This window comes from Cellulomonas chitinilytica (assembly GCF_016862675.1).
GTDB classification, from domain to species: Bacteria; Actinomycetota; Actinomycetes; order Actinomycetales; family Cellulomonadaceae; genus Cellulomonas; species Cellulomonas chitinilytica.
This window is the reverse complement of record NZ_BONK01000022.1, coordinates 1-54,719: the sequence shown is the minus strand read 5'-3', so window position 1 is coordinate 54,719 and position 54,719 is coordinate 1. Positions and strand designations below refer to the sequence as shown.

Below are 54,719 nucleotides of genomic sequence, written 5' to 3'. Positions count from 1 at the left end.
CAGCCTGAGGAGCTCAGAGGCTGAAGGAAGGGCAGGCGCCGGGCGTCCGGTGAACTCGGCGAGCAGCGACTTCGCGATCGCGGGATCCAGCCACGCCTCTCCCGCGGCGACGGCGTGCACGGCGGCGATCAGCTCGTCCGGCAGGGCGTCCTTGAGCAGGAACCCGGAGGCACCCGCGCGCAGGGCGCTCCGCACGGCCTCGTCCTCGGAGTAGGTCGTGAGGACGAGCACGTCACCCGATGCCGACTCGACGATGCGACGGGTGGCTTCGACGCCGTCCATGCCCGGCATCCGCACGTCCATCAGGACGACGTCGGGCCGGAGCTCCGCGGCGAGGGCGACCGCCTCGGCGCCGTCGCCGGTGGAGCCGACCACCTCCATGTCCGGCTCGGCCCTGAGGATCAGGCCGATGCCGGTCCGCACCAGCGGTTCGTCGTCGACCAGCAGCAGCCGGACGGTCATGGCACGTGCGCCGGCAGCGTCGCTGTGACCCGGTAGCCGCCGCGCGCCACGGGTCCGGCATCCAGGGCACCGCCGACGATCGTGACCCGTTCCTGCAGACCCGCCAGGCCGTGCCCGGTGGACAGCGCGCCCACCGAGCGCGGGGGCACCCCGGCTCCGTCGTCGTGCACGTCGATGCGGAGCGAGTCCGGCAGCCAGTGAAGGCCGACGTCGACCGTCGTCCCGGCACCGGCGTGGCGGGTGACGTTCGTGAGCGCCTCCTGGATGACCCGGAAGGCGGCGAGGTCGACGCTGGGGTCGAGCTTCCCGGGTGTGCCGCGCTCGCAGAGCGTGACCCGCACGCCGGCGGACTCGGCCTGCGTCACCAGGTCCGGAACCGTGGTCAGGCGCGGCGAGGTCCCGATCACGGCGACGTCACCGTCGTCGCCCACGGTGCGCAGCACGGCGAGCAGCCGGCGCAGCTCCCCGATCGCCTCCTTCCCGACGTCCTCCACCGTCTGCATCGCGCCCCGAGCGAGCTCGGGCTCCTGGTCCATCGTCCGGCGTGCGCCGGCGGCCTGGAGCACCATCACGGTGACCGCGTGGGCCACGATGTCGTGCAGCTCGTGCGCGATCCGGACGCGTTCCGCCGCCACGGCCTCCGCCGCCATCGCCTCCCGCGTCTCGCGCAGCCGCTTCGCCTCTCGTCTGGCCGAGCCGACCCACCACCCGACCCCCCAGGCCGTGCCGTCGAACAGGACGTAGAGCAGGGACAGCTCGACCGTCGTCTGGACCGTCTCGGAGAGGGCCGCGGACTCGTACGCGACCGCGACCCCGTTCGCCACGAGCGTGGCGGCCAGGCACAGCAGCGAGCGGCGCGGTGAACGCCAGGCGGCCGCGTTGTACAGGGCGACGAGCAAGGTGAGCACGGGCCGCGAACCGATCGTGACCGTCAGGGCGGCCGCGTAGCCGGCCAGCCCCAGGCTGACCGCGATCGGGGCCCTCCGGCGCAGCAGCAGGGCCGTCCACGCCGGCACTGCGGCCAGGACCACGACCCACGGCGGCGCATCGACGACCGGCCACGACGACGACCGCTCCAGCTGCGTCATCGGGGTGAAGAGGGCGAGGTCCACCGCCACCGCCATGGTCGCGACGCAGATGTCCCGCCAGCCGACGACACTCGGCCCGCGGGCCGCCGCCGGCCGGTGCAGGACACGGCGGTGCCCGGCCGACATCCGTCTACTCCCGCAGCAGCAACTTGCTGAGGATCGAGCCCGAGGTCCGCGCCATGGCCGTCACCGTGGTCTGGCGGGACGCGGACCGCGCCGCGACGGTGGCGGCCGGCGGCGGACCCGACGCTGCCGAGGGCGGAAGGGCGGGCTGCGAACCCTGCAGCGGCGAGAAGTCCTGGTCCTGGTTCGTCGACCCGAGGAGCCGGCCCCAGTCCCAGCCGGCGGCGACGATCTTCTCGTCGATCAGCGCGTCCGGAGAGTTCCTGGGAGCGAGGGGCTCGAGGACCGGGACGTCACGGAACTGCACCGGGGGCGGGACCTCCACGACGCACAGGCTCCCCGACGCCGGACCCCGCGGCCGGTAGACGAACACCTCGCCCGGGCGGTGCCACTCCACGACGTCGTCCTGCCACACGGCCACGTCGAACTCGGCGCCGTCCAGGCGGGGCGGCCACGGGCTGATGAGCGCCCACCTGTCGTCGCCGTCGGTGGTGCGGACCACGCCACCGACGCCCGGTACGAGACCTCCGCCGCTGTGGACCGCCACTATGGGGCCCAGCTTCCGGGCCGGGGTCGTCGCGTCTGGCATTTGGTCTCATCCCCCCGTCAGAGACGCACCTGCTCAGGGCACGCGCAGCACTTCGATCATGCACCTCCCGGCCGCCGTCCGACCATCGCCTCGATGGGTCCCCTCGGTCCGGGGCGCCTGCCGCGGGCGCGGTACTCCGGTCGTGGTAGCCCGGTCGTCCGCCTGCTCCCGCTGACGCAGATCAGAGTTCCGGCTCCGGGCGGACGTGCTGCACGGGGGCGCCGACCCATGCTGGGCGCGTCCGGAACGCTCCCGTCGGCGGGACGGCGTCCCGGCAGACGAAGACCTCGACGGTCGTGGCGCGCGCTCCATGAGGCGTCCGGCTCGACATCCAGGCGCTCGACCTTGCGACGGTCCAGCGGAACCACCACACACCAAGGGGGAGACATGAAAGGACGCACGGCATCATCGACCCGGGACGGGGCATCTGCGCGCCTGTCCCGGGGACGCGGACTCAGGGCCGCTCTCACCTGTCTCGCGGCACTGGCACTCGTGCTGTCGCTCGGCACCTCGTCGCGGGCCCAGGTCGCTCCGGGCTACTGGGAGGTGCGGAACCGCCAGACCAGCGAGTGCCTCACCGTGAAGGACGCGCTGCCGTACCACGCCGCCGACGTCCGAGTGGCGTGGTGCGCGGGCGGGGTGCACCAGGGATGGCGCCTGGACCCCGTCGGGGACGAGTACTACCAGGTGCGCGTGCTGCACACGGGCATGTGCCTCGACGTCGCCTACCGCGGCACGACGAACGGCTCCGACGTGATCCAGGGCGTCTGCCAGCCCACATGGAAGCAGACGAGCTACAACCAGCACTGGAAGCTGGTCGCCGTCGACGGCCACTTCCTGCTCGTGCCGCGGCACGCCCAGGGGATGTGCCTCGACAAGGACGGGTGGGGCGACGCCATCATCTGGACCTGCGACGCGAACAAGTGGTGGCAGCAGTGGAGCTTCAGCTGACACGTCCGCTGACGCGGCGCGGACGCCCGGTCCCGCTCTCGGGTGGGGCCGGGCGTCTGCGCCCACGCTCGCCGGGGTGATCCACGCCCCTTCACGGAGAGTGCCGGGCTCCCGGTGGCGCGCAGATGCGTCCGCCCGGAGCCTGGTCTGATGATCACGGGCATGCACGTGCTGCTCCCGAGCGGCGATCCCGCCGCGGACCGGGCGTTCCTGCGGGACCGGCTCGGGTGGGTCTGGGTCGAGGACGCTGCGTCGGGTGACGGCTGGCTGATCTTCCGGCTCCCACCCGCCGAGCTCGGTGTGCACCCGGGTGCCAGCGCCCCGCTCGGTCAGGGGGCGACGCTGTACCTGATGTGCGACGACCTCGACCGCACTCTCGCGGAGCTCGCCGGGCGTGGTGTGGTCCCCGACGGGCCGCCGCGGGAGGCCGGCTACGGGCTCGTCACCAGCATCGCTCTGCCCAGCGGCGCGACGCTCGGCCTGTACGAGCCGCACCACCCGAGCCCCTTGTCCGACGTCGCGATCGACCGACAGCACACCCCGGCGCTGCCCGCACCGACGCGTCAGGCGAACCTCGACGTCACGCTCGTCTCGACCGTCATGGAGTGCCGGGACGCCTCGGCCCTCGCCGGTTTCTACGAGCGCCTGCTGGGCTGGACGCGCGTCGGCGAGGACGACGACTGGGCCCAGCTGCGGCCGCCCGGCGGCGGCTCTGGTCTGTCGCTCAGCTCCGACCCGCTGTACGAGCCGCCCGTCTGGCCCGCGACGACCGATCACCAGCAGATGGAGCTGCACCTGGACTTCCTGGTCAGCGACCTCGCGGCCGGCGTCGCGCACGCGCTCGCGTGCGGTGCTCGGCTCGCCGACTTCCAGCCCCAACAGCATGTGCGGGTCCTGCTCGACCCGGCGGGCCACCCGTTCTGCTTCTTCGACGACGAAGGCTGATCCGCCGGTCGAACCCGACCGTGCCTCGTCGAACTTCTCGTCCGTGCGGCGCATCCTGTGGGTGTCGGGTCCTCCGAGCGGAGGTGGATGCGATGGACGAGAGCGACGGCGACCTGGCCCGAGCGGTGAACGACGGTGACGCCGCGTGCCTGGGGATCCTGCTCGAACGCCACCGAGCGGACATGCGAGCGATCGCCGTCGCCCGGCTCGGGTACGGTCCGGCGGCGGAGGACGCCGTCCAGGACGCGATGGTCACCGCGCTGTCCGCGTGGGGCTCGCTGCGCGACCCGGACGCGGTGGGCGCGTGGCTGAGGGCGATCGTCCGCAACACCTGCCGCATGCACGTGCGGCGTACCCGGCCCGTAGCACCCCTCCGGCTCGACGTCGCGGCACCCGGCTCCGTCGAGGACGAGCTGGACCGGCACGCGCTGCGCGACTTCGTCTGGCACGCGGTCTCGACGCTCACCGAACCGCTGCAGCTCGCGGTGGTGCTCCGCTACTTCGGCGGTGGGCACAGCTACGCCGAGATCGCCGCGATCTGCGACGTGCCGGTCGGCACCGTCCGGAGCCGGCTCCACGAGGCGCGCCGACAGCTGACGACCGCCCTGCTCGACGGGGAGGCGGTCGCGCACCCCGACGTCGACGCGCTGGCCCGGCGGCGCGGCGGCGGGCTGCGCGGGCTGCTCGACGCCGCCGAGGACGGTCCCGCCCTGGCCCGGGTCGTCGCGGACCTGGCGCACCCGGACATGGTCGTGTCGGGCTGGTGGGGCACCGTGCACCACGCGAGGTGGCTGTTCGAGCACATCCTGCGCAGCGACGCCGAGGACGGCGTGCACGAGCGCGTGGTCGACGTGATGGCGAGCTCCCGGTTCACGGTGATGGAGTGCGACCTCGTCAGCCCTTCGTGGGACCCCACGCACTGCCCGCCGTCGGTGCTGTGGCTCGTGGGCATGCGCGAGGAGCGCATCGACAGCGTCAGGCTGTACCACCCGGCGCCAGCCTGATCGAACCTTGCGCCGTCCGCGCGCATCTGGACGTGCATGTTCACCTCAGTCAACGACACCAGGCTCTACTTCGACGTCGAGGGCGCGCAGCTGCGTGTCGACGGCGACGCCCTCAGCACCGTCCCGACCGTCGTGGCGCTGCACGGCGGGCCGGGCTTCGACCAGGGGTACCTGCGCCCTGGCCTCGGGCCGCTGCGTGACGTCGCGCAGGTCGTCTACGTCGACCTGCGCGGGCAAGGGCGGTCGGACCCGGTGCGCGTCGAGACGTGCTCGCTCGAGCAGATGGCCGACGACGTCGCCGCGCTCACCGCACGCCTCGGCCTCGAGCGTCCGATCCTGCTCGGCCACTCGGCAGGCGGGTTCGTCGCGCTGCACGCCGCGCTGCGCCACCCGGACCGTGTCGGCGGGCTCGTCCTGTGCAGCACGGCAGCGACTCTCGCCGCGGAGGCCGACCCCGGGTCGCCGACCCTGGCCGACCGGGCCGGCCCCGAGGCGGTCGAGGCGGCCCGGCGCGTGTTCTCGGGCGACGTCTCCCCCGAGGCGGGCGAGGCGTTCGGCCGCCTCGTGGCACCGCACTACGCCGCCCCCGGGTACGAGCACGTCCCGGGCCGCCTGTTCCCGCTCAGCCGCCAGGCTCTCGACGTCATGCACCACTTCTTCGCCGGACCCGCCTCGCGGTACGACGTGCGCGACCGCCTCGCCGACATCACGGCGCCCACGCTCGTCATCGCCGGCGGCTACGACTGGGTGTGCCCACCCGCGGCGTCGCGCACGATCGCGCGAGGGATCCCCCGTGCCGAGCTCGTCGTGCTCGAGCAGGCCGGGCACTTCCCGTTCTCGGAGCGCCCCGAGGAGTTCCGACGCGCCGTCACCGAGTTCCTCGCCGGCCGCCGGCCCGCACGCGAACCCGTCGCGGCTGCGACCGGGCCGGTGAACCCTCGGTGACACCCCGCGATGGCGCAACGGTCGACAGGGTCCCTGCGTGCTCGGAGTCGTCTCATGCCGAGGCAGCGACCAGCGTCTCCAGGGTGCGCCGGGCCCCGACCTCGTGCAGCAAGCCGAGCGTCCGGAGGTAGGCGGTGGTGAACCGTTCGTCGTCGGCGAGTTCGCCGAACACGTCGCGGTCGCGGACGAACGCGAGGGGGTCGTCGCGCTGCCGTCGCGCGGCCTCGCTCAGGCGGTCGCGGAGCCGGTCGACGACCTCGATGGGCTCCCCCGCCTCGTCGACGCCCTCGGCGTAGCGGGCCCAGCTCGCGACGACGGCGGCCGCGAGGTCGATCGGGCCACCGTGGTCGAGCTGGTGCCGGATCACGGGCAGGAGCCACTTCGGGATGCGGTCGGAGCTCTCGGCGCAGAGCCGGGCGACCGTGTCGCGGACCTGCCCGTTGGAGAACCGCTCGATGAGCTGCCGCTTGTAGTCGTCGAGGTCGATGCCCGGCACGGGTTCCAGGGTCGGGGTGGCTTCACGGTCCATGTAGGCGCGCAGGAACGTCGCGAACAGCGGGTCCTGGCACGCCTCGTGCACGAGCCGGTACCCAGCGAGGTAGCCGAAGTAGGCGAGGGCCTGGTGGCTGGCGTTGAGCAGGCGCAGCTTCATCAGCTCGTACGGCTCGACGTCGTCGACCATCTGCACGCCGGCGCGCTCGAACGGCGGCCGCTCGTCGAAGTCGTCCTCGAGCGTCCACTGGAGGAACGGCTCGCAGACGACCGGCCAGCCGTCGTCGACGCCGAACCGTCGCGACAACTCGGCGCGGTCCTCGTCCGTGGTCACGGGGGTGATGCGGTCGACCATGCAGTTCGGGAACCGCACCTCGTCGCGCACGAAGGCGCCGAGGTCGGGGTCGCGGAGCTGGGCGAAGGCGCCGAAGCTGCGCCGTGCCATGTCGCCGTTGCCCTGGATGTTGTCGCAGGACAGCACCGTGAACGGCGGCAGGCCGCGGTCGCGCCGCCGGGCGAGCGCCTCGACGACGAGCCCGAACGTCGTCTGTGGCGGCGTGCCGGGCTCGAGGTCGTGCCGGACGGCGGGGTTGGCCCCGTCGAACTCGCCGGTGACGGCGTGGAAGTTGTACCCGCCCTCGGTGATGGTCAGGGACACGATGCGCGTGGCGAGGTCGGCCATCCGCTCCACGACGGCGTCGGGGTCGTCGGGCGCCAGCAGGTAGTCGACGATCGAGCCCACCACGCGCGGCTCCCACGTGCCGTCGGGGTGCTTGACGACGAGCGTGTAGAGCCCGCGCTGGGCTGCCATGACGTCGGCCATCCGGCGGTCCTGGGGAAGCACGCCCACACCGCAGATGCCCCAGTCGAGGGCGTCGCCGGCGTTCATCAGCCGGTCGAGGTACAGGGCCTGGTGCGCCCGGTGGAACCCGCCGACGCCGACGTGCACGATCCCGACCGAGACCTGGTCGCGGTCGTACGTGGGCACGGCGACCTCGGGCGGCAGCGACCCGAGCGTCTCGGGCGTGAGGCGAACGCTCACTTCACCGCCCCCATCGACAGCCCCTGGACGAGCTTGTCCTGCGCGGCGAACCCGGCGATGAGCACCGGGAGGGACACCACGAGCGAGGCGGCGCACACCTTGGCGAGGAACAGTCCCTGGCTCGTGACGAAACCGGTGAGGTAGACGGGCGCGGTCTGCGCGACGGTGGCCGTGAGCACCCGGGCGAACAGCAGCTCGTTCCAGCTGAAGATGAAGCAGATGAGCGCGGTCGCGGCGATGCCGGGGGCGACGACGGGCATGATGATCTCGCGCAGGGACCGGACCAGCCCGGCGCCGTCCATGGAGGCCGCCTCGAGCATCTCGCTCGGCACCTCGGCGAGGAACGAGCGCATCATCCACACCGCGATGGGCAGGTTCATCACCGTGTAGAGCAGCCCGAGCCACCACAGGTTGTCGAGCAGCCCGGCGAACTGCGCGAACAGGTAGATCGGCAGCAGACCGGCGACCGCGGGCAGCATCTTGGTGGACAGGAAGAAGAACATCACGTCGGTCCACTTGCGCACCGGCCGGATGGACAGCGCGTACGCGGCGGGGATGGCCAGCACCAGGACCAGGACGGTCGAGCCGACGCTGGCCGACAGCGAGTTGGCCAGCGCGGGCCACGGGCTGGCGCCCGACGAGGCGCCGAAGAACTCCTTGTAGCCCTGCAGGGTGAGCGGTGCGGTGAGGCTCGGCGGGTTGGTGGCGGCGTCGGCCTCGCTGTGGAACGAGGTGAGCACCATCCAGGCCACGGGCACGAGGAACAGCAGCCCGACGAGCCAGGCCAGGACTCCCAGAAGGACGGTGCCGCGGGGGCGCCGGTCGCGGCGCGGGGTGCCGGCGGTCGTGCGGGTCGCCGGGATCGGACCGACGTCGGTGATGGCGGTCATCGCCCACCCTCCTCACGGAACAGGCTGGAGACGGTGCGCAGCGCGAACGTCGCGATGATGATCGTCGCGATCACCACGACCACCCCGGCGGCCGAGGCCAGCCCGTAGTCCTGCGCGTTGTAGAACGTCGTGTAGATCGTGTACGGCAGGTTGGCCGTGCCGAGCCCGCCCGAGGTGATCGTGAACACGGCGTCGAAGTTCTGGACCACGTAGATCGACCCGAGCAGCGCCCCGAGCTCGATGTACTGGCGCAGGTGCGGCAGCGTCATCGACCGGAAGATCTGCCACGACCCGGCGCCGTCGATGCGGGCCGCCTCGATCACGTCCAGCGGTCGGCCCTGCAGGCCCGCCAGCAGGATGAGCATCATGAACGGCGTCCACTGCCAGATGAGGTTGAGCTGGATGGACAGCAGCGGGAACGAGCTGATCCAGTCCGGCTGCGGTGGCGTCGTGTCCCCGAACAGGCCCCACACCCAGGTGATGGTGCCGTTGAGCAGGCCGTACTCGGGGTTGTAGATGGCGTGCTTGAACACGAGCGCGGACGCGACGGGCACCACGAGGAACGGCGCGATGAGCATCGTGCGCACGATGCCGCGGCCCCAGAACTTGCGGTCGAGGAGCAGGGCGATGAGCAGGCCGAGGATCACGCTGGCCACGACGACGGTGACCGTGAGCTCGACGGTCGTCACGACCGCGTCCCAGATGACGTCGTCGGTGACGACCCGGCGGAAGTTGTCGATGCCGGCGAAGCTGCGCTCGTCGGGGTAGTACGCGTTCCAGTTCATGAACGAGATGACCAGCGTGGCCACGAACGGCAGCTGCGTCATCACGATCGTGAACACGAGCGCCGGGAGCAGCGGTGCTCTCCTGGCCCGCGCGGCCGCACGGGCCAGTGCGGGCGACGCGTCACCGCGCAGCTCGTCCTTCGGCACCGGACGGCCGGTCTCCACTGCGGCGCTCATAGGATCCCCCTTGCGTGCGCGTACGAAGGCGTGCCGTCGGTGAGTCGGTCAGCCGCCATCGGTGCCCACCCGTGCCCGGTAGCGCTCCGCGACGTCGGCGGCGTACTTCTGCCCCTGGTCGAGGGCCTCGTCGACGGTCATCTGCCCGGCGATCGCCGAGCTGACGAACTGCGAGACCTGGGTGCCGAGCGCAGGGAACTCCGGGATGTCGACGAACTGGATGCCCGGCGCCGGCCGCGGCTGGACGCCGGGGTTCAGCGGGTCGGCCGACGTGATGGCGTCGAGGGTGGGGCCGGCGAACGCCGACGACTCCGCGAGGTACTCCGGGATCGAGTAGGTGGACTCACGCTTGCCCGCGGGGACCCGGGACCAGCCCTTGGTCTCCCCCACGAGCTGCTCGTAGTCCTTGCCCGAGGCCCAGGAGATGAACTTCCACGCGTTGTCCTTGTGCTGGCTCGCCTGCTGGATGGCCCATGCCCACGAGTAGAGCCACCCGGACGCGTCCGTCTTCTCGACGGGCGCGGCGGCGTACCCGATCTTGCCCTTGACCGGCGAGTCCGCCGCCTCGAGCGAGCCGGCGGCGGAGGTCGCGTCGTACCACATGGCGACGTTGCCCTGGATGAGGTTGTTCAGGCACTCGGTGAAGCCCGCCTGGGGTGCGCCGTTCTCGCCGTGCTCGCGCACGAGGTCGACGTAGAACTGGGTGGCCTGGCGGAACGGCAGGTCGTTGACCTCGGCCTGCCAGTCGTCGCTGAACCAGGTCCCGCCGAACGTGTTGACCACGGTCGTGAGCGGTGCGAACACCTGACCCCACCCCGGCTGCCCGCGCAGGCAGATCCCCGCCATGCCGGGCTGTGCCCCGTCGACCTTCGCCGCGACGTCGGCGACCTGCTGCCAGGTCGGGTGGTCGGGCATCGTGAGGCCGGCCTGGTCGAGCACGTCCTTGCGGTACATGAGGAACGAGGACTCGCCGTAGAACGGCTCGCCGTAGACCTTGCCGTCCTCGCCGCTGAGCGACGTGACCATCGGGGCCAGGACGTCGGCCTGGTCGAAGTCGGGGTCCGCCGCGATGTGCTCGTCGAGCGGCGCGATCCACTTGCTGCGCGCGTAGATCGGGATCTCGAAGTTGCTCAGGGACGCCACGTCGTACTGGCCGGCCTGGCTGGAGAACTCCTGGCTGATCTTGTCCCGGACGTCGTTCTCGGGCAGCACCGTGAAGTTCACGCGGATGCCGGTCTCCTGGGTGAAGTGCTCCGCGGTGAGCGACTGGAGGTCGACCATCTGCGGGTTGTTCACCATCAGGACGCTGATGCTGTTCTCTCCGCCGCTGCCGACGCTTCCCCATCCCGCACACCCGCCGAGGGCAAGTGCGAGGGCGACGGTGAGGCCGGCGACCCGCCGCTGTCGCATTCTCCTGCTCGTCACACCGGGCCTCCCCTGCGAGTGCTCATGTGAGCGGGTGAAACCTCACATTGGCACCGGTGTCGCCACCACGCAACGGTTCCTGCCAGGATGGGCACTTCAGCGCTCATATGAGCAGGAGGCAGCGCGATGGCGCAGCAGTCGATCGGTCCGGCGCAGCTCGTGCTCACCGCGTCCGTGGCACGCCGCTACTACCTCGACGGCCGGTCGAAGCTCGACATCGCCGAGGAGTTCGGCATCAGCCGGTTCAAGGTCGCGCGGCTCCTCGAGGCCGGCCGCGCCGCCGGGCTCGTCCACGTCGAGATCCGGCATCCGGGCAACCTCGACGTCGAGCTGTCCGCCGAGCTGCAGAGCGCGCTGGGCCTGCGCCACGCGATCGTCGTCGACACGCTCGACGACGACCCCGCCCTGCTGCGGGCGCAGATCGGGCGCGCCGGCGGCGAGCTGGTGTCCGAGATCGTGACGTCCGACGACGTGCTGGGCCTGGGCTGGGCCCGCTCGCTGATCGCGATGCGCGACGCGATGACCCGCCTGGCCCCCTGCCCCGTCGTCCAGCTCACCGGCGCCCTGTCCCGGCCCGACATCGACGGCAGCTCGATCGAGCTCGTGCGGGACGTCGCCCGGCTCGGCGGCGGCGAGCCGTACTTCTTCTACGCCCCCATGATCGTGCCGGACGCCACCACCGCCGGGGTGCTGCGGCGCCAGCCGGACGTGGCGCGCTGCCTCGAGAAGGCGGCAGTCGTCACGACGGCCGTCGTCGGGCTCGGCAGCTGGGACCCGCCGTACTCCACCGTCTGGGACGCCATCTCCCCCGCCGAGCGTGCGGACCTGCACGAGCTCGGGGTGCGCGCCGACGTGAGCGGCATCCTGCTCGCCGGCGACGGGCAGCCCGTCCCCGCCCCGCTCGCCGACCGACTCATCGGGATCGACGCCGCCCAGCTGCACCGGATCCCGGAGGTGATCGCGCTCGCCTACGCCGCCGAGAAGGCCGCGGCCGTCCGCGCCGCGGTCCGCGGCGGCTACGTCACGAGCCTCGTCACGCACACCCGGCTTGCACGCGCGATCCTCGGTCGCTCCTGACAGGATCGCTGGGTCGGTGCCGGACGAACGGAGCGGACACGATGGCCCAGGCCATGGCGAGCCCCGAGGAGACGCCGCTGCTCGGCGGCACGTCCAACCGTGGCCTCGTGTTCCGGCTCGAGGACACCGTGCGCCGGCCCCAGCCTCCGGGCGCGCACGCGGTGCACGCGTTGCTCGAGCACCTCGAGCGCGTCGGCTTCGACGGCGCTCCCCGCTACCTCGGCCTCGACGAGCAGGGCCGCGAGGTCCTCAGCTACGTCCCGGGTGAGGTCCCGATCGCGCCGCCACCCCGCTGGGCGTGGAGCGACGACTCGCTGGCGAGCGTCGGCGCCCTGCTCCGACGCTTCCACGACGCGGTGGAGTCGTTCGACGCCGCCGCCCACACCTGGCCGACGACCGTTCCCGCCGCCTGGCGCGGTCCGCACGTGTGCCACAACGACCCGAACCTGGACAACGTCGTGTTCCGGGACGGCGTCGCCGTCGCGCTCATCGACTTCGACCTCGCGAGCCCCGGGTCACGGCTGTGGGACCTCGCGATCGCGGCCCGCCTCTGGGTGCCGCTCCGCGACTCCCGCGACGCGCGCAGCGACCTGGTCGACCGCGCACCCGCCCGGCTCGCCGTGCTCGCCGACGGCTACGGCCTGGCGCGCCGCGAGCTCCCCGCGCTCGTCGCCGCCGCACGGGCCACGCACGACTGGTGCTACTCCGTGGTGCGCGCGGGCGCCGAGCGGGGACAGCGGGGCTACGTCGAGGTGTGGACGCCGAGCAAGCGCGCGTACGTCGCCCGCGGCCGGACGTGGCTCGCGAGGCACGCCGACCGGCTGGCCCGCGAGGTCGCCGACCAGCGCTGAGCGGCCTCGGCGACAGGCTCCGGCTCTCAGGCAGGGTGCCGCGCCGGCGGCGCCGTTCTCGCCGTCCGCCGGAACGTGGTCGGCGTCGTGCCGGTCTCGGCCCGGAACTGCCGGTTGAAGTTGGACAGGTTGGTGTAGCCGCTGGCGTAGCACACGTCCACGACAGGCATCGTGGTCTCGGTCAGCAGCGTGCAGGCCCGGACCACCCGCATCCGGCGCACCATCGAGGTGAAGCCGCGGCCCGCGGCGCGCTGGAAGAACCGCGAGAACGCGGTCGGGCTCATCCCGACGAGATCCGCTGCGGTGGTCATGCGGACCTCCTGCGTCAGGTTGTCGACGATGTACCGCAGCACGGACTCCACCGCGTCCTGACCGGCGACGTCGGTGCGCGGTGCGTACAGCCCGCTGGCGAGGACGCGTCGCTCGTCGGCCGGTGCCCGCGAGAGCAGGGCGAGCAGCGCGAACACGTGCTGCAGCCGCTCCAGACCCGTGGTGCGACCCACGGCCTCGAGCTCGGCCGCGCCGTCGACGGCGGAACGGCCGGTGAGCTCGAGACCTCGTCGTGCGGCCTCGAAGAGGCGTACGCCCTCCGCCGCCTCGGGAGCCACCTCCGCCAGCCGGGACATGCGGTCCGGGTGCACCTGCAGGACGACGTCACGACCGACGACCACCTCACCGGGCGCGAGGTCGCTCATCCAGTCGTGCGGCACGCCAGAGCCGACGACGACGAGCTGGCCGGCCGAGAACGTCGACACGTGGTCGCCGACGAGCACGACCCCCGTGCCCGCCCTGATGAGGTGGATCTCGACCTCGGGATGGGTGTGCCAGCGCGCCAGCGGGTGGGGGTAGTCGTGCTCGTGCCAGCGCACGGTGCTGTCGACGTCGGGCACGACGACCTCACGGACCGGTGCGACCCTCCCGGCCCGGGCCGTGCTGGTCGGGCTCACCCTCGCATGGTGCGCCACGTCGCCGGTCGGGGCATCGCGAACCTGCTCGGACGGGTCGGCGGCGCAAGAAAGTACCAGCGGCGGCGCTGGCGGGCGCTAGATCGCGGACCGTCCCGACGCGACGCTGAGTCACCGGCAATCGAGGCGGACGACCAGGGCTCACCCGCCCGTCGGCCCCCGTGACGAGAGGCGTTCCCATGGTCCTCGGCATTCCACGCAAGCTCCTGTTCGGCTACGTCGCGATCGCCCTGTTCATGGCGGGCGACGGGTTCGAGCTGACGTTCCTGTCCAAGTACCTCGTCGACCTCGGCTACACCCAGGTCGACGCGGGCCTCGTCTTCTCCGTCTACGGGCTCGTCGCCGCGATCTCCGCCTGGTCCTCGGGGGTGCTCGCCGAGATGTTCGGCGCCCGCCGGGCCATGCTCACGGGCGGGATCCTGTGGATCGGGCTGCAGGTGCTGTTCCTGACCGTCGGCCTGGGCTCGGGCAGCCTGCCGCTCATCCTGGTGCTGTACGGCGCCCGGGCGGTCGCGTACCCGCTGTTCATCTACGCGTTCGTCGTCCTCATCGCGCAGTCCGTCCAGCCCGCGAAGCTGGCCTCCGCGATGGGCTGGTACTGGGCGGCGTACTCCATCGGCATCGGCGTGCTCGGCACGTACCTGCCGAGCGTGCTGATCCCGCTGTTCGGCGAGAACGGCACCCTCTGGCTGGCGCTCCCGTGGGTCGCCGCGGGCGTGCTGATCTGCGTCCTGCTCGTGCCGCGCAACGTCGGGGCGAAAGCCCGTGCGAGCGCCCTCGACAGCCGGGCGAAGCTGCGCGAGCTGGCCCGCGGAGCCACGATCCTGGGCGAGAACCGGCAGATCCTGCTCGCCGCCGTGGTCCGCGTCATCTGCAACCTGACGCTGTTCGGCTTCCCGGTCATCATGCCGCTGTACCTCACCGGCCAGAGCGGGGACGGCCAGGACTGGTTCGACGTCACGGAGTGGATGCGCCTGTGGGGCGTGATGTTCGCGGTCACCATCTTCACGAACGTGATCTGGGGTCGGATCGGCGACCGCTTCGGCTGGATGCGTCAGATGCGCTGGTACGGCTGCCTCGGGTGCGCCGCGGCGACGCTCGCGTTCCTCTACGTGCCGCAGGTGCTCGGCGCCAACATGGGCGCGATGGTCGCGGCCGCCGTCGTGCTCGGGATCGCCGTCTCCGCGTTCGTCCCGATGGGCGCGATCTTCCCGGCGCTCGCCCCGGAGCACCGTGGCGCGGCGGTCTCGGCGCACAACCTCGCCGCAGGCATGTCGACGTTCCTCGGCCCGGCCATCGCGACCGTGCTGCTCCCGTCCGTCGGCGTCGCCGGCGTGTGCTGGGCGTACGCCGGGCTCTACGTGGTCGGCGCCGTGGTCACGCTGTTCATCCACCCGCCGCAGCCCGGGATCGTCGAGCGCCGGCGCCCGCTCGAGGTCTCCGTCACCGCCGCTCCCGAGCCCGTGCTGGCCAGCCGATGAGCGCGCGGACGACCCACCTGGTGGTCGGCGAGTCGGTGGTCGACGTGATCGAGCGACCGGACGGCAGCGTGGAGCGCCACCCCGGCGGCAGCCCGGCCAACGTGGCGCTGGGGCTGGGGCGGCTCGGCGCGGACGTCACGCTCCGGACCCAGCTGGGCCGGGACCACGACGGTGACCTGCTGCGTCGGCACCTCGCCTCGGCCGGGGTCCGTCTTGAGGTCACCGACGGACCCACGTCGACGGCCCGCGCCGCCCTCGACGAGCACGGAGCGGCCGAGTACGAGCTCGACGTCGCGTGGGCGCTCGACCGGGTGGGTGCGTCGCCGTGGCGCCCCACGCACGTGCACACAGGGTCCCTCGCGACGGTCGTGCAGCCCGGCGCCGAGGCGGTGCACGCGCTCGTCGCATCGCTGCGGGGCGGCTCGACCGTGAGCTACGACCCGAACGTCCGGCCGGGGTTGATGGGCCCGCGCGAGGTCGCCGTGCCCGCCGTCGAGAGGCTCGTCGCCCTCAGCGACGTGGTGAAGGCGAGCGAGGACGACGTCGCGTGGCTGTACCCCGACCGCGACCCCGTCGACGTCGCGTACCGATGGCTCACGGTCGGGCCCGCGCTCGTCGTGGTCACGCTGGGCGCGCGCGGAGCTGTCGCGGTCACGCCGCACGGCGTCGTCGAGTCGCCGCCCCATCCGGTCGACGTCGCCGACACCGTCGGCGCCGGGGACTCCTTCATGGCCGCGCTCCTCGCCCGCCTCGGCACCGGCGGCCTGCTCGGCGCCTCCGGCCGACGGAGCCTGCGGGTCGCCCCTCCGGCGCGGCTCGCGCCGGTGCTCTCGTGGGCCGCGCGGGCGGCGGCCGTGACGGTGTCGCGCCGAGGGGCCGACCTGCCGGACACCGCCGCGCTCACCGGAGCGACCGCATGACGACCAGCCAGACCCCGGGCACGGCAGCCGCCGGGCACCCGACACTCTCGACGCAGGAGGACTCCATGATCACGAAGGACAGCAACGCGACGACCCGCGAGCTCGAGACGACCTCCGGCACGATGCGCCGGGCCGTCGCCGGGCCGTCCGTCGGCGTCCGGGTGGAGGGCGCCGACGTCCCGGTCCCCGCCGCCGGGGAGGTCCTGGTCCGCAGCACCCTCGTCGGGATCTGCGGCTCGGACACGCACGCCGTCGCCGGCCACCACCCGTTCCTCACGGCCCCCTACGTGCCCGGGCACGAGGCCACGGGCGTCGTCGCCGCCACAGGTCCTGGTGCCGACCGGTTCGCCCCCGGGCAGCGCGTGCTGCTCAAGCCCAACGTGGCGTGCGGTACCTGCCTCAACTGCGCGGCCGGACGCACCAACGCGTGCGAGACGCTCCGCTGGATCGGGTGCGACCCGTCCCGCGAGCTCTCCGGCGCCATGGCCGACTACTTCGTCGCACCGCAGAGCAACCTGTACGCGGTGCCCGACGCCCTCAGCGACGAGGCCGCCGCGCTCGTCGAGTGCCTCGCGACACCGGTCCACGCCGCACGCGTCGCCGGTGACCTCACCGACGCACGGGTCGTCGTGCTCGGCGCCGGCACGATCGGGGTCCTGTGCGTGGTCGCAGCGCTGCGCGCCGGGGCGGCCGCCGTGGTGGTCACCGACATGGAGCAGTCGAAGATCGATCGCGCCGTGCGCATCGGTGCCGCCGGTGGAGCCGTGGCGAACGCGACGGACGCGGACGACCAGGTGGTCGCGGCGCTCGGCGGGCCGGCGGACGTGGTGTTCGACTGCGTCGCCAACGAGCGGTCGCTCGCCCAGGCGGTCGGGCTGCTGCGCCGGGCGGGCACGCTCCTGATCGTCGGGGTGCCTCCCCGCCCGGGGTCGCTCGACCTGCCGAACATCCAGGACCGCGAGCTCCGCGTGCAGGGCTGCGCCGCCTACACCGAGGCCGACATCGAGACGTCGATCGCGATCGCCGGCGACGGGGCCCTGCCCGTCTCGGAGATCGTCTCGGCGACCTACCCGCTCGACGAGGTCGCCACCGCGTTCGAGCGCGCCGCCGCCGACAGCTCCGGCAAGGTGCTCGTGAGCCCGTGACCGGTGGCTTGATCAGGCTACAGCCGGCGGGGGTCGGCGGTCACGTCGCCGACGGACACGTCGACGACGACGCGGTCGACCGGAGGGGTGGTGAGGCCGAGGCTCTCCGCGACGGCCTGCGCGGCGACCGCACGGACACGTCCGGCCAGAGGGACCAGGGGGGTGCCGTACAGCGCGACGATCTCGACGGTGACGCGGTCGAGCTGGTCGTCGGGTGTCGTGGTGCAGGTGATCCGCAGCGCCCCGGCGTGGTCGATCGACGACAGCGCGGTGCGGACGTGGGCGACGAGCACGGCGGACGCGACCCACAGCTCGCCGTCGGGCAGCCGGCCTCGGACCGGGGCGGACGCGCGAAAGGCGCGGACCGCGGCGGCGACGACGTCGTCGCGCAGGGCGACCCAGCCGGCGTCGGTGTGCTCGCGCAACGTGCGGGTGGCCTGGTCGAGGATCTGCTCCCCGTTCATCGCCACGCCTCCATCCGCCGGATCAGGTGCGCGCGGGCCCGGTGGAGCTGCCCGCGCACCGTGCTCGCCGTCGTGCCGGACACCTCGGCGATCTGGTCGTAGGTCAGACCTTCCACCTCCCGGAGCAGCCACGTCGAGCGTTGTCCCGACGGAAGCTCGCGCAGCGCCCGGTGCAGCGCCTCGAGCAGGTCGGTGCCCTCGGCCGACGACTCCGGGTCCACCGCCCGCAGGTCCACCTCGTCGTCAGGGGCGAAGGGCAGCGGCAGGGCGGTCCGGCTGCGTCGGCGTTGCAACGATCGCACCTTGTGCGCCGTGATGGCGAAGAGCCAGGTGCGCAGCGACGAGCGTCCCTCGAAGTGCGGCAGCGAGGTCCATGCCGCGGCGAACGCCTCCTGCACGCAGTCCTCGGTGTCGCGGGGGTCGTCGAGCATGCGGCGGGCGTACCGGTAGACGGCGGGCCCGTGCCGGTCGACGACCGCCGCGAACGCACCACGGTCTCCCAGTGCCGCCCGTCGGGCGAGCACCTCGTCCGGCGCCCCCTGCTCGTCCATCCCCAGCCACTGTGCGGCCGTCCGGGGGCCTCCGCATCCGCGCGGTGTGACGTAGGTCACATCTGCCGACCGTGACGAACACGGACGGGCGGCGACCAACTCTCTGACACCCATCAGTCGAGAGAGGTCCACCATGAGCGAGTCCCCGACGAAGACGGTCGCCACCTCACCGGCGACCAGGCAGAGCGCGCTGGTCACCCCCGAGGGCAGCACCACGATCTCCGACACCGTCGTGAGCAAGATCGCTGGGATCGCCGCGAGCGAGGTCAGCGGCGTGCACGCCCTCGGCGGCGGTGCGGCCCGAGCGATCGGGACGCTGCGGGAGCGGATCCCGGGCGCCCGCACCAACCACTCCCAGGGCGTGTCCGTCGAGGTCGGCGAGACCGAGGCGGCCGTCGACCTGGACCTCGTCGCCGAGTACGGCGTCTCCATCGCCGACCTCGCCAGCGGCATCCGGCGCAACGTCATCAGCGCCGTGGAGCGCATGACGGGGCTGAAGGTCGTCGAGGTCAACGTCGCCGTGAACGACGTGCACCTGCCGCAGGACGACGCGCCCGAGCCGACCCCGCAGGAGCAGCGGGTCCAGTGACCGAGCCCAGCGTCCCGACCGGCGAGAGCGCCGTCGTGCTCGGCACCGCGGCGGTCCATCCGTCGCCCGAGCCGCTCTCCCCCGCCGAGGTCGTCGCCGCCGTCGTGCTCGCCGTCCCCGGCGTCGTGCGGCTGCACGGCGGGCGGTTCGGCGAGCTGGGCACCTACCTGCCGGGGCGCCGCGTGACCGGCGTGCGGATCGGCGACGAGGGCACCGAGGTGCACGTCGTCCTCTCCGACGTCGTCCCCATCCCCCGGGTTGCCGCCCAGGTGCAGCGCGCCGTCTCGGCCGTCGCCCCGATGCCCGTCCGCATCCACGTCGAGGACATCGACACCATCGTCTGAGGAGCCACCCATGTCATCCGTCGCCATCGGGCTGTTCGCCGGCCTGCTGCTCGCCCTCGTCGCCGCCGTGGGCGGCCTCAGCATGTTCCTGCTCGCCCTGGTGCTCGCCGCGGCGGGCGCGGTCGTCGGGCTCGCCGTCGACGGGCGGCTCGACCTCACCGGCGTCGTCGCGGGGCGTCGCCGTGGCTGACGAGCGCGGCACGCTCACCATCGCCGACCGTGCGCTGACCCGCATCGCCCGCCAGGTGACCCTCGACGTGCCCGGAGTCGCTCCTGAGGAGTCGGCCGGCGTCGTCGAGCGCACGCTGGGCCGGGGGTACCCGCGCGTGCACTGGCAGCGCGCCGGTGACCGCGCACGGGTCGAGGTCGAGGTCGCGATCGTCTGGCCGGCGTCGTCCGCGCGGGTGACCAGGGACGTGCAGGACGCGGTCCGGCGCGAGCTCGAGCACCTCGCCGGTCAGGACGTGCGGCACGTGAGCGTCGCGGTCCGCGACGTCGTCCTGCCTGCCGGCGCCGGTCCCGCCGCGAGGGTGCGATGACGACCGTGGAGACGGCGCGCGGCTTCGCGCCCGCGAGCACGGCGACCCGTGCCGGGCGCGTGGCGTGGTGGAGCATCGCCCTCGCGCTGCTGGTGGTCGCGCTCGGCGTGCTCGTCGTCCGGGAGGCCCTCGTGGCCGGGGAGGTCGTCGACGGCGAGCCGTGGATCCCACCCGTCGTCGACAGCGCCGACGGCATCGCTCCCTCCGCGGCCGTGACCGCGGTGGGCATCGTCGTCGCCCTGCTGGGCCTCTGGCTCGTCGTGATCGCGCTGGGCCGGCGCGTGCGCACCCGGCTGCCGGTCACCTCGTCGGCGGGCACGACGATCGGCATCGGTGACGTGGCCCGGCTCGCGGCCTCGGCCGCGGACGACGTGGACGCCGTCCTGTCGGCCCGGGCCGCGGCGAGCCGGAAGTCGGTGACGGTCACCGTGACCACGCTCGACGGCGACGACGTGGCCGACGCGGTGCGCGCTGCCGTGACCGAGCGACTCGCACCCCTGACCACACCGCTGTCGATCCGCGTGGTGACCCGCGTGTCGGCGGGCCTGCGCGCCGGGGGCGATCTGCGATGAGGCGCTCGGTGCTGGCCGTCGACCGTGTCGTCGTGCTGCTCCTGGGCGTCCTCCTCGTCGTCGCCGGGGTCGCGGCGGTCGGTTGGCAGCAGGGCTTCCTCGCAGACCTCTGGCCCGACGTGCCCGACTCCGTCCAGGTCGACACCGGAACCGTGACGACGGCCGGGAGCTACCCGGCGCTCGCCGGGGCCGTGGGCGTCGTTCTCGTCGGCCTCGGGCTCTGGTGGCTGCTCGCGCACCTCCCCCGGCGGTCGGTCGGGACGCTGCGGCTGCCCGGCAGCGACCAGCCCGGCCGCCTCGAGGTCGACCCCGGACCTGCGGTCGCCACCGCCGCCGACGTCCTGGCCGACGACCCGACGGTCCGGTCCGCGCACGGGGCGGTCCTCGTCGACCGGGGCGAACGGGTCGTGCGTCTGCGCGCGACGGTCAACCCGGACACCGACCTGCACGCGGCCGTCGCGGCGTGCGACCGGGTCCTCGCCGACCTCGCGCAGGTCCTGCCCGCCGACCAGCTGCACTCGCGCGTCGAGCTGTCGGTGCTGCGGCGGGGTGAGACGGAGGCACGAGTGCGCTGAACGCCCGGTCGGCTGCCGTGTGGAACGGTGACCGGACGAACGCCGGCTCGGCGAGCGGGACGGCGCCCGCCTGCCTAACCTCGACAAGGTCCAGCAGCGGGCCCACCGCCGGGAGTGACGGATCCGGGCGGCCGGCCCGCCTCCGGGAGATGGGAGCCGATCATGCCGGGACGAGACCCTGGGCCCAGCGTGAAGGACAAGCACCTCTACGAGTCGCTGCGCGACGAGGGCAACAGCAAGGAGAAGTCGGCCCGCATCGCGAACGCCGCCGCCGCGTCGAGCCGCACGAAGGTCGCCCGCAAGGGCGGCGAGTCCGGCTCGTACGACGACTGGACGGTGACCGAGCTGCGCAGGCGTGCCGCCGAGATCGGCATCGAGGGCCGCTCCTCGATGAAGAAGGACGAGCTGGTCCGCGCCCTGAGGTCGCACTAGGTGACGTCGCAGCACAGCGGGCTCCGGGAGCACCCCGCATGACGACATCGCTCGAGACGTCCACCGTGGGGCGCGACGTGGCACCGGTGCGGCTCGACCCGGACACCGCCACCCCGGCCGTGCCGACCACGCCGGCGTCGGTCGACCAGGCACTGCTCGACGTGGCCGACTGGCCGGCGGACCTCCTGCCGGGCCGCGGCGCCACCGCGAGGCTGTGGAGCCTGCTGGCCACCCTGGCCGCCTCCGACCTCGCCGTGGCACGCGCCGTCGAGCCGCACCTCGACGCGCTGGCGATCCTCGACCAGGCCGGCTCGGCCGGCGTGGGCTCCCCCGCGATGTCGACGTGGGGCGTGTTCGCCGCCGAGACGCCCGCGGCACGGCTCGAGGCGACACAGGAACCCGGGGGCGGCTGGCGGCTGACGGGGACGAAGCCGTGGTGCTCCTTGGCGGACCGTCTGGGCGCCGCGCTGGTCACGGCCCGGACTCCCGACGCGGACGGGGGCCGCGGGCTGTTCGTCGTCGACCTCACCGTGCCGGGCATCGGTGTGTCCGGGCCGGAGCGCTGGGTGGCCCGTGGTCTGCGGGAGATCCCCAGCACGCCGGTGCGCTTCGACGACGTCCCGGCGGCCCTGGTGCGAGACGGCGACTGGTACGTCGACCGGCCCGGGTTCTGGTGGGGCGGGATCGGCGTCGCCGCCTGCTGGTACGGCGGGGCGGTCGGTCTCGCGCGGCGGTTGCTCGCCGAGGCGCGACGACGCCCTGACGACCAGCTCCTCGCGATGCACCTCGGCGCCGTCGACCATCGGCTCTCTGCAGCCCGGGTGGTGCTGGCCTCCGCCGCGCACGCGGTCGACCTGTCCGGTGCCGCGACCGACGGCGGACGACGCGCGGAGTCCGGGCCGGACCGCGAACGGGGCCGGATTCTCGCCAAGCGGGTGCGTGCGACGGTCGCCGACACCTGCGAGGCCGTCCTGCTGAGCGTCGGGCATGCCCTCGGTCCGGCCGCGCAGACGCAGGAGGACGACCACGCCAAACGGGTCGCCGACCTGCAGGTGTACGTCCGCCAGCAGCACGCCGAGCGCGACGACGTCTCGCTCGGCAAGGCCCTGCTCGGCCGGCCCGACCTGCCATGGTGACGTTCGACGGCCGCGCACCGGGGACCCCGTCCGGTGCCTGGCCCGGCTCCCGGCTGAGCGCCCTGCACGCACTCGATCGTCCGACAGGGCGTGTCGTCGTGGTGGCCGCGCACCCCGACGACGAGACCCTCGGTGCCGGAGGGCTCATCGCCGAGCTCGCCGCGGTCGGTCGGCCCGCCGAGGTGGTCGTCGTGACCGACGGGGCGGCCTCGCACCCGGGCTCACCGACGATCACCCCCGCAGCACTCGCCGTGCGGCGCGTCGACGAGGTCCGACGGGCGGTGGCCCAGCTGTCGCCGGACTCGCCCGTCACGCTCCTGGGTCACCCCGACGGCGAGGTGCGTGAACGGCGGAGGTCGATCGAGGATGACCTGCGCACGATCCTGTCCGCCGCCCCGGACTCCGCACTGGTGGTCGCACCGTGGCGCGGCGACGGTCACCGGGACCACCGCGTGGTGGGCGAGGTCTGCGCAGCCCTCTGCGACGAGCTCGGCGCCACCCTCGTCGAGTACCCGATCTGGATGTGGCACTGGGGCACCCCCGACGATCCCCGGATCCCCTGGGACCTGCTGCGCGCCCTGCCGCTGGCGGACCGGTCCGTCGTGCTCAAGAGCCGGGCGGTCGCGGAGCACGAGACCCAGGTCGCGCCGCTGTCGGACGCCGCGGCCGACGCCCCGCCCCTGCACCGCGCGTTCCTGCGGAACTTCGACCGCGACGTCGAGCTGTACGTCACCGGCACCACGGCGCCGCCGCACGACCTGGGCGCGTCGTACTTCGACGCCGCCTACCGGAAGCGCGACGACCCGTGGCGGCTGGGGTCCCGCTGGTACGAGCACCGCAAGCGGCAGGCCACCCTGGCCGCCCTCCCGCACGAGCGCTACCGGACGGCGCTCGAGGTGGGCTGCTCGATCGGGACGCTGACCGAGCTCCTGGCCACCCGGTGCGACTCGCTCACGGCGACGGACGTGGCACCCGCGGCGCTCGAGCAGGCCAAGAAGCGGACCGCGCACCTGGGCAACGTCGACCACCTCCAGCACGACATCGGCGAGGGCGTCCCCGGCGGGCCGTACGACCTCGTCGTCCTGTCCGAGGTCGGCTACTACCTCACCCGGCCGCGACTCCTCGAGGTCGCCGCCTCGGTCCGTGCAGCGCTCACCGCCACGGGCACCGTGGTCGCCTGCCACTGGCGGCACCCGGTCCCCGACCACCCGTTGGGCGGGGACGACGTGCACCACGTCCTCGCGGCCGGCCTCGGCCTTCCGAGCGTGGTGCAGCACCGCGAGGAGGACTTCCTGCTGGACGTCTGGAGCCGCGACCCGCGCTCGGTGGCCCGACGTTCGGGGCTCGCATGACGGCTGGCGTGGAGCAGGTCGTCGTGGTGGTGCCGGTGCGCAACGAGGCCGCTCTCCTCGGGCGCTGCCTGCGCTCCGTCCTCGCCGCCGCATGCCACGTCGAGGCGCGGCGCGGTGCGGTGGTCCGCGTCGTCGTGGTCCTCGACGACTGCGAGGACGGCAGCGAGACGATCGCGCGTGGCTTCCCCGCCGAGGTGCACGCGATCAGTGCGCGGTCGGTGGGTGTGGCGCGTGCGACCGGCGTCGCGCACGGCCTCGCAGGAGCCCTCGCGGACCGCGCCAGGACCTGGATCGCGTGCACCGACGCGGACTCCGCGGTCCCCACGCACTGGCTGACCGCACAGGTGCGGCACGCCGACGCCGGCGTGGACGTCGTCGTCGGCACGGTCCGTCCCGACCCTGCCGAGCTCTCAGCCACGCAGCTCGCCGCGTGGTCGGCGACCCGGGTCGTCGGGTGCCCGAACGGCCACGTGCACGGCGCGAACCTCGGCGTCCGGGCGTCCGTCTACGAGCGTGTCGGCGGCTTCAGCCTGCAGCCAGAGCACGAGGACGTCGACCTCGTCCAGCGCATCGCGGCGACCGGGTCGGCGCGCATCGTCGCGAGCGACGAGGCCGACGTGCTCACCTCCGCCCGCACGGTCGGACGCACGCCCGGCGGATACGCCGCGTACCTGCGTCAGGGCCCGCTGAGCGCTGCTGACGCATACGCCGCGCTCCGCGACGACCGGAGACGGCCGGCGTGACGTGACGATCAGGATCGGGACGTCGGGATGGTCGTACGACCACTGGGAGGGCGTCCTGTACCCGCCCGGGCTGCCCGCCCGCGACCGGCTGGACCGGTACGTGCAGGAGTTCGACACCGTCGAGCTCAACGCGAGCTTCTACCGGTGGCCGCGGGACTCGACGTTCGCCGGCTGGCGCCGTCGGCTCCCGCCGGGGTTCGCGATGGCGGTCAAGGCACCACGCGGCCTGACGCACGCGAAGCGCCTGTACGGGCCCGAGGCGTGGTCGGAGCGCATCGCCCGTTCCTGGCACGAGCTCGGCGACCGGCGGGAGGTGCTCCTGGTCCAGCTGCGACCGGACCAGGAGCGTGACGACGCCCGCCTCGACTGGTTCCTCGGGTCGTTGCCCGGCTGGGTGCGGGTGGCCGTCGAGCTGCGCCATCCGTCGTGGCAGGACGACGCGGTCTTCTCGCTGCTCGAACGGCACGGCGCGGCGTACTGCGTGATGAGCGGCGCGGGCCTGCCCTGCGTGCTGCGCGCCACGGCCTCGTTCGTCTACGTCCGGCTCCACGGCCCCGACCACGAGCACCTGTACGGCGGTTCCTACTCCGACGACGACCTGGCCTGGTGGGCGGCACGCATGCGTGAGTGGGCCGACAGCGGACGCGACGTCCTGGCGTACTTCAACAACGACGGCGCAGGGAACGCGGTCCGCAACGCCCGGACCCTGCGACAGCAGGTGGGACTCTGACCGGCGCGTCAGTCGCTGGGAGCGGCGGCGCGCAGCTTCTCCAGCAGGGGGCCGGCTGCCTCGGCGAGGAACTGGTCCTGCCCCGGATGCACGGCCGCGTCGTGAGGGCGACAGTGGTGCGGCACGGTCAGCGACGGGGACGGAGGGATCATGGACGACGACGGCACCACCTCGAAGCCGACGGAGGACACGCCCCCGCTGCCCGGCACGACACCGGACCACGACGAGCCCGAGCAGGGCGACAACCAGGACGTGCCGGCGCGCAAGATCTACCCGACCGACCCCACCGGCGCCGAGCCGGAGTGAGGGTGTGCACCGCGCGGCGCTGATCGCCTGCGTGCACCGGGCGTCCGAGTGGCGGCACAAGGACGTCGGGCTCGCCGCGCAAGACCTCCTGCAGCACCTGGACGAGGGTCAGCGGCTGAGCGGTGGCACCTCGGCTCAGTCCGTCTCGGTCTCCTGACCGCCCTTGTCGCCCTTGCTCCCCTTGCCTTCGTTGCCGCTCTTGTCGTCCTTCTCCTCCTTCTCCTTCTCCTCCTCCTGCGTGCCCTGCTGCTCGTTCTCGGCTTCGCCTTCCCCCTCGGGTGCCGGTTCGGGCTGGGGGGCTCCCGAGGAGGACGGCGCCGGGGCCAGGGCCGGGAGGTCCGTCGGGGACGGTGCGGGCGTGACAGCCTGCCGCGCGCCCGTCGCGTCGTCGGTCGAAGTCGGCACCACGGGGGGCACGAGCGCACCGGTGTCCTGGTCCGGTCGGGGTGTCGCGGTCGTCGATGGGTCAGCCGGACCGGCGGGGGGCGACCCGGCTGAGACCGGAGCTCCGGCGAGGGCCCCACCCGCGGTTGCGGTGACGACCGACAGCACGAGGCCGACCGCTCCCGTGAGCTTGAGCGTGCCCGCCGTGGTGAGCTTCTGGAGCAGGGACGAGATGTCCGGGGTGAAGGACGGCAGAACGGGCAGGGCCGACAGGATGCTGAGGGGTCCCGCGACCCTGCGCAACCTGCCGAGCCCGACCGCGAGGAGTGCCCGGACGACTTCTGGGTCGAACTGCTGGCCGGCGCACCGCGCCAGCTCCTCGCGCGCAGCAGCCGCGGGCAGGGCTCGCTTGTACGGGCGCGCTGAGGTGATCGCGTCGTACGCGTCGGCGACTGCGACGATGCGCGCACCCTCGCTGATCGCCTCGCCGGCCAGGCCGGCGGGATAGCCCGCGCCGTCCCAGCGCTCATGGTGCTGACCGATGACGTCGAGCCACGGGCCGAGCCATGCGCGAAGCGGCTCGGCGATCTCCATGCCGGCCTCGGGATGTCCGGCCAGGACCGTCCACTCCTTCGTCGTGGGCTGCACCGGTTTGCTCAGGACACCTGCGGGGACGCGGAGCTTGCCGACGTCGTGCAGGAGGGCCGCCCAGCTGAGCTTGGCGACGTCGCGCTCCGAGAGCCCGAGCTCCTTGCCGATCAGCGCCGAGTAGGCCTGGACGCGCTCGGAGTGACCACGGGTGACCGGGTCGTGGTCGTTGATGGCAGCAACGAGGTCGAGGATGCGTGTGGCGTGATCGTCGCCGGGGTGCAGCCCGCGTCTTCGCCCTTGCAGCACGTCCGGCGAGTAGTGGCGCATGGCGACAGCGAGCCGGGACGGCGCACGGTCCGGGAAGTAGAGCGTGAGGCGCAGCAGCGTCGTCAACGGCAGCAGGCTGCGCGCTGCCCGCGTGGCCAGGACCAGGATGGCCGTCGCGCAGAGGACCTCGATGAGCAACCACAACCACGGGTCGATCCCGAGGCGATGCGGAGGGAACCAGCGCACGGCAGCCAGGCCGAGCCCGACCGAGAGGAGGACGGGTCCGGCCGCGATCAGCGTCCGGGCGACCGCCGCAAGGGTCGCGCGCCCCTCCCACGCCCCGAGACTTGGGGAGTCGTAGTTCTGCGTAGGACCGAAAGCCATGAAGGAACTTCGACAGCACGGACGCGGACCTTGACACCACGTTCGAGTGACCAGCGCTGCCACTCCCTCCGGTTCGAATCCGGCCAGGTGCGCAGTGCTCGCCCGACCGGAGCCAGCAGGCGTGCGCCGACCCTGAGACCGAGCAAGGCGGTTCCCGTGGACGAGACGCTCCACGCCTACCTCAGCTACGTGGACGAGCAGTACGACGTGCCCCGACTGCGCGGCAGGTCGGTGGGGCGTGGTCTCTACGTGGGCACCGACACGGTCGACGAGCTGTACGACCGTGCGGTCGCCGCGGGCGGCGAGTCCCTGATCCGACCCGAGGACACACCGTGGGGCTCCCGGCGCGCCCGTGTGCTCGACCCGGGCGGGCATGAGTGGTCGTTCGGCAGCTACCGGCCCGGTGGCGGCACCCCATCCGGCACCGGGTCAGGGAAGCAGGGCGAGCGAGATCGGTCGGCGACGTCGTGACGCACCCACGTGACCACGCACCCCTCCATGCCCGGGAGGAGGCCGGTCCGCATGTCGGCCGGACCGGGTACCTCGCCCGCGAGCCGGCCGATCGGCGCCGTCCCCCGTCCTCGGCGTCCGCGCGGAGCTGAGCCGCCCGAGCCCGGCGGCGGGGTGGGGAGGCTCGGCTCGCCCGCACAGGTCGTCCCTCACCTCGGACCGGCGCTCTCGCGGACCCGGCCCACCCCGCCAGCTCGTGGCTCAGGCGCTCACGTCCGCGCTGCTGTCGGCACCCGACGTGATCCCGCTGTCGGCACCCGACGTGATCTGCGAGGTCTCGCTGCCGTGCTGCACCTCGATCCGACGCGGCTTGGCCTCCTCCGCGACCGGGATGCTCAGGGTGAGCACGCCGTCCGCGTACGTCGCGGAGATGTCGTCGAGCGCGAGCCCGCGGCCGACGGTGAGCTGCCGCGCGAAGGTCCCGCTGGGACGCTCCTTGGCGAGCCACTGCACGTCCTGCTCAGCGCGGCCGGTGCGCTGCGCGCGGATCGTCAACGTCCGGTCCTCGACGTTGACGTCGATCGTGCCCGGGTCGGCACCCGGGAGGTCCACGTGGAGCACGTAGTGGTCCCCCGCCCGGTACAGGTCCATCGGCATCGTCGCGGCCGCACGGTCGGCGTTGAGCATCTGGTCGAACAGCCGGTCGATCTCCTGGAACGGGTCGTAACGCGTAGCCATCGCCGCTCACCTCCTCGTCGTCGAGGCACCGGACGCCCGGGCCTCGGGTGCAGTCCGGCGGCTCTCGCCGGACGTGGCTACACCCCATGATTTAGCACTCTCGCGCCACGAGTGCCAGCCCTGTGACTGGGGTGTTCGCCGATCGAGAACGCACCCGTCCGCCGTCGAGCGGACCTCTCCGCACCGGCCACGCCGACCTGCCGTGACCGCCGTGCTCACCGCCCCGGCCGCACCACCGGGTGCAGCGTCGCCTCGGCGAGGACCCCCTCGGCCACGACGGCGGTGAGATAGGTCCCGGTCGGCTGCCTGCGACGGTCGGTGGGCGAACCGGGGTTGAGCAGCCGCATGCCGCGCGGCGTGACGCTGTCCCACGGGATGTGGCTGTGACCGAAGACGAGGACGTCGAGGCCGGGGTGCGCGTCGTCGCACCGCTGCTCGCGGCCCTGGGCCGGCCCCGTCTCGTGCACCACCCCGAGCCGCAGGCCGTCGACCTCGACGCGCGCCACCTCGGGCAGCCGGGCACGCAGGCCAGGCCCGTCGTTGTTGCCGTAGCACCCGACGAGGCGGGCGGCCCTGGCCTCGAGCGCGTCGAGCAGGTCGAGCGACACCCAGTCGCCTGCGTGGACCACGACGTCGGCCGCGTCGACCGCCGCCCAGACCTCCGCGGGTAGGTCGCGGGCGCGCTGAGGCACGTGGGTGTCCGCGAGCAGCACGAGTCGCCGGGGCACCCACCCATCCTGGTGCCAGCCGCGGGCGTCGTCCTGCGGCGTGGACCACGCGTTGCGCCGTCGCGGCGAGCGACGAGCCGTCCGACGGCCCCCGTCGACGGACGTGGCCCCGGTGGCGGGGCACGGCGACCGCGCTTAGCGTCGACGTGCCGGTCGAGGAACGAGGCCGGACCAAGGTCGCCCGGGACAGGACACGTCGCCGCGCACAGGACGGAGCGAGGCCGACTCCGACCACGACTGCCGGTGCACGCCTGGCACCTCCCCCATGAGATCGCGCGAGACAGTGCGCCGGCGAGCATCCGGCTGCCCGGGCTGCACGAAGGCGAGCGACGACCGCCAGACCGAACCGGAGGAGGACGTCCGACGCGCGCGCGCCCTGCGCGAGAACCGTGAGAACGACGACGACCAGATGCCGTAGGGGGCTCAGCATGTACCTGCATGTGCAGCGACTGATCAACGAGATCGAGGCCGACGAGCCGGACCCGGCCGCCGCGAACGCCCTGCAGGAAGGGCTCGGGGGCCAGTTCGGCGAGATGCGGACGATGATGCAGTACCTGTTCCAGAGCATCAACTTCCGTGGCCCTGCCGGGAAGCCGTACCGCGACCTGCTCCAGGGCATCGGTACCGAGGAGATCAGCCACGTCGAGCTCATCGGCACCACCATCGCGCGCCTGCTCGACGGCTCCCCCCGGTACACCGGCAAGAAGTCCGACCCGCTGGACAAGCCCGGCGCCGGCGGCGAGACACCGCTGCGGCTGGCGCTCGACGAGGGCAACATCCACCACTACCTCGTCGCCTCCCAGGGTGCCCTGCCCGTCGACGCCGCGGGCAACCCGTGGAGCGGCACGTACGTCTACAACTCGGGGAACCTGGTCCTGGATCTCCTCTACAACCTGATGCTGGAGTCCACCGGACGGCTGCAGAAGTGCCGGATCTACGAGATGACCGCCAACAAGACGGCCCGCTCGACGATCGCCTACCTCATCGTCCGCGACCAGGCGCACGAGAACGCCTACGCCCGCGCCCTGGAGACCCTCGGCGTCGGCTGGAACAAGGTCCTGCCCATCCCGAAGACGAACGCGGAGAAGTTCCCCGAGGTCAAGAAGCTCCTCGACCTGGGCCTGCAGAGCAAGCAGTACTCGTTCGACCTGACCGCCGCGTCCGAGGCCGGGAAGATCTTCCGCGGCATGTCGCCCTCGAACGACGGCACGGAGCTGGACGCGAGCGAGCAGGCACCTGCAGGGGTCCCGCAGACGATCGCGAAGGAGCGCTTCGAGGAGTTCTCCCCCGGCCTGGACACCGACCTCCTGGCACTCATTCAGGCGACCGCGGACCTCGAGATGAACGAGGTGCAGCCGCTGTACGGGCCCGTCGAACCGACGACCGAGAAGAAGGGAAAGTCATGACCGAGGACCTGCGCGGTCAGCGCGTGCTGGCGATCGTCACCAACTACGGCGTCGAGCAGGACGAGCTCGTCGTGCCCCTGGAGCACCGCTGACCTCCTACCCGTCGCTGGCGACCGACGTGCGCAACGCCGGCGCACGGTGGACCGACCAACCCGTGGTCGTCGACACCGAGGCCGGGTACACCCTGATCACGTCCCGGAGCCCGACGACCTCGACCACTTCCTGCCCGCGGTCGAGTCCGCGGTCGCCCGTCAGGGCGCTGCACACTGACGGGATCCTCAGCTGGACGCCGCGAGCGCTCCTGCTCGGCGACGTCCGACGAACGCCGCGACGACGACGGACACGAGGGCCACAACCGCGGCCGTGGCGGCGACCACCGAGACCACGGCGTTCTCCAGAGGTGGCGACTGCCTGCCCACGCTGATCCACGCGAGCCCCCAGGCCATGGCCACGCCGACCGGGAGGATGACGGTGGGCCGGCGTGCGCCGTGGACCGCGTACGCGACGGCGAGGACCGCCGCTGCCACGAGCACGACGACGGACCAGGCGGTCGCCCCGAGGCCGAGCTCGCCCACGTCGGCCGCCGAGAGGAACGCGGTGATGTTGGCCAGGGTCGCCACGCTGACCCAACCGAGGTACAGGCCCACCGTGGCATCCGTCAGGACGTCCGCTCCGCCGTGGGGAGGCATGCGGACCAGCACGACGAACAGGCGCGCGAGCACCGCCAGGAGCGCCACGATGACGAGGACCGTGCCGGCCAGCACACCCGCCTGGGCGGCGGCGATCCACACGGCGTTCAGGACCATCGACGCCAGGACCCACCACGCCGTGGCGCGGAACCTCGGGCTGGTCGCCTGCGCCGGCAGCGCCTGGGCCACGGCGACGGCCAGCAGACCGAGGTAGATCACGGACCAGATCGAGAACGCCTGCTGGGCGGGAGCGATCGGCGTGGCGTCGGCCGACAGCGCCCCACCGGCGGCGTCCTGGATCGGCTGTCCCCCGAAGGCACCTGATCCCACGGCGGCACCGGCGACGGCCAGCAGCGCCCCCGCGAGCACGAGGACCTGCCGGAGGTGGTCGGACCCGGTGGCCCGCGACGTGCGTTCCGAGGTGACGGTGTTCATGCCCGCCAGCATCGCGGTGCTCAGCCTGCTGAGCATCTGGAGACGGCACCGGCCCGGAACTCGGTGCATCCGTCGGGGGCTCGTCACGGGAAGGAGGGGTGTCAGCAGCACCCGGCCGCCCGGTCCCCGATCGGGCCAGTCCCCGAAGGACACCTCATGCGTGCACGCCTCGCCGCCGGCCTCGCCGCGGGAACCCTCGCCCTCGTCACGCTCGCGGCGGGGCCTGCCTCGGCGGCGGACCCCGCCCAGCTCTCCGTGCTCCACGGCGTGCCCGGCCTGACCGTCGACGTGTGGGTCAACGGCGAGCGGACGCTCGACGACTTCACACCCGGGTCGCTGGCCGGCCCGCTCGACCTGGCCGCAGGCACGTACACGGTCGCCATCACGGCCGCCGACGCCGCCGACGCCTCGTCTGCCGCGATCGGCCCGGTGGACCTGGCCCTGGAGGCGGGCAAGAACTACACGGCGGTCGCGCACCTCGACGCCGCCGGGGCACCGACCGCCACGCTGTTCACCAACGACGTCTCGACCACCCCGGCCGGTCAGGGACGGCTGACCGTCAGGCACGTCGCCGCGGCGCCCGGCGTCGACGTGCTCGCGGGCGGCACCGCGGTGATCAGCAACCTCACCAACCCGGACGAGAAGGTCCTGAACCTGCCTGCCGGGACGGTCTCGGCCAGCGTGACCGCCACCGGGACCACCGAGCCGGCGCTGCTCGGTCCCGCCGACGTCCCGGTGACCGAGGGCACCAGCACGATCGTCTACGCCTGGGGCAGTGCGACAGCGTCGCCGTCGACCCTCGCGCTCGCCACCCAGACGATCAGCGGGCTGCACGGCAACCCGTCCGGCGTGAACGCCGGCGAGGTCGGTCTGGTCTCCGACGGCGGCGCGCCCGTGTGGCCGTACGCCGTGGCCGCCCTGGCGGCCGCCGGCCTCGTCGCCCTCGCGTTCGCCCGTCGCACCGCGACGCAGCGGAGCTGACCCTGCCGGCCGAGCGAGCGCCGCGGTCCGGGGAGCCCGTCGTGGCCCCCCGGACCGCGGCGCGCCTGTGCGCACGCCTGTTCGTGGTCGTCCTCGTCGGGACGTCGACAGCGGCGCTGACCGGATGCACCGGTCAGCGCTCCGACCCCGACCCGGTCGTGGTGGTGTCCTCCCCCGCGTCGACCCGGCGACCGTCACCCGTCGAGCCGCCGGCCCCCGTGCCTGTCCACGACGCGGCACTCGGTGCCCAGCGGCCGCCCGTCGCGGCCCCTGCGCCCGTGCGGCTCGTCGTGCCCGACGCGCGGATCGACATGCCGGTGGACGCGGTCGGAGTGCAGGACGACGGTCAGATGCAGATCCCCGAGGACGCCGACCGTGCCGGCTGGTACCGGTTCGGACCCGCGCCGGGCGACCCCGCCGGCACCACCGTCCTGGCGGGGCACGTCGACAGCCGGCTCAGCGGCGTCGGGCAGCTGGCCCGGCTCCGCGAGGTCGGCGTCGGCGCGACGCTGACCGTCTCGACCGTCGACGGGAAGGACCACGCCTACCGGGTCGTGGACGTCCAGCGAGTCCCCAAGGAGGCAGCGCCCGTCGACCTGTGGTTCGACCGCACGGGTCCCCCGCGCCTCGTGGTCGTGACCTGCGGAGGCACGTTCCGGCGGGACACCGGACACTATGCGGACAACGTCGTCGTGACGGCCGAGCCGCTCGGCGGGCAGCCGTGACGCTGGAGCGAGCACGTGAGGAGCCGTCGGTGAGCGCACCCGGCCCGGGGTCCTCGGACCCCGCGCGCCCGCACCGGCTCGACCCCGATGGCGACGGCGTCGAGGAGCTCGGTGCCGCGTTCGCCCGGGGCAACGAGGCTGCGGTCGCCGAGGCGTACCGACGGTGGTCCGCACTCGTCTACACGATCTCCCTGCGGTCGCTGGGCAGCGCCACGGACGCCGAGGACGCCACCCAGCAGGTCTTCGTCGAGGCGTGGCGCGGCCGGGCGCGGTTCGAGCCCGACCGGTCACGCCTCCCGGCCTGGCTCCTGGGCATCACCCGACACGTCGTCGCGGACGTCCACGAGCGACGTGCGCGGGAACGGCGGCTGCACGACAAGACGCTCGGGTCGCCACCGGCGCCCCCGGCCACCGTCGACGACCGCGTGGTGGATCGCGTCGTCGTCGCCGACGAGCTGGACCGGTTGGGCGACCCGCAACGGACGATCTTGAGGCTCGCGTTCTACGACGGGCTCACGCACGACCAGATCGCGAGCAGACTCGACCTGCCGCTCGGCACGGTCAAGAGCCACGTCCGGCGCAGCCTCGCCCGACTGCGGACCCGATGGGAGGTGGACGGTGCCGTCCGATGAGTCGCACGTGGACGACGACGTGCTCGCCCTGCTCGCCCTCGGCGAGACGGTCGGCTCGACGGCCGAGCTCGCGCACATCGAGGAGTGCGAGCGGTGCGCCGACGAGCTCACCGCGCTGCGGGACGTCGTGATGCTCGCCCGCCCCGTGTCCGCCGACGCGGCTCTCGTCTCGCCTGCTCCGACGGTCTGGGACCGCGTGGCCGACGAGCTGCACCTGTCGCCCGACGCCCGCGCGCTCGGCACCGGCTCGAGCGACGTGGGACCGGACGCCGCGGTGGTCGAGCTCGACACGCGCCGCAGGCGTCCTGTGGCCTGGCGGTGGATCGCGGTCGCCGCAGCCGCCGGCCTCGTGGTCGGTGGCGGGGCGACGTGGTGGATCGCGAACCGGGACCAGCCCGTGACCGTGCTGGCCACCGCCACGCTCGAACCGCTGCCGGGCTGGGACGCGTCCGGCTCGGCGGTCGTGGAGACGCGAGCTGACGGCACCCGGGTCCTGGTCCTCGACCTGTCGAGCTCCCCCCCGACAGACGATGCGTTCCAGGAGGTCTGGCTCCTCAAGCCCGACGTCAGCGGCCTGGTCAGTCTCGGCACCCTCGAGGGGCGGTCGGGACGCTTCGACCTGCCCGCGGGGCTGGACCTGAGCGAGTACTCGGTGGTCGACGTCTCCCAGGAGCTGCTCGACGGCAACCCTGCACACTCCGGCGACTCGATCGTGCGCGGCCCGCTCCGGGCCTGACGGAACGTCTCGTTCGCCTGCCGTCGCGCTGCGCCGTCACGCCGAGGTGAAACCGATCGCCTTGTGCGTCCCGTCGCAGAACGGCTTGATGGTGGACGCCCCGCAGCGGCAGAGCGCGACGGTCGCGCGCTGCCGTGGCACCGGACGACCGTCGTCGTCGAGGATCGTCACGTCACCGCGGACGAGGATCGGCCCGTCGGGGCAGGGCACGATCGTCGGTGGGCGGCGATCCGCCCGCCGACGTGCCGGATCGGGGCCCGACGTCATGACTCGCGCAGGGAGCTGACCCCTGCGTCCCAGGCGGACAGCAGGTGCCGCCCCACCAGGTCGTCGAGGTACAGGCAGGTGGCCGCGCCGAACAGGATGTCGTGCGTGAGGTCGGGCTGCTGCTGGGCCAGAGCTCCTGCCAGGTCACGGCCCGCGATCTGCTCGTGGACGGCGTCCGCCTCGACGTGCTCGTCGAAGTACAGCGTCACGTCCTGGCCGAACCCCTGCCGGCGGAACCCGTCGCCGTACAGCCGGTTCGGCAGGGACGACGTCATCTCGAACGCCGCGAGGTGACCGGCGATCGCACCGCGCCAGCGACGATGCAACCCGAACCAGGACATCACGTTGACCCCCGCCAGAGTGACGGCGGGGATCTGCTCGATGTACGCCCCGTACTCGGCGTCGAGCCCGACGCCACGCATCGTCCGGGCGAACAGCTCGCAGTGCATCCGTCCCGGGTCGCCGCCGCCGTACTCGTCGGCCTGGATCTCGACGAGCGCGGCCTTGGGCTGCCCCGTGAGCCGAGGGATCGCCCACGTGTGCGGGTCCGCCTCCTTCAGCTGGTACACGGACCGGTGGATCAGGAACTCGTGCAGCTGCTCGCGGCTCGCCTTCTTCGCGACGAACCGCGCCACGCTCGGTCCCGGGCCGGGCGCCGTCAACGCGAACAGCGCGTCCGCGACCGCAGCCCTGTCCGGCGGCACGTCATCGGGGACGGCGACCCGCGCGAGCAGCTGCTTCTCGAGAGCCGTCTCGACGAGGCTGCGCACACCCAGGAGCTCGGGATCCCACTCCCAGTCGTCGTCCACGCCGTCGAAGCCGCCGTAGAAGAGCTCGTACATCACGTACAGCGCGAGCTGCACGTCGTCGTCCGTCACGAGGTCGGCGGCCTGGCCGAGAACACGCTGCGTGAGCACGGTCAGCTCGGCATCGGCGGGTCGGCGGGAGCCGACAGGACGGCTCACGAGCTCCGTGACGGCTCGGCTCAGCGGGCCACGTGGATGGGGAAGCTTCACTGCGGCATGCCCTTCTCGACCGGAACTCGCCCTGGCCGTCGGGCGGCTCGGCGTCTTCGCCTCAGCGTCACATGCGCCGCGGGAGCCGCAACCGGGCCCGCGTCGGGCCTTGCACCTCACGTGGCGTGAGGTCCTAGCGTCCTTGTGCATGGACGCGGGACTGCGGGTGGGTGAGCTGGCGCAGGCGAGCGGGCTGACGGTCCGCACGCTGCACTACTACGAGCAGATCGGGCTGCTCACACCGTCGAGGCGGAGCACGGCCGGGCACCGGCTGTACGACGCCGTCGACGCCGAGCGGCTCTACCGGATCTGCCTCCTACGCCGCCTGGACATGGGACTGGGCGAGGTGCAGCGCGCGATCGACGACCCCGCGTGGGACCTGGCGACGGCGCTGCGGACCCACCTGGCCGCGCTGGACGAACGGCTGGAGGCGACAGCCCGGCTGCGGTCACGCGTCGCGGGGGCACTGGCGTCCGAGGACACCGACCTGCTCGCCGTCGTCGAGGCCATGACGGCGCTGGAGCCGTCCGCCCAGCAGCGGATCACGCTGCTGGTCTACGCCGACATCGGCGACGCGCACGCCTGGCTGGTCCGCACGTTCGGGCTCGTGCCGGGCCGGCTGGTGCACGACGGCGACGGCGCAGCGGTGCACGGTGAGGTGTACGCGGGCGACGGGGTCATCTGGCTGCATCCGCAGCAGGAGACGTACCGGCTGGCGTCGCCCCGGTCGCTCGGCGCGTCCACGGCCGGCGTCGCGGTCCTGGTGGACGACGTCGACGCCCACCACGTGAGCTCGGTCGCGGCGGGTGTCGACGTGCGGCAGGAACCGGTCGACCAGAGCTACGGGTACCGCGTCTACAGCGCGTACGACCTCGAAGGGCACCTGTGGTCGTTCATGAAGGCCCTCGACTGACCACGAGACGGGCGGCCCCCTGTCGTGGCCACATCACGCGTCCGCCGCGAGGAAGGCACGGACAGCCCTCTCGACCTGGACGCGTTCCGGTCCGATCCAGAACAGGTGGCTCGGCGAGTCGAGCTCGACGAGCGTGGCGTTCGGGATGGTTCGGGCGAGGTCTTCCGCGTGGCCGAACGCGACCCCGGCATCGGCTCGCGAGGCCGTGACCAGCGTCGGGCACCGGACCCGGGTCTGGAACAGTCGTCGATGCGCTGCACGGTCCGGGTGTCCTTGCCGCAGGTCGTTGACGAACCCGGCGCCGGACGACATCGACCTGAACAGCTCGCGCGCGCGAGCCCGGTCGGCAGTCGACCAGGTGGGCCACCAGGCGTCGAGCGGCCGCGCCGACAGGGCAGCGACCATCCGGCGCAGCCCGGCGTCCGTCCGGACGAGCCGCTCGATCGCCGCCCAGACCAGACGCTGCGGGCCAGGAGCGAAGACGATCGGTCCCAGGAGCGCCTCGGAACGGGTGTCCGGGTACGGACGGGTCGACGGCGCACAGCTGTGCAGGACCAGGCGGTGCACCGTCACGGGCTGTGCGACGGCGACGTGGATCGCCTGCATGCCGCCGAACGACACTCCCACGGCCGCCGCGGCGAGCTGGATCCCGAGCTGCTCACAGCACTCGCGGACCGCCGGGACGAACTCCTGAGCGGTGAGTTGCCCCACCGAGGTGCGGCCGTAGCCGGGTCGCGAGAACGACAGGACGCCATGGCCGAGCGAACGGTAGATGCTCCACCCGCAGTCGACCGCCGCATCGCAGTGCCCGCCCGGGAAGAACAGCACGGCCGGCTTGTCGCCGGGCAGGTGCATGACTTCCACCGGGCCCAGCGTGGTCTCGAGCACCGTGGTCGCCCGCACCCGACGAGCGTAGGAGCACCGATGTGCACTCGGTGCGTTGCCGGACTGGCCGGATGTCCTCGAGGGATCCGACACCCGTCAGGTGGTCGACCATCGCCCACCCGACGACTCGCCAGAGGACAACCGGGCTGAGGGAACACCTCAGATCGGGCCGAATGCCCCGAACAGCCCCAGCACGAACAACACCAGGCCGAGCAGGACAGCGATGGCGTGAGGAAGGGCGACGTGCGGCCACAGGAGAATGTAGTTGAGGACGCCGGGCTTGCTGTTCACGTCGTCCCAGGGCTTCGGGACGTGAGGGTCCTTCTCGTGGATCGTGCGCGGCCGAAGACTCAAGGCGACTGCAGATCGGTTCGGTGCCACACCCCACAACCGCTGTGCAGCGGACGACCAGCCCCAGTCGATCAGGGGCGACGACGCGATTCCTTTCGTGGTCCGCCTGCCGAAGAGGTCGTACGCGATCGCTTCGATGTCACCCATGCGCGGGTAGTACCTCAGCTGGTGTGACTTGGTCGACGCCTCGATGAGCCAAAATCCCAGAGCACCCGCGGCGGCGAGCAGGAAGAGGCCGTAATGCTTCTGCTGAAAGCCGAGCGCCAAGGTCGCCAGGGCGAACGTCACCCCCCAGCTCTTGATGGTCAGGAGCCGCTGGTCGAAAGCAGCGACGGTGTCAGCGAGCCGGTAGTACTCCGTCATCAAGTCGTCGTGAAGACTGCTCGAGTTTCCCGCGTCCCGCGGGGTTCTGCTCTGTCGCATGGGCGGCTCTCGCCATCGTGTGCGTGCGCGGGCAGTGGGGACATGATCATCATGACGGCTCGAGCTACCCGACAGCACCCCGGCCGACAGCGGCGAGGTCACGATCGCGAGCCTCCCGACGGGCCGGTCCCAGAGACCGTAGCCCGGACCAAGGTGCCGGTCCTGGCAGGACGTACACGGTGGGACTGATGCTCAGGTGAGCGGTCCGAGGAACGCCTTCAGGTCGTCGACGAGCAGCTGCGGTTCCTCCAGTGCGGGGAAGTGGCCGCCCGCCTCGAACTCCGACCAGTGCGTGACGGTGCCCCACGGGTCGAACACCTTGCGCGCCACCGGTCGCGTCCCGAACACCGCCCAACCGGACGGCACCTGCGGGGCGGTGAGCCAGTCGAGGTGTGCGTGCGACGCCTCGTAGTAGAAGCGCGCGGACGAGTGCCCGGCGCGTGTGAACCAGTAGATGCTCACGAGCGTCAGCAAGCGGTCGCGCCCGACGGCGTCGTCCGGCAGCTCCTTGCTCGGGTGGGTCCACGCCTGGAGCTTCTCGGCGATCCACGCGAGCTGCCCGACGGGCGAGTCGACCAGCGCGGGCCCGAGGGTGTCGGGCTTGGTGTTCTGCAGCTCGAAGTAGCCGCGGCCCTCCTTGCCCGCGTCCTTGACGGCCTCGATCTGCGCGCGCTCGTCGTCCGTGAGGTTCTCGGGCATCGGCAACGTCTCGCCCGCCATCGACAGGGCGGCGCCATCGCTCGCGACGTGCATGCCCACGACGCGGTCGGGGTGAGTGGCCGCGAGCCGTCCCGCGACGCCCGCGCCGATGTCGCTGCCGTGCACGGCGAACCGCTCGTAGCCGAGCCGGGTCATGAGCTCCGCGTAGGCGTCGGCGGTGCGCGACACCTCCCACCCCGTCGCGGACAGCGGCGTCGAGAAGCCGAAGCCGGGCAGCGACGGCACGACGACGTTGAACGTCTCGGCGAGCGGTTCGACGATGCCGGCGAACTCGAACGGGTCGCCCGGCCAGCCGTGGCAGAGCAGCAGCGGCAGCGCGTCGGGCGACGACGAGGGCTGGTGCACGGCGTGCAGGCGCTGGCCGTCGATCTCGGTCACCACCTGGCCGAGCGCGTTGAGGGACCGCTCCTGGGCGCGCCAGTCGAACCGGTCGCGCCAGTCGTCGGCGAGCTCGCGCAGGTACGTGAGCGGGATGCCGCGGGTGAAGTCGGTGCGGCCGCCCGAGCCCGGGACCTCGTGGGGCCACCGGGTGCGGGCCAGGCGCTCGTGCAGGTCGTCGAGCTCGGCCTGCGGCACGTGGATCTCGAAGGGCTGGAGGTTCGTGTCCGTGGTCATGCCCTCGACGTTACGAAGCATTGCGGCTGGTTTCCTTCCGCATTCGCGACGAGGATCGTCGGCGTGCTCACGACGTCCGCGCGGCTGCTCGAGCTGCTCACGCTGCTCCAGGTGCGGCGGGACTGGACCGCCGGCGAGCTCGCGGAGCGCTGCGGCGTCAGCGCCCGCACGGTGCGGGCCGACGTCGCGCGCCTGCGCGAGCTCGGCTACCCGGTCGAGTCGCGGCCGGGCGTGGCCGGCGGTTACCGGCTCGGCGCCGGCGGGGCGATGCCGCCGCTGGTGCTCGACAGCGACGAGGCCGTGGCAGTCGCTGCCGCCCTCCGTGCGGGAGCGGGCGGGGGCGCCCCCGGGCTCGAGGAGCCGTCGCTGCGCGCGCTCGCCAAGCTCGAGCAGGTGCTGCCGGCGGGGCTGCGCTCGCGTGTGGAGGCAGTGCGCTGGGCGACGGCGTCGGTGCCCGTGGGCGGCTCCGGCCGGCCGGCGGCCGCCGTCGACCCCTCGATGCTGGGCGCCGCGGCCGCGGCGGTGCGCGGCCGCGAGCGCCTGCGGTTCGCGTACGAGCGGTATGACGGCACGCGGGCGTCGCGGCACGTGGAGCCGTACCGCCTGGTCAGCTGGCGTGCGCGGTGGTACCTGGTGGCGTGGGACCTGGAGCGCGCCGACTGGCGGGTGTTCCGGGTGGACCGCATGGAGCCGCGGCCGCCCACCGGCGCGCGCTTCTCGCCGCGGGACCTGCCCCAGGACCCGGTCGACACCGTGCGGCGGGCTGTGGGCGTCGCGGCGTGGCCCTACCAGGCGCGGGTTCTGGTGCACGCACCTGCCGAGGTCGTCGCGCGCCGACTGCCGATGCCCGTCACCGCCGAGCCACTGGGCGAGGACGCATGTGTGCTCGACGTCGGCGCCGACGACCCGGACGTGCTCGCACGCTGGGTGGCGCTCCTGGGGCTCGACGTCGAGGTGCTCGAGGGCGACGAGCTGCGCGTCGCCCTCGGCCGCCTCGCCGCGATCCTCTGGCGCGCGTCACGCATCGACGACGGGGAGTGACGCGGGGTCGGGCCTCGCCGCTCGTCCATGGCGGAGTTCCGCGAGCACGTGGTGCGCGTGCTGACCGTCCTGCCCCGGTAGCGCCCGCGGGTCATCCGGAGGTAGCGCCGGGATCGCGATGAACCTGGCGGCCCCCCGACGCGTGTACACCGAGAAGGGCGCCGACCTCGGGCCGGCACGGACCTGGCGACCGCCCGGGCGGCACCCGCGAGCCGCTGTCGTCCGAAAGGGATGTGCGATGCGCCGCCTCGGTCTCCTGCTCAGCACGACGATCCTGGGGGCGCTGCTCGTCGCGCTCCCTGCCCCGGCGATGGCCTCCGGCAGCATCGGGTCGCTGTCGATCGACCCGGACTCGGTGCGTGGCGGCGAGTCGACGACCGGCACGGTGGACCTCGGGTTCGCGGACCCGACCCCGACGGTCGTCCGCCTGTTCTCCAGCAACCCCTCGACGGCCCAGGTGCCGGCGTCGATCACGATCCCGGCCGGGCAGACCAGCGGCACGTTCACGATCACGTCGAACGCCGCGGCACCACCGGAGATCGTGCAGATCATGGGCGCCACGCCCGACAACATCTCCCGGACCCACAACCTCTCGGTGAACGCCGCGACACCCGCGGGCCCGTCTCTGCAGTCGGTGTCGTTCGTGCCGGCGTCGGTCGTCGGCGGCCAGCACGCCACCGGCACCGTGCGCTTCACGGGCGCGATGACCCAGGGGGCGGCCGTGCAGCTCTCCAGCAGCCTGCCGGCCGTCGCACGGGTCCCGCAGGAGACCGTGGTCAGCGCGAACACCTCGACGAGCACGTTCGACCTGACGACCTCCACGGTGACCGCGCCGACGAACGCGACGATCACGGCCCGCTGGTTCGGCGTCACGCGGACGACGACCGTCACCGTGACGCCCGGGGCCCCGCCGGCCGCTGACGTCGTGCGGATCACGAAGGCCACCTGGAAGAAGGGGCTGCTCACCATCGAGGCGACGAGCACCAACCCGGACGCGATCCTCACGGTGTTCTCGTCGAGCGGCGGGAGGCTGTTCGACCTGACGAACAAGGGCGGGGGCCGGTTCGCCGACCAGCGCGGTTTCGTCACCAACCCCGCGCAGGTCGTCGTGCGCAGCAACTTCAGCGGCTCCGCGGCGGCGACGCTGAAGAGCTGAGCGGGGCGCGCGCGGGCCGCACCCCCGGTACCGTCGCGGGTGCGGTGGCGCACATCGGCGTGCGTGCCCGCGCCGAGGAGCCGAGATGGTCATCCGTAGCCCCTTCCCCGACGTCGACGTCCCGGACGTGACGGTCTTCGACCTGTTGTTCGCCGACCTGACCGACGCGGAGCGCGCCCTCGTCGCGGTCGTCGACGGGCCGTCCGGCCGGTCGACGACGTACGGCGACCTCGTCGTCCAGGCGGAGCGCGTCGCGGGCGCGCTGGCCGCCCGCGGCATCGGCCCCGGCGACGTCGTCGCACTGCACGCCCCCAACTCCCCCGCGTTCGTCGCGGTGTTCCACGGCATCCTGCGGGCCGGCGCGACGGTGACGACGGTCAACTCGCTCTATACGGGCGACGAGATCGGCCGCCAGCTCACCGACTCGCGCGCGACGCTCGCCATGACCGTGTCCGTGCTGCTCGACGCGATGCGCGCGGGCGCGGCGGCCGCCGGCATCCCCGACGAGCGCGTCGTCGTGCTCGACGGCGCCGACGGGCACACGTCGCTCACGGACCTGCTCGCCGAGGGGCGCGCCGCACCCGACGTCACCGTCGACGCGTCGACGCACCTGGCGGTGCTCCCGTACTCGTCGGGCACCACCGGCCTGGCCAAGGGCGTGATGCTCACGCACCGCAACCTCGTCGCGAACGTGGTCCAGTCGCTGCGGCTCATCCGGCTGGGGCCCGACGACGTGGTCGCCGCCGTCCTGCCGTTCTTCCACATCTACGGGATGACGGTGCTGCTCAACCTGTCGCTGCGCGTGCGTGCCCGGCTCGTGACGCTCCCCCGCTTCGACCTCGCGCAGTTCCTCGGGACGATCGCGGCGCAGCGGTGCACGTACCTGTTCGTCGCGCCGCCGATCGCGCTCGCGCTCGCCAAGCACCCGCTCGTCGCGGAGCACGACCTGTCGACCGTCCACACGATCCTGTCCGGGGCCGCGCCGCTCGACGGGCGGCTCGCGGACGCCGTCGCCGAGCGGCTCGGGTGCCGGGTGGTGCAGGGCTACGGGATGACGGAGATGAGCCCCGTCTCGCACGCGGTCCCGGCGGACCGCGACGACCTGTCCCGCGGCTCGGTCGGGCTGCTCGTGCCGTCCATGACGTGCCGGGTCGTGGACCCCGCAACCGGGGCGGACATCGACGTGCCCGCAGACGGGATGAGCGCCCCGGGCGAGCTGTGGTGCCAGGGGCCCAACGTGATGCTCGGCTACCTCGGGGACGACGAGGCGACGGCCGCCACCCTCGACGCCGACGGGTTCCTGCACACCGGCGACATCGTGACCGTCGACGCCCACGGCGCGTTCTTCGTCGTCGACCGGCTCAAGGAGCTCATCAAGTACCACGGCTACCAGGTGCCGCCCGCCGAGCTCGAGGCGCTGCTGCTCACCCACCCCGACGTGCAGGACGCCGCGGTGATCGGCGTGCCCGACGCCGACGGCGAGGAGACGCCGAAGGCCTTCGTCGTGCGCCGCCCCGACACCGTCCTGGACGGCACCGAGCTGATGACCTGGGTGGCCGAGCGGGTCGCGCCGCACAAGAAGGTCCGGCAGGTGGAGTTCGTCGACACGATCCCGAAGTCGTCGTCCGGGAAGATCCTGCGCAAGGACCTGCGGGGCCGGTGAGTACGGTGGTTCCTCACGTCGTGCGCACCGGCAGGCGGATTGCCTTGCGCCAGCGATAGATGGTCACGACGGCGACGCCGACGGACTCCGCCGGCGTCTCGATCGGCCCAGCCGCCCGGAGGTGGGCGGACCGCGCGACGCGACGACCACGACAACGGGTCGTCCCCAGGACCACGACCGGCACGACCTGCACGCGGCCCGCGCCGCGAGCGGCGAGTGTCCACTGAATGTCCACCACGGCCCTCACCGCCCGCCGGCCACGCCAACCGTGGTGCCCGCTCTACCGTAGGTGTCGTGGGCACCGCATTGATCACGGGGGCGGCGGCCGGGCTGGGGCTCGAGTTCGCCTGGCAGCTCGCCACCGCCCGCCACGACCTGGTCCTCGTCGACCGGGACTTCGAGCGGCTCGAGCGGCTCGCCGGTCAGCTGCACGCCGTTGCGGGCATCCACACCGAGATCCTCGTCGTGGACCTGTCGGTCCGCCACGACGTCGAGCGCGTCGCCGAGCGGCTCCGGTCGACCGAGCGGCCGGTCGGGCTGCTCGTCAACAACGCCGGTGCCGCCCCCGGGCAACGGTTCGTCGGCGGCGACCCGGTGCGCGAGGAGGCCGTGTTCGACCTCATGGTCCGCTGCGTCCTGGTCCTGTCGCACGCCGCCGTCGGTCACATGACCGCACGCGGGCGCGGTGCCATCCTCAACGTCGCGTCGGTCGCCGCGCTCATCACCCTCGGCACGTACTCCGCGCACAAGGCGTGGGTTCGGACGTTCACCGAGGGCCTCGCCGTCGAGCTGCGGGGCACCGGAGTCACCGCGACGGTCGTGTGCCCCGGGTTCGTCCACACCGAGTTTCACGAACGGGCCGGCATCGACATGACGTGGCTGCCCGAGATCGCCTGGTTGCACGCCGACGACGTCGTCGGTACCGCGCTTGCCGACGTCCGGCGCGGCGCCGTCATCTCCACGCCCAGCATGCGGTACCGGCTGGGGTCGGGCGCGGCCCGGGTGATGCCTCGCTCGGTCGTGCGCGCGATGGGGTCGCCGCGGTCACGCGCGCGTTCTCGCGGCCCCGCGGGGTGACCACCGCCGCCCGACGGATGCATCTGTACAGTCAGCGCGTCATGCGCCGGGTGTGTTCACATGGGCGGCGCCGGTTCGATTCCCGTCCTCGGCTCCCCGATCGTCTTGGTGTCGCTCCGCAGATGCCGCCTGTCACCCGCCGGCTACGACCACCAGCGCGCGCGGTCTGGCAGGACGTGGATCGTGTCCAGTGGCGTGACGAAAGGCCCGGAGCATGGCGAACGCACCAACGTCGGCGGGCACGACCGGCGCTGAGCGTCGTACGTGATCTAGCACCTCCGATCGGCAGGACTCCGGTCGATGTGGCGTGCGCCGACTGGGCGCCACGCCGGGCTGGGCTCCGGCGAGCGTGCTCACCGGCGGGCCGCCGTGAGGCGGTAGACCACGCGGTGCGGCAGCACCCGCACCAGCGCGGCGACGAGCCGGGCGTCCCGCCCCACGACGCGCCGCGGTGCCGGGTTCCGGTCGAGGAGCGCACGCACGACCACGTCGGCCACACGCTCGGGCGGCGCGCCGCGCACCGCGCTGCGGCGCGCATTCGCCATGGCCCGGTCGATCTGGCCGCGGTAGCGCTCGATCGCATCGGGCGGCATCGCGTCCGCGACCACCTGTCCGGCGGCAGCGCCGCGCGACCAGATCGGTGTGGCGATCGCGCCGGGCTCGACGAGCAGGACGCGGATGCCCCACGGCGAGAGCTCGGCGCGCAGCGATCCCGTCAGCCCGACGACACCGAACTTCGCCGCGTTGTAAGCGCCGAGCACCGGTCCGGCGATCCGACCGCCGATCGACCCGATCATCACGATCCGCGCGTCCCTGCCGGCGTCGCGGCTCGCGCGCAGTGCGGGCAGCATCGCCTGCGTCACCGACAACTGGGCGACGAGGTTCACCTCGAGCTGGCGGCGAAGGACGTCGAGCGGCAGGTGCTCGAGCGGCCCCGGCAGTGCGGCGCCAGCGTTGTTGACCAGGGCGTACAGCGGTCCGGCCGAGCGGACCTGCTCGCCCGCGGCGTGCACCGCGACCTCGTCGGTGATGTCGACAAGGAGCGTCGTGACCGCGTCGCCGTGCTCGGCCAGCAGGCTCGCGGCGTCCTCGGGCCGGCGCACCGTCGCCCAGACGTGGAAGCGTGCTGCCACGAGCGCGGCAGTGATCGCGCGGCCGATGCCGGTCGACGCGCCCGTGACGACCACGGATCGCATGGCGGCGGCCCTCCCGGTCGACGTGGACCTCGGTGGTCGTCACGCTATCGGTGCGGCCCCGCACCGGACCAGAGGTCCGAGGGCGCCACCCGCGGGTCACCCGGGCGGGCCGTTGCCCAGGAGCGGCTCGAGGCCGTCGAGCGGCGAGCTCACGAGGGCTGCGGGGGTGGCGTGTTCGTGTTCATGCACGCGGGTGTGCGAGCCGCTGCGCGACACGCGACGGCGGTGCACACCGATGCCCACTGTCGCGTGCGTGACCTGCCGCGGGCCACCGCGGGCGGCCCCGAAGCTCGGGCAAGACGCGGGGTTGGGCATCCCCAGAGACGCCTCAGGCCTGGTGAGACACCGTCTCACCAGGCCTGAGGCGGTCGGGCTGACAGGATTTGAACCTGCGACCCCTTGAAGAATCCGAGGTCGTCTTGCTCGGCTCTTGTTCACCCGGCCTCGTCTGGCGAAACCGTGCATGATCTGCGGTTGTAGCCCTCACGGTGCACCGCCGGAGCGCACATCCAGGTGCGTCATCGAGCATCCTCGCGAGACGTTTTCGTGGGGAAAACGCGGGGACCAACGTCTGCCCCACACCGACGTGACTCGCGTGGTGTGGCTCCTTCAACCTACCCCGCGCGTCCTCGGGCCTATGCACCGCATCCCGTGAGCAGACGAGCGGCGCCTGGGCGCCCGTCGCGCTCCGCCCGAGCAGCCCGGCCGCGTTGCCCACCCAGGTCTTGACGCGCACGATGAGTGCGACGACTGCTGATGGGGGACTCCGCGTGGCTGACCGGAAGAGATGGATCGAGGGCGACCCCGACGACCCTCGGACTCAGATTGAGGTCGGTGTGCTGCTCGCGAACGGTCGGCTGGCCGGCCGCAGGTTTGCCTCACCGGCGGAGGCTGAGGCGTGGGCCCGGCCTGAGGAGGGAGAGCAGGTCGTCGAGTACAGCTTCTTGTGCGACTGCGACCTGTGACGACATCTCGCCGAGCCGTCGATCGCAGGGCGACAACCAGGACGTCCCGGCGCGCAAGATCTACCCGACCGATACCACCGGGGCCGAGCCGGAGTGAGAGCCTGAGATGGCGTCGTACGAGGTGAACCCTGCTGGCGTGGCGCACGTCCGCTCGATGATCGACGCGCACCAGTACGTGCTGGACAGCGACTGGCTTGAGGCCCAGCCGGACGCGGACGCACAGAACGCGTACCTCGAGAAGCACTCGTGGGACGACTACGCCGCGTGGCACCTCGGGCTGACCGACGGCGCGAGCGACGAGACCAAAGCGCGGTACGCGTTCGTCGCCGGTGACTTCCGGCGGGTGCACCGCACGGCGCTGACCGCCTGCGTGTACCGGGCGTCCGAGTGGCGGCACAAGGACGTCGAGCTCGCCGCGCACGACCTGCTGCAGCACCTGGACCGGGTCAGCGGCTGAGCGGTCCGTCGTGGGGATCGCCTGGCTCGGCGCGCCCCTCGGAGGGCGCAGACCTACGATCGGCCGGTGACCCACGGACGTGACCTGCGACGATGCCTGAGCCTCGGGCTCGCCGCGGGAGCGGTGATCGCTCTCGCGACGAGCGCCTGCACGCTCGCCGCACCGACGTCGTCCGCGGCGGCGGGCACAGCCACCGCGTTCTACACCGCGATCGACGGCGCGGACGGCGCGGCCGCATGCCGCCTCCTGGCCCCCGCGACGATCGAGTCGGTGGAGAAGGACGCGGACCGACCCCACCTCGGCATCGGCGGCCAACGACCCATCGACCGCGTCAACAACGCTGCGGGTCAGTACAACTAGAGCGGGTCGTCCGGGCCGACGACGGTGATCTCTCCGATGGCCGTGCCGGGCGGGAGGTCGCGCACCTGTGCGAGCAGCTGGCCGTTCACGCCCCACGTCACGTCGAGCGACGTCAGGTCGAGGTTCGCGAGCTCCTCGGCGCCGCCGAGGAACAAGGGCACCGCGAAGGCGACGCACTGGTCGGGGCCCGGCACGGCTCCCCCGGCACGGCGCCACGCTCGGTAGAGCGACACGTGCAGCACCACGTCGGTGGAGGTCACGAGCAGGTGCTCGTGGAACCCCTCGAGGTTCAGCCCTGTGTCGGTCGCCTCGCCCCACGCGATGTCGAGAACCTGGACGGTCGGCCCGTCGCTCGTGTCCGTCACGGCGATCTGGTCGCCGCACCAGGTCGAGCCGATGCAGGTCGTGCCCGGGCCGAGGTCCGGGAAGGCCTCGCGGGCCATCGCGGTCAGGCGAGCGACGTCGCGCGGCGCGTGGATGCGGTAGGCGCCACCGCCGAACGATGCGCCACCGAACGCCCGCAGCAGGGAGTCCGGGCCGGTGAGCGTCCGGGCGCTCGCGTCGCCGTCGGGACGTCGGACGTCCAGGCCGAGGTGACGCTGGAGGCGGTCGAGCATGGTCAACAATTTACGGTGGCGATCGTGATCCTCGTGCCTATGGGGATCTTCCTGACGGCCGCGCCGATCTGCGCGCCGATGCTGCGGTTGGTCGAGGCGTCCAACGGCCAGAGGGCATCCGCCGCCCCGCCGAGGACCAGCTCGATGATGTGGTCGGCGTCGACCCCCGCCGGCAGACCCTTGCGGAAGGCGGCCTGAGCGGCTCCGGCGGCCTTCCGGACCGCCGTGTTCGCACGGCCGGCGGACCGGACGAGCAGTCCGGCCTTCGATGCCTTCTTGAGCGCGTTGATCTTGCGAGCCGCGTCGATCGCGTTGAACGTCGACTTGCACTCGATGGTGATCCGTTCGCTGGTCGCCTGCCGGCCGAGCGGGTCGATGTACTGGGTCGGGCAGTTCTCGGCGTAGGCGTAGACGTTGAGGTTGAGCTCGGGGTCCTCGCTGAGGAACCGCCCGACAGCCGGGTCGTAGTACCGGAAGCGGGCGTAGAAGAGGCCCGACGCATCCTGCTGGTACCCCGTGTACGCATAGGTGTCGTCGACCGTGCCGGAGGCCGAGCTGTTGCCGAACGCGTCGTAGCTCGTCCGACCGACGACACCGCCGTCGGCATCGGTCCAGGCGACGACGCTCCCCAGCCCGTCCACGAGCGGGTAGGTCGTGGCTCCGTCGCGCGTGACCGAGTAGATCTCGCCTGTGGCCAGGCCGGTCGTGTAGGTCGCCCGCAGCGTGTCGGTGCCGTCGTACTCGAGGTGGATGTTCCACCCGTCGTAGACGTACCGGCGGACCGTTCCACCCTCGTCGACCTCGGTCCGCCGCCCGAGGCCGTCGTAGCGGTACGTGGAGACGGTGCCGTCCGGGTGGTCGATCCCGACCAGCAGGCCGGCACCGTCCCACCTGTAGGTCGTGGTGTCGCCGCTGGCGCGTTCCTGGCGGGAGACCAGCCGACCCTCGGCGTCCCAGGCGTAGTCGTACGTCCCGTCCGAGGTGAGCCGGTTGCCGGTGTCGTAGGTGACGGTGGCGGCCGGGGATCCGGCCCACGACGTCCGGTCGCCGACGGCGTCGTAGGTGAAGGCCTCGTCCGGGAGCCCGGACGCCGCCGGGTGGGTCGCCGTCACCAGGCGGTCCGCAGGGTCGTACTCGTACGAGTGCGTGCCCTGGCCGTCGGTGGACGTCCCTCGCCGGCCCAGCCCGTCGAACGTGTACTCGGTCGACTGGACGACTCCGTCGGGCGACGTCGCCACCCGCGCCAGGAGCCCACGCGGCTCGTAGCGGAGGTCGTCGTCGACGCCGTTCGGGCGGGCCAGCTCGTCGAGCCGTCCGGCCGAGTCGTAGGTGAGACCGAAGGTGCCGCCCTGCGTGTCGACGAGCTCGTCGAGGAGACCGGCGGCGTCGTAGCCGTAGGTCACGGTCCCGCCGGGCCCGGTCAGCCCGGTCAGCCGCGAGGCCGCGTCGTGCGCGTACGACAGCGTCACGTCGGGCCTGCCGTCACCACCGTTGCCGGTCGTCCGTTCCTCGACCAGGTTGTCGTCGTCGTCGTACCCCAGAACGACGACCGAGTCGGCGTCGGTGACGGCGTGGCGCCGGCCGAAGGCGTCGTTGTCGATCGTGGTGGCCGCGCCGCCCGCGAAGGTCACCGAGGTGAGGAAGCCGTCGGCGTCGTAGTCGTAGGACGTGACGTCGCCGGTCCGCGCCGTGACGCTCTCCACGTCCCCCGCGCGGTCGTAGGTGTAGCCCGTGGAACGGCCGGCGGGGTCGGTCTCCGTCTTCAGCCGCCCGGACGCGTCGTAGTCGAACCTGCGGGTGGACCCGTCGGGTGCGACGATCGCGGTCACGTCACCGGTCGACCCGCGCTCGTAGCGCGTCCGACCGTCGAAGGTCGTGACGGTGGCGACGTTGCCCGACGGGTCGTAGGTGTACGACGTGACGGCACCGGCCGCATCGGTCACCGTCTCGACGTTCCCGGCGGCGTCCCACGTGTACGCGGTCGTGCCACGGTCGTCGTCCACCGAGGTGACCTGGCCGTCCGCGTCGTAGTGGTACGTCGTGACGAGCCCGCCGCGCTCGGTCGTCGTGAGCGGAACACCGGTGTCGGGGTCGTAGGTCGCGGACTCGACGACGACGCCGCCCGGGCTCGTCGATCGCGTGCGCAGGTTCAGGTCGTCGTACGCGAACGTCCACGTCTCGCCGAGCGCGTTCCGGTAGGTGATCAGGTTGCTGGCGGTGTCGTAGCCGAGCTCCGTCGTGCGACCCATCGGCGACGTCACCCGGGTCAGGCGGGTCTCGGCGTCGTACTCGTAACGGGTCGTCCGCGTCTCGCCGTCTCCGACCCGCTGCTCGGCTGCGATCAACCCGTCGGTCCCGTAGGTCCTGATCGTGTTGAGCCGGCCGGACGCCGAGGTGGTGACCTCCTGACGGCCGTCGACGTCCGACGACACGTCCTGCGTGTTCCCGGCTCCGTCGGTGATCGTGGCCAGCCGGCCGTCGGGACCGTACGTCAGGGTGCGCAGACGGAGGCCGCCGGGGCCGTCGACGGCGAGAAGCCGGTGCCGGTCGTCGTACGTGAACCTGTCCACCGCGCCGTTGCGGGCGGTGAACGTGCCGAGGTTGCCCGCTGCGTCGTAGGTGTACCCAGTCCGCTCGCCGCTCGGCCCGACCAGGGCGGTGACCCGACCTGCGCCGTCACGGTCGATCGCGATCGCGGCCCCTTCGGAGTGCACGCCCGTCTCGTCGAGGACGAGCTGGTTGTCCAGGCGGTCAGTGATGGAGCGCACGCCGTCGTACCGGTCGATGAGCAGGACGGTGCCGTCCTTGGTGGTCAGCCGGAACACCTCCGGGTCGTACACCTCGCCGGTGAGGAAACCACGCAGAGATCGGGCGCCCAGCGCGAGCACCGGTGAGTCGACGTCCTCCAGGGTCGAGGTCGTGCCCGTGCCGGGGCGCGCCGTGTAGGCGGGCGTGGTGAGCCCGAGGAGCGGCGACGACGGTTCCGGTGTCAGGTCGAACACCTCGACGCCGCCGTGCGGGGACGTGACCGTCACGTAGTGCGCGACGGTGGACCGGAATTGCAGCTGTGTGAACGGGAACCCGGCGGCCTCGGTGAACCAGCCGCCCTGCCCTAGCCGGCCGTTCGGCGCGGCGTGGTAGCTGGACAGCTCCAGCCGCCATCCCGTCCCGAAGTCGCCGCGACTCCGGTCGGTGGTGTCGTACGTCCGCAGGATCTGCACCGGGATGCCGCCGAGCATCGCCTCGGTGTCGAGGTAGGTCGTGGCGTAGTCGCCGAGCTTCATGTCGCCGGCGACGACGACGGTCGACGTGGCGGTGCTGGCGCCGCCTCCGGTGGCGGTCACCTCGACCCGGATCTGGTAGGTGCCGTTCGCCACGGTGGTGGGGTCGAAGGTGCCGAGCTCGGTCGGCGGTGCGCCGTCGCCCTCCGCGAGGATCGTCGGGGTGCCGTCGTCGACGTTGCGGACCCACACCGCCCACCGGTCCAGGGTCTGCCCCGCCGGCGGGGCGAACCGCGCGGTGACGGGTACGGGGCCGGTCACGCGGCCACCGTCCGCGGGGCTGAGCCCCGAGATGCTCGGCACCGGTCCTGGGGGTTCGGTGACCGCCAGAGCGACCCGTGCCGGGAGTGACGTGACCCCGGCGACTGTCGTCGTCGTGTACGTGAACGAGTCCGGCCCGACGTAGCCCGGGTCCGGGGTGTAGTCCACCGACCCGTCGGCGGAGAGCGCGACCGTGCCGCGCTGAGGACCGGACTCGATCGTGGCCGTGAGGACGCCGCTCGAGCGGGTGTCGACGTCGTTGGCGAGCACGCCCGGTGCGGGCACCGTGAGGGCGTTGTCCCGGGTGACGCTGTACGAGTCGTCCCCGGCGAGCAGGCCGTCCAGGGTGATGGCCAGGCGCACCGTCGCGGGCGGCGAGGACTCACCGGCCCGGTCGACCACCCGGTACGTGAAGGAGTCGTGGCCCGCGTAGTCGGGGGCCGGGGTGTACGTGAACGCGCCGGAACCGTCCAGCAGGAGGTTCCCGGCACCCACGCCCGTCACGAGCCGGACGTGCACCGCGTCGTTCGCGTCGGGGTCGGCGTCGTTGGCCAGCACGCCGGGCGCCGGGACGGTCAGCGTGCCGTCGACGTCCACCGCGTACTCGTCGTCGGCGGCAGCCGGAGGCCTGTTCGGCCCCTGCACCCGGACCTGGACCGTGCCCTCACCGCACACGCCGAGGGTGTCGCACACCCGGTACCCGAAGACGGCCGGGTCGGTTCCCTCCGCGGCGGCCGTGTAGCGGACGGCACCGTTCTCGACCGTCGCGGTGCCACGTTCGGGCGCGACGGTGACCTCGAGCGTGCCGGGGTCCAGGCCCGCGGTGGCGGTGTCGTTCGCCAGCACGTCGATGAGGACGGAGCCGCCTGGGGAGACGACCGCGGAGTCGGGCCCGATGACCGGCGGGACGCCCGGGACGACCACGAGGGTGACCGTGACCGGTGCGGACGTGCTGCGGGCGTCGCTCACCGTGAAGGTGAAGGCGTCGGTACCCGCGAAGCCGCTCTCGGGCGTGTAGACGAGGGCGGGCGGGGTGCCGGTGAGGGTGCCGTGCGCCGGGGGCGACGTGACGGCGAACGTGAGCGTGTCGCCCTCGGGGTCGCTGCCGCGCAGCACCACGTCGGTCGGCGCTCCGGCGGGGACCGTCACCGTCTGGGGGACGGCGGTCGGTGGGGCGTCGGCGCGGACGTCGACGGCCACCCGGCCGGTGGAGCACCGGGGGTCCGGTTCGCCGGCTGTCGTCCCGTCGTCGCAGGCCACGTACTCGAACGAGGCTGACCCCTCGAAGCCGGCGGCCGGCGTGTACGTCACGGTGCCGTCACCGCGGCGGGTCACCTGCCCGTGCGTGGCGGCGGACGCCTGGACCTCGTCGAGCGTCAGCGTCTGACGGAGCTCGGCGGCCGGGCCTGCGCTGTCGTTGCCGGTGAGTGTCGTCGGGGCGAAGGTCAGCGCCGCCCCCGGTGTGGTGGACGCGACGTCGTCGCTCGTCACGGGCGCGTCGTTGACCTCGGTGATCGTGACGCTGACCGTGGCGGGCGTCGAGAGGTCCTGCCCGTCGTCGGCGGCCACGGTGAAGCTGTCCGCGCCGGTGAAGTCCGTAGGTGGCGTGTACGTCAGCCGCGGCGGGGTGCCGGCGAGCCTGCCGTGCGCCGGCGGCCGGACGACGACGAAGGTGACCGGGTCCTCGTCCGGGTCGGCGCCCACAAGGACGACGGGCACCGAGGTGTCCTCGACCGTGGTCACCCGCTGGTCGTCCGCCGTGGGCGGACTGTTCGGGACGACGACGACCGAGACCGTGCCCTCGGAGCACTGCGAGTCCGCGGCGCTGGCGGTCGTCCCGTCGTCACAGACCGTGTAGGCGAACCTCGCCTGCCCGAGGAAGCCGTCCTCCGGCGTGTAGTGGATGGTCCCGTCGGCGGTCCGATCGAGCGTGCCATGGGTCTCGGACGTCGCGGTGACGCCCGTGACGGTCAGCCGCTGCGTCGCCTCGTCGTCAGGGCCGGGTCGGTCGTTCGCCAGGAGCTCGGCATCGGTGAGCGACAGCCGGTGCCGACCGTCGACGACCTCCGTCACGACCGACGGAACGACGGCTGCCGCGGTCACCGCCGCCGGATCGACCGGTGTCCCGGTCGCGGCCGCTGGGTCGACCGGTGTCTCGGTGACCAGGCCCGAGATCGGGGTGCTCGACCGATCGAACCGCATCGGCGTGCCACGACTCGCCCGGCCGCCACGCTCGACCTCGGCGCGATCCGGGCTGACAGGCTGAGGCGGTGCCGGGAAGCGTGTCCGCCGGTCGCGGAGCGCCGGCCACTGGTTGAGCAGGGGGAACGGCCCGGCGACGGGCGTCAGCCCCACCGAGGTCAACAGGAACGTCAACGACCCGGTGAACTGCTCGCGCGGATCGACCACCACCGTGTACGTGCCGTCCACCAGCAACGTCATCGTGTCGAAGAAGTGCTCGGGCCCGCGGACCACACCCCCACCCACCGTCGAGCCCTGCGGGCTGCGCACCGCCACATCGACCTCATCGATCGTGTTCCCGCTGACCGTCAACGTCACCAGCTGACCCGCCGACGCCGAGAACGAACGGACCGCGTTCTCCCCCGCCACCGTCGTCGT

The 54,719-nt window shown here is 72.8% G+C and carries 58 protein-coding genes (1 of these 58 running past the window's edge); 35 read left to right on the top strand and 23 right to left on the bottom strand.

Features of this window, described 5'->3' with window-relative positions; translation table 11 throughout:
• The 3 genes in view from Cch01nite_RS22155 to Cch01nite_RS22145 are tightly spaced (at most 4 nt apart) and all read right to left on the bottom strand, a layout consistent with a single transcriptional unit that may run on beyond the window.
• Window positions 1-462 carry the 5' portion of a response regulator gene (locus tag Cch01nite_RS22155; protein WP_203758686.1) on the bottom strand. The gene continues 228 nt to the left of window position 1, outside the view, so 462 of the gene's 690 nt are visible here — the first part of the coding sequence; the start codon lies at window positions 460-462; the stop codon falls past the left edge of the window.
• Window positions 459-1,676 carry a sensor histidine kinase gene (locus tag Cch01nite_RS22150; RefSeq protein ID WP_203758685.1) on the bottom strand — a complete coding sequence of 406 codons (1,218 nt, stop codon included), beginning with the start codon at window positions 1,674-1,676 and terminating at the stop codon, window positions 459-461. Before Cch01nite_RS22150 ends, Cch01nite_RS22155 begins: the two co-directional genes overlap by 4 nt.
• Before the next feature lie 4 nt (window positions 1,677-1,680).
• On the bottom strand, window positions 1,681-2,175 hold the full coding sequence (locus tag Cch01nite_RS22145) for a hypothetical protein (protein ID WP_203758684.1): 495 nt from the start codon (window positions 2,173-2,175) through the stop codon (window positions 1,681-1,683).
• A 579-nt stretch (window positions 2,176-2,754) separates the two neighbouring features.
• Between Cch01nite_RS22145 and Cch01nite_RS22140 the strand changes: the two genes are divergently transcribed.
• The 4 genes from Cch01nite_RS22140 to Cch01nite_RS22125 all read left to right on the top strand — a co-directional run bounded on the left by Cch01nite_RS22140 (window position 2,755) and on the right by Cch01nite_RS22125 (window position 6,107).
• The gene (locus Cch01nite_RS22140) at window positions 2,755-3,213 is read left to right on the top strand and encodes an RICIN domain-containing protein (protein ID WP_203758683.1); all 459 of its coding nucleotides are present in this window, start codon (window positions 2,755-2,757) and stop codon (window positions 3,211-3,213) included.
• 150 nt (window positions 3,214-3,363) lie between these two features.
• Window positions 3,364-4,158 (top strand): VOC family protein, encoded by a 795-nt coding sequence (locus Cch01nite_RS22850; RefSeq protein ID WP_239071228.1) that lies wholly within the window; start codon window positions 3,364-3,366, stop codon window positions 4,156-4,158.
• A gap of 92 nt (window positions 4,159-4,250) precedes the next feature.
• On the top strand, window positions 4,251-5,162 hold the full coding sequence (locus tag Cch01nite_RS22130; RefSeq protein ID WP_203758682.1) for an RNA polymerase sigma factor: 912 nt from the start codon (window positions 4,251-4,253) through the stop codon (window positions 5,160-5,162).
• 36 nt (window positions 5,163-5,198) lie between these two features.
• On the top strand, window positions 5,199-6,107 hold the full coding sequence (locus tag Cch01nite_RS22125) for an alpha/beta fold hydrolase (protein WP_203758681.1): 909 nt from the start codon (window positions 5,199-5,201) through the stop codon (window positions 6,105-6,107).
• Window positions 6,108-6,159: 52 nt separating this feature from the next.
• Here Cch01nite_RS22125 and Cch01nite_RS22120 read toward each other — a convergent pair whose 3' ends face one another.
• The 4 genes from Cch01nite_RS22120 to Cch01nite_RS22105 are packed head-to-tail and all read right to left on the bottom strand — an operon-like array spanning window position 6,160 to window position 10,903.
• Window positions 6,160-7,641 carry a mannitol dehydrogenase family protein gene (locus Cch01nite_RS22120; RefSeq protein ID WP_203758680.1) on the bottom strand — a complete coding sequence of 494 codons (1,482 nt, stop codon included), beginning with the start codon at window positions 7,639-7,641 and terminating at the stop codon, window positions 6,160-6,162.
• Window positions 7,638-8,531, bottom strand: coding sequence for a carbohydrate ABC transporter permease (locus Cch01nite_RS22115; RefSeq protein ID WP_203758679.1), 894 nt, complete (start codon window positions 8,529-8,531; stop codon window positions 7,638-7,640). The genes Cch01nite_RS22120 and Cch01nite_RS22115 overlap by 4 nt, the downstream gene beginning before the upstream one ends.
• On the bottom strand, window positions 8,528-9,493 hold the full coding sequence (locus Cch01nite_RS22110; RefSeq protein WP_203758678.1) for a carbohydrate ABC transporter permease: 966 nt from the start codon (window positions 9,491-9,493) through the stop codon (window positions 8,528-8,530). Before Cch01nite_RS22110 ends, Cch01nite_RS22115 begins: the two co-directional genes overlap by 4 nt.
• Before the next feature lie 48 nt (window positions 9,494-9,541).
• Complete coding sequence (locus Cch01nite_RS22105) at window positions 9,542-10,903, bottom strand: ABC transporter substrate-binding protein (RefSeq protein ID WP_203758677.1); 1,362 nt, start codon at window positions 10,901-10,903, stop codon at window positions 9,542-9,544.
• A gap of 141 nt (window positions 10,904-11,044) precedes the next feature.
• Between Cch01nite_RS22105 and Cch01nite_RS22100 the strand changes: the two genes are divergently transcribed.
• Entirely contained in the window at window positions 11,045-11,995 is a 951-nt protein-coding gene (locus tag Cch01nite_RS22100; RefSeq protein ID WP_203758676.1) for a sugar-binding transcriptional regulator, read from the top strand.
• A 41-nt stretch (window positions 11,996-12,036) separates the two neighbouring features.
• Window positions 12,037-12,846: a phosphotransferase gene (locus tag Cch01nite_RS22095; RefSeq protein ID WP_203758675.1), complete on the top strand. Its 810-nt coding sequence runs from the start codon at window positions 12,037-12,039 to the stop codon at window positions 12,844-12,846.
• A 26-nt stretch (window positions 12,847-12,872) separates the two neighbouring features.
• Here the strand turns inward: Cch01nite_RS22095 and Cch01nite_RS22090 are convergent, their stop codons facing one another.
• Window positions 12,873-13,793 (bottom strand): AraC family transcriptional regulator, encoded by a 921-nt coding sequence (locus Cch01nite_RS22090; protein ID WP_203758674.1) that lies wholly within the window; start codon window positions 13,791-13,793, stop codon window positions 12,873-12,875.
• Window positions 13,794-13,990: 197 nt separating this feature from the next.
• Between Cch01nite_RS22090 and Cch01nite_RS22085 the strand changes: the two genes are divergently transcribed.
• From Cch01nite_RS22085 to Cch01nite_RS22075, 3 genes are read left to right on the top strand one after another with little or no spacing between them, the layout of a single operon-like run.
• The gene (locus tag Cch01nite_RS22085; protein WP_203758673.1) at window positions 13,991-15,292 is read left to right on the top strand and encodes an MFS transporter; all 1,302 of its coding nucleotides are present in this window, start codon (window positions 13,991-13,993) and stop codon (window positions 15,290-15,292) included.
• Window positions 15,289-16,212, top strand: coding sequence for a carbohydrate kinase family protein (locus tag Cch01nite_RS22080; RefSeq protein WP_203758672.1), 924 nt, complete (start codon window positions 15,289-15,291; stop codon window positions 16,210-16,212). The genes Cch01nite_RS22085 and Cch01nite_RS22080 overlap by 4 nt, the downstream gene beginning before the upstream one ends.
• The gene (locus Cch01nite_RS22075; protein WP_239071226.1) at window positions 16,209-17,357 is read left to right on the top strand and encodes a zinc-dependent alcohol dehydrogenase; all 1,149 of its coding nucleotides are present in this window, start codon (window positions 16,209-16,211) and stop codon (window positions 17,355-17,357) included. Before Cch01nite_RS22080 ends, Cch01nite_RS22075 begins: the two co-directional genes overlap by 4 nt.
• 17 nt (window positions 17,358-17,374) lie before the next feature.
• Here Cch01nite_RS22075 and Cch01nite_RS22070 read toward each other — a convergent pair whose 3' ends face one another.
• Both Cch01nite_RS22070 and Cch01nite_RS22065 read right to left on the bottom strand, forming a co-directional pair.
• Window positions 17,375-17,821 carry a hypothetical protein gene (locus Cch01nite_RS22070; protein WP_203758671.1) on the bottom strand — a complete coding sequence of 149 codons (447 nt, stop codon included), beginning with the start codon at window positions 17,819-17,821 and terminating at the stop codon, window positions 17,375-17,377.
• Entirely contained in the window at window positions 17,818-18,372 is a 555-nt protein-coding gene (locus tag Cch01nite_RS22065; RefSeq protein WP_203758670.1) for an RNA polymerase sigma factor, read from the bottom strand. The genes Cch01nite_RS22070 and Cch01nite_RS22065 overlap by 4 nt, the downstream gene beginning before the upstream one ends.
• Window positions 18,373-18,505: 133 nt before the next feature.
• On the opposite strand from Cch01nite_RS22065, the gene Cch01nite_RS22060 reads away from it, so the two are divergent.
• From Cch01nite_RS22060 to Cch01nite_RS22010, 11 genes are all read left to right on the top strand, one after another.
• On the top strand, window positions 18,506-18,961 hold the full coding sequence (locus Cch01nite_RS22060) for an Asp23/Gls24 family envelope stress response protein (protein ID WP_203758669.1): 456 nt from the start codon (window positions 18,506-18,508) through the stop codon (window positions 18,959-18,961).
• Window positions 18,958-19,305, top strand: coding sequence for a hypothetical protein (locus Cch01nite_RS22055; protein WP_203758668.1), 348 nt, complete (start codon window positions 18,958-18,960; stop codon window positions 19,303-19,305). The genes Cch01nite_RS22060 and Cch01nite_RS22055 overlap by 4 nt, the downstream gene beginning before the upstream one ends.
• Before the next feature lie 10 nt (window positions 19,306-19,315).
• Window positions 19,316-19,495: a hypothetical protein gene (locus Cch01nite_RS22050; protein WP_203758667.1), complete on the top strand. Its 180-nt coding sequence runs from the start codon at window positions 19,316-19,318 to the stop codon at window positions 19,493-19,495.
• Window positions 19,488-19,844, top strand: coding sequence for an Asp23/Gls24 family envelope stress response protein (locus tag Cch01nite_RS22045; RefSeq protein ID WP_203758666.1), 357 nt, complete (start codon window positions 19,488-19,490; stop codon window positions 19,842-19,844). Before Cch01nite_RS22050 ends, Cch01nite_RS22045 begins: the two co-directional genes overlap by 8 nt.
• Window positions 19,841-20,416, top strand: a complete 576-nt coding sequence (locus Cch01nite_RS22040) for a DUF6286 domain-containing protein (protein ID WP_203758665.1) — start codon at window positions 19,841-19,843, stop codon at window positions 20,414-20,416. Before Cch01nite_RS22045 ends, Cch01nite_RS22040 begins: the two co-directional genes overlap by 4 nt.
• A complete protein-coding gene (locus Cch01nite_RS22035) occupies window positions 20,413-20,991 on the top strand; it encodes a hypothetical protein (protein ID WP_203758664.1) in 579 nt (192 codons plus the stop codon). Before Cch01nite_RS22040 ends, Cch01nite_RS22035 begins: the two co-directional genes overlap by 4 nt.
• 162 nt (window positions 20,992-21,153) lie before the next feature.
• A complete protein-coding gene (locus Cch01nite_RS22030; protein WP_203758663.1) occupies window positions 21,154-21,423 on the top strand; it encodes a DUF7218 family protein in 270 nt (89 codons plus the stop codon).
• A 38-nt stretch (window positions 21,424-21,461) separates the two neighbouring features.
• A complete protein-coding gene (locus tag Cch01nite_RS22025) occupies window positions 21,462-22,559 on the top strand; it encodes an acyl-CoA dehydrogenase family protein (RefSeq protein ID WP_203758662.1) in 1,098 nt (365 codons plus the stop codon).
• Entirely contained in the window at window positions 22,553-23,911 is a 1,359-nt protein-coding gene (locus Cch01nite_RS22020) for a bifunctional PIG-L family deacetylase/class I SAM-dependent methyltransferase (RefSeq protein ID WP_203758661.1), read from the top strand. Before Cch01nite_RS22025 ends, Cch01nite_RS22020 begins: the two co-directional genes overlap by 7 nt.
• Window positions 23,908-24,654, top strand: coding sequence for a glycosyltransferase family 2 protein (locus tag Cch01nite_RS22015; protein WP_203758660.1), 747 nt, complete (start codon window positions 23,908-23,910; stop codon window positions 24,652-24,654). Before Cch01nite_RS22020 ends, Cch01nite_RS22015 begins: the two co-directional genes overlap by 4 nt.
• 1 nt (window position 24,655) lies before the next feature.
• Window positions 24,656-25,384, top strand: a complete 729-nt coding sequence (locus Cch01nite_RS22010; protein ID WP_203758659.1) for a DUF72 domain-containing protein — start codon at window positions 24,656-24,658, stop codon at window positions 25,382-25,384.
• Between the two features lie 8 nt (window positions 25,385-25,392).
• Here the strand turns inward: Cch01nite_RS22010 and Cch01nite_RS22005 are convergent, their stop codons facing one another.
• Window positions 25,393-25,536, bottom strand: coding sequence for a hypothetical protein (locus tag Cch01nite_RS22005; RefSeq protein WP_203758658.1), 144 nt, complete (start codon window positions 25,534-25,536; stop codon window positions 25,393-25,395).
• Here Cch01nite_RS22005 and Cch01nite_RS22000 point away from each other — a divergent pair.
• Window positions 25,535-25,690: a hypothetical protein gene (locus Cch01nite_RS22000; protein WP_203758657.1), complete on the top strand. Its 156-nt coding sequence runs from the start codon at window positions 25,535-25,537 to the stop codon at window positions 25,688-25,690. The genes Cch01nite_RS22005 and Cch01nite_RS22000 overlap by 2 nt on opposite strands.
• A 135-nt stretch (window positions 25,691-25,825) precedes the next feature.
• Here the strand turns inward: Cch01nite_RS22000 and Cch01nite_RS21995 are convergent, their stop codons facing one another.
• Window positions 25,826-27,316 carry an HD-GYP domain-containing protein gene (locus Cch01nite_RS21995; protein WP_203758656.1) on the bottom strand — a complete coding sequence of 497 codons (1,491 nt, stop codon included), beginning with the start codon at window positions 27,314-27,316 and terminating at the stop codon, window positions 25,826-25,828.
• Window positions 27,317-27,472: 156 nt separating this feature from the next.
• On the opposite strand from Cch01nite_RS21995, the gene Cch01nite_RS21990 reads away from it, so the two are divergent.
• Window positions 27,473-27,787 (top strand): VOC family protein, encoded by a 315-nt coding sequence (locus tag Cch01nite_RS21990; RefSeq protein ID WP_203758655.1) that lies wholly within the window; start codon window positions 27,473-27,475, stop codon window positions 27,785-27,787.
• A gap of 240 nt (window positions 27,788-28,027) precedes the next feature.
• On the opposite strand, the gene Cch01nite_RS21985 is transcribed toward Cch01nite_RS21990, so the two are convergent.
• Window positions 28,028-28,504, bottom strand: a complete 477-nt coding sequence (locus Cch01nite_RS21985) for an Hsp20/alpha crystallin family protein (protein ID WP_203758654.1) — start codon at window positions 28,502-28,504, stop codon at window positions 28,028-28,030.
• A gap of 215 nt (window positions 28,505-28,719) precedes the next feature.
• The gene (locus Cch01nite_RS21980) at window positions 28,720-29,232 is read right to left on the bottom strand and encodes a metallophosphoesterase family protein (protein WP_203758653.1); all 513 of its coding nucleotides are present in this window, start codon (window positions 29,230-29,232) and stop codon (window positions 28,720-28,722) included.
• A gap of 428 nt (window positions 29,233-29,660) precedes the next feature.
• On the opposite strand from Cch01nite_RS21980, the gene Cch01nite_RS21975 reads away from it, so the two are divergent.
• Window positions 29,661-30,638 carry a manganese catalase family protein gene (locus tag Cch01nite_RS21975; protein WP_203758652.1) on the top strand — a complete coding sequence of 326 codons (978 nt, stop codon included), beginning with the start codon at window positions 29,661-29,663 and terminating at the stop codon, window positions 30,636-30,638.
• Between the two features lie 278 nt (window positions 30,639-30,916).
• Here the strand turns inward: Cch01nite_RS21975 and Cch01nite_RS21965 are convergent, their stop codons facing one another.
• Entirely contained in the window at window positions 30,917-31,798 is an 882-nt protein-coding gene (locus tag Cch01nite_RS21965) for a TspO-related membrane protein (protein WP_239071224.1), read from the bottom strand.
• A gap of 120 nt (window positions 31,799-31,918) precedes the next feature.
• Here Cch01nite_RS21965 and Cch01nite_RS21960 point away from each other — a divergent pair, with 120 nt between their 5' ends.
• Genes Cch01nite_RS21960 through Cch01nite_RS21945 form a run of 4 tightly spaced genes read left to right on the top strand, consistent with a single transcriptional unit; the run spans window position 31,919 to window position 34,836 of the window.
• A complete protein-coding gene (locus Cch01nite_RS21960; protein WP_203758651.1) occupies window positions 31,919-32,743 on the top strand; it encodes a DUF4397 domain-containing protein in 825 nt (274 codons plus the stop codon).
• A 41-nt stretch (window positions 32,744-32,784) separates the two neighbouring features.
• Window positions 32,785-33,468, top strand: coding sequence for a class F sortase (locus tag Cch01nite_RS21955; RefSeq protein ID WP_239071222.1), 684 nt, complete (start codon window positions 32,785-32,787; stop codon window positions 33,466-33,468).
• 29 nt (window positions 33,469-33,497) lie between these two features.
• Window positions 33,498-34,100 (top strand): RNA polymerase sigma factor, encoded by a 603-nt coding sequence (locus Cch01nite_RS21950; protein WP_239071220.1) that lies wholly within the window; start codon window positions 33,498-33,500, stop codon window positions 34,098-34,100.
• 7 nt (window positions 34,101-34,107) lie between these two features.
• Window positions 34,108-34,836, top strand: a complete 729-nt coding sequence (locus Cch01nite_RS21945) for an anti-sigma factor (protein WP_239071218.1) — start codon at window positions 34,108-34,110, stop codon at window positions 34,834-34,836.
• 36 nt (window positions 34,837-34,872) lie between these two features.
• On the opposite strand, the gene Cch01nite_RS22985 is transcribed toward Cch01nite_RS21945, so the two are convergent.
• Both Cch01nite_RS22985 and Cch01nite_RS21935 read right to left on the bottom strand, forming a co-directional pair.
• Window positions 34,873-35,103, bottom strand: a complete 231-nt coding sequence (locus Cch01nite_RS22985; RefSeq protein WP_203758649.1) for a CDGSH iron-sulfur domain-containing protein — start codon at window positions 35,101-35,103, stop codon at window positions 34,873-34,875.
• Entirely contained in the window at window positions 35,100-36,068 is a 969-nt protein-coding gene (locus Cch01nite_RS21935; protein WP_239071214.1) for an iron-containing redox enzyme family protein, read from the bottom strand. Before Cch01nite_RS21935 ends, Cch01nite_RS22985 begins: the two co-directional genes overlap by 4 nt.
• Before the next feature lie 199 nt (window positions 36,069-36,267).
• Between Cch01nite_RS21935 and Cch01nite_RS21930 the strand changes: the two genes are divergently transcribed.
• Window positions 36,268-37,032 (top strand): VOC family protein, encoded by a 765-nt coding sequence (locus tag Cch01nite_RS21930; protein ID WP_203758647.1) that lies wholly within the window; start codon window positions 36,268-36,270, stop codon window positions 37,030-37,032.
• Between the two features lie 33 nt (window positions 37,033-37,065).
• On the opposite strand, the gene Cch01nite_RS21925 is transcribed toward Cch01nite_RS21930, so the two are convergent.
• From Cch01nite_RS21925 to Cch01nite_RS21915, 3 genes are all read right to left on the bottom strand, one after another.
• Window positions 37,066-37,935, bottom strand: a complete 870-nt coding sequence (locus Cch01nite_RS21925; RefSeq protein ID WP_203758646.1) for an alpha/beta fold hydrolase — start codon at window positions 37,933-37,935, stop codon at window positions 37,066-37,068.
• Window positions 37,936-38,076: 141 nt separating this feature from the next.
• Window positions 38,077-38,631 (bottom strand): hypothetical protein, encoded by a 555-nt coding sequence (locus Cch01nite_RS21920; protein ID WP_203758645.1) that lies wholly within the window; start codon window positions 38,629-38,631, stop codon window positions 38,077-38,079.
• 252 nt (window positions 38,632-38,883) lie between these two features.
• Window positions 38,884-40,026 carry an epoxide hydrolase family protein gene (locus Cch01nite_RS21915; protein ID WP_203758644.1) on the bottom strand — a complete coding sequence of 381 codons (1,143 nt, stop codon included), beginning with the start codon at window positions 40,024-40,026 and terminating at the stop codon, window positions 38,884-38,886.
• Window positions 40,027-40,089: 63 nt separating this feature from the next.
• Between Cch01nite_RS21915 and Cch01nite_RS21910 the strand changes: the two genes are divergently transcribed.
• The 4 genes from Cch01nite_RS21910 to Cch01nite_RS21895 all read left to right on the top strand — a co-directional run bounded on the left by Cch01nite_RS21910 (window position 40,090) and on the right by Cch01nite_RS21895 (window position 44,963).
• Window positions 40,090-41,067 (top strand): helix-turn-helix transcriptional regulator, encoded by a 978-nt coding sequence (locus tag Cch01nite_RS21910; protein WP_203758643.1) that lies wholly within the window; start codon window positions 40,090-40,092, stop codon window positions 41,065-41,067.
• Between the two features lie 238 nt (window positions 41,068-41,305).
• Window positions 41,306-42,223, top strand: a complete 918-nt coding sequence (locus Cch01nite_RS21905; protein ID WP_203758642.1) for a hypothetical protein — start codon at window positions 41,306-41,308, stop codon at window positions 42,221-42,223.
• Between the two features lie 85 nt (window positions 42,224-42,308).
• A complete protein-coding gene (locus Cch01nite_RS21900) occupies window positions 42,309-43,886 on the top strand; it encodes an AMP-binding protein (protein ID WP_203758641.1) in 1,578 nt (525 codons plus the stop codon).
• 294 nt (window positions 43,887-44,180) lie between these two features.
• Complete coding sequence (locus tag Cch01nite_RS21895; protein ID WP_203758640.1) at window positions 44,181-44,963, top strand: SDR family NAD(P)-dependent oxidoreductase; 783 nt, start codon at window positions 44,181-44,183, stop codon at window positions 44,961-44,963.
• A 353-nt stretch (window positions 44,964-45,316) separates the two neighbouring features.
• On the opposite strand, the gene Cch01nite_RS21890 is transcribed toward Cch01nite_RS21895, so the two are convergent.
• Window positions 45,317-46,159 (bottom strand): SDR family NAD(P)-dependent oxidoreductase, encoded by an 843-nt coding sequence (locus Cch01nite_RS21890; protein WP_203758639.1) that lies wholly within the window; start codon window positions 46,157-46,159, stop codon window positions 45,317-45,319.
• A 770-nt stretch (window positions 46,160-46,929) separates the two neighbouring features.
• Here Cch01nite_RS21890 and Cch01nite_RS21885 point away from each other — a divergent pair.
• From Cch01nite_RS21885 to Cch01nite_RS21875, 3 genes are all read left to right on the top strand, one after another.
• Complete coding sequence (locus Cch01nite_RS21885) at window positions 46,930-47,124, top strand: hypothetical protein (protein WP_203758695.1); 195 nt, start codon at window positions 46,930-46,932, stop codon at window positions 47,122-47,124.
• Window positions 47,125-47,260: 136 nt separating this feature from the next.
• Window positions 47,261-47,581, top strand: coding sequence for a hypothetical protein (locus tag Cch01nite_RS21880; RefSeq protein WP_239071212.1), 321 nt, complete (start codon window positions 47,261-47,263; stop codon window positions 47,579-47,581).
• Window positions 47,582-47,647: 66 nt separating this feature from the next.
• On the top strand, window positions 47,648-47,941 hold the full coding sequence (locus tag Cch01nite_RS21875; protein ID WP_203758637.1) for a hypothetical protein: 294 nt from the start codon (window positions 47,648-47,650) through the stop codon (window positions 47,939-47,941).
• On the opposite strand, the gene Cch01nite_RS21870 is transcribed toward Cch01nite_RS21875, so the two are convergent.
• Together Cch01nite_RS21870 and Cch01nite_RS21865 are read right to left on the bottom strand one after the other, a co-directional pair.
• Window positions 47,938-48,558 (bottom strand): hypothetical protein, encoded by a 621-nt coding sequence (locus tag Cch01nite_RS21870; RefSeq protein ID WP_203758636.1) that lies wholly within the window; start codon window positions 48,556-48,558, stop codon window positions 47,938-47,940. The genes Cch01nite_RS21875 and Cch01nite_RS21870 overlap by 4 nt on opposite strands.
• 2 nt (window positions 48,559-48,560) lie before the next feature.
• Window positions 48,561-54,659, bottom strand: a complete 6,099-nt coding sequence (locus Cch01nite_RS21865) for an Ig-like domain-containing protein (protein WP_203758635.1) — start codon at window positions 54,657-54,659, stop codon at window positions 48,561-48,563.
• Between the last annotated feature and the right edge of the window lie 60 nt (window positions 54,660-54,719).

Bases quoted from the DNA above. Each gene is read 5' to 3' on its own strand.
- Cch01nite_RS21965 (WP_239071224.1), bottom strand. From the start codon at position 31,798: ATGCTCAGCAGGCTGAGCACCGCGATGCTGGCGGGCATGAACACCGTC.
- Cch01nite_RS22130 (WP_203758682.1), top strand. From the start codon at position 4,251: ATGGACGAGAGCGACGGCGACCTGGCCCGAGCGGTGAACGACGGTGAC.
- Cch01nite_RS22005 (WP_203758658.1), bottom strand. From the start codon at position 25,536: ATGATCCCTCCGTCCCCGTCGCTGACCGTGCCGCACCACTGTCGCCCT.
- Cch01nite_RS22850 (WP_239071228.1), top strand. From the start codon at position 3,364: ATGATCACGGGCATGCACGTGCTGCTCCCGAGCGGCGATCCCGCCGCG.
- Cch01nite_RS21890 (WP_203758639.1), bottom strand. From the start codon at position 46,159: ATGCGATCCGTGGTCGTCACGGGCGCGTCGACCGGCATCGGCCGCGCG.
- Cch01nite_RS21960 (WP_203758651.1), top strand. From the start codon at position 31,919: ATGCGTGCACGCCTCGCCGCCGGCCTCGCCGCGGGAACCCTCGCCCTC.
- Cch01nite_RS22125 (WP_203758681.1), top strand. From the start codon at position 5,199: ATGTTCACCTCAGTCAACGACACCAGGCTCTACTTCGACGTCGAGGGC.
- Cch01nite_RS21995 (WP_203758656.1), bottom strand. From the start codon at position 27,316: ATGGCTTTCGGTCCTACGCAGAACTACGACTCCCCAAGTCTCGGGGCG.
- Cch01nite_RS22070 (WP_203758671.1), bottom strand. From the start codon at position 17,821: ATGAACGGGGAGCAGATCCTCGACCAGGCCACCCGCACGTTGCGCGAG.
- Cch01nite_RS22095 (WP_203758675.1), top strand. From the start codon at position 12,037: ATGGCCCAGGCCATGGCGAGCCCCGAGGAGACGCCGCTGCTCGGCGGC.
- Cch01nite_RS22035 (WP_203758664.1), top strand. From the start codon at position 20,413: ATGAGGCGCTCGGTGCTGGCCGTCGACCGTGTCGTCGTGCTGCTCCTG.
- Cch01nite_RS22020 (WP_203758661.1), top strand. From the start codon at position 22,553: ATGGTGACGTTCGACGGCCGCGCACCGGGGACCCCGTCCGGTGCCTGG.
- Cch01nite_RS22985 (WP_203758649.1), bottom strand. From the start codon at position 35,103: ATGACGTCGGGCCCCGATCCGGCACGTCGGCGGGCGGATCGCCGCCCA.
- Cch01nite_RS21985 (WP_203758654.1), bottom strand. From the start codon at position 28,504: ATGGCTACGCGTTACGACCCGTTCCAGGAGATCGACCGGCTGTTCGAC.
- Cch01nite_RS22030 (WP_203758663.1), top strand. From the start codon at position 21,154: ATGCCGGGACGAGACCCTGGGCCCAGCGTGAAGGACAAGCACCTCTAC.
- Cch01nite_RS22080 (WP_203758672.1), top strand. From the start codon at position 15,289: ATGAGCGCGCGGACGACCCACCTGGTGGTCGGCGAGTCGGTGGTCGAC.
- Cch01nite_RS22060 (WP_203758669.1), top strand. From the start codon at position 18,506: ATGAGCGAGTCCCCGACGAAGACGGTCGCCACCTCACCGGCGACCAGG.
- Cch01nite_RS22025 (WP_203758662.1), top strand. From the start codon at position 21,462: ATGACGACATCGCTCGAGACGTCCACCGTGGGGCGCGACGTGGCACCG.
- Cch01nite_RS22085 (WP_203758673.1), top strand. From the start codon at position 13,991: ATGGTCCTCGGCATTCCACGCAAGCTCCTGTTCGGCTACGTCGCGATC.
- Cch01nite_RS22075 (WP_239071226.1), top strand. From the start codon at position 16,209: ATGACGACCAGCCAGACCCCGGGCACGGCAGCCGCCGGGCACCCGACA.
- Cch01nite_RS21915 (WP_203758644.1), bottom strand. From the start codon at position 40,026: ATGACCACGGACACGAACCTCCAGCCCTTCGAGATCCACGTGCCGCAG.
- Cch01nite_RS22100 (WP_203758676.1), top strand. From the start codon at position 11,045: ATGGCGCAGCAGTCGATCGGTCCGGCGCAGCTCGTGCTCACCGCGTCC.
- Cch01nite_RS22000 (WP_203758657.1), top strand. From the start codon at position 25,535: ATGGACGACGACGGCACCACCTCGAAGCCGACGGAGGACACGCCCCCG.
- Cch01nite_RS21920 (WP_203758645.1), bottom strand. From the start codon at position 38,631: ATGACGGAGTACTACCGGCTCGCTGACACCGTCGCTGCTTTCGACCAG.
- Cch01nite_RS21930 (WP_203758647.1), top strand. From the start codon at position 36,268: ATGGACGCGGGACTGCGGGTGGGTGAGCTGGCGCAGGCGAGCGGGCTG.
- Cch01nite_RS22105 (WP_203758677.1), bottom strand. From the start codon at position 10,903: ATGCGACAGCGGCGGGTCGCCGGCCTCACCGTCGCCCTCGCACTTGCC.
- Cch01nite_RS22015 (WP_203758660.1), top strand. From the start codon at position 23,908: ATGACGGCTGGCGTGGAGCAGGTCGTCGTGGTGGTGCCGGTGCGCAAC.
- Cch01nite_RS22065 (WP_203758670.1), bottom strand. From the start codon at position 18,372: ATGGACGAGCAGGGGGCGCCGGACGAGGTGCTCGCCCGACGGGCGGCA.
- Cch01nite_RS22040 (WP_203758665.1), top strand. From the start codon at position 19,841: ATGACGACCGTGGAGACGGCGCGCGGCTTCGCGCCCGCGAGCACGGCG.
- Cch01nite_RS21975 (WP_203758652.1), top strand. From the start codon at position 29,661: ATGTACCTGCATGTGCAGCGACTGATCAACGAGATCGAGGCCGACGAG.
- Cch01nite_RS22050 (WP_203758667.1), top strand. From the start codon at position 19,316: ATGTCATCCGTCGCCATCGGGCTGTTCGCCGGCCTGCTGCTCGCCCTC.
- Cch01nite_RS22115 (WP_203758679.1), bottom strand. From the start codon at position 8,531: ATGACCGCCATCACCGACGTCGGTCCGATCCCGGCGACCCGCACGACC.
- Cch01nite_RS21900 (WP_203758641.1), top strand. From the start codon at position 42,309: ATGGTCATCCGTAGCCCCTTCCCCGACGTCGACGTCCCGGACGTGACG.
- Cch01nite_RS21870 (WP_203758636.1), bottom strand. From the start codon at position 48,558: ATGCTCGACCGCCTCCAGCGTCACCTCGGCCTGGACGTCCGACGTCCC.
- Cch01nite_RS21905 (WP_203758642.1), top strand. From the start codon at position 41,306: ATGCGCCGCCTCGGTCTCCTGCTCAGCACGACGATCCTGGGGGCGCTG.
- Cch01nite_RS22110 (WP_203758678.1), bottom strand. From the start codon at position 9,493: ATGAGCGCCGCAGTGGAGACCGGCCGTCCGGTGCCGAAGGACGAGCTG.
- Cch01nite_RS22150 (WP_203758685.1), bottom strand. From the start codon at position 1,676: ATGTCGGCCGGGCACCGCCGTGTCCTGCACCGGCCGGCGGCGGCCCGC.